We start from the raw sequence: 56,162 nt of genomic DNA, 5'->3' as shown, positions 1-56,162 counted from the left end.
CCGCCGAATCCCGCCGCAAGGCATGGGTGCCGCCCAAGCCGGCGGCAAGCCAACCGACACCGCCGAAGCACGCCGCAGGCCTCGTCTGCGACGATCCTCGCGTGGACTACCCGAACGACCAGGCCCCCGGCGCCCCCGTCCGCTCCGGCATTCCGGAGCACGGCCGGATTCCGAAGTACTACGCGGTGAAGGCGCGGATCGACCAGCTCGTGGGTGAGTTGGGGGAGGGCGGCCTCATCCCCACCGAGCGCGATCTGTCCGAGCAGTACGGGGTCGCCCGCGAGACCGTCCGGCAGGCGCTGCGCGAACTCGTGCTGGAAGGGAAGCTGCGCCGGCAAGGGCGCGGCACGGTCGTCGCCGGGCCCAAGCTCGCCCAGCCGCTCTCCCTCGCCAGTTACACGGAGGGCGTACGGCGCCAGGGGCGCACCCCCGGCCGCAGCCTCGTCACCCTCGACCGTTTCCCCTGCCCGGCCGCCCTCGCCGCCGAGACCGGCCTTGAGCGCGGCGAACCCGTCTGGCACCTGGAGCGCGTGCTGCTCGCCGACGACGAACGGGTCGGCCTGGAGAGCACCTACGTCGCCGTCGCCCGACTCCCGCACCTGGACACCGAGTTCGAGCCCGACTCCTCCTTCTACGGCTACCTCCACCAGCGCGGCATCGGCTTCGGCGACGCCGACGAACGCATCGAGACCGTGCTGGCCACCCCCCGCGAGGCCCTCCTCGTCGGCACCCCGCCGGCCCTTCCGATGCTGCTGATCCACCGGGTCTCACGGGACACCGAGGGCCGGCCGCTGGAGCGGGTGCGGTCGCTGTACCGGGGGGACCGGTTCTCCTTCACCACCCACCTCCGCGGCTGAAGCCACCCCCTCACCTCCTCTCCTTGAATATCACGAATAGATAACGGGTCTAGCCCAATCGTGATGGCTCGTTCAGGCTCTCGTTGTCAGCCGGACCCTTCCGGTTCCCCGTGCGCGAGGAGCGTGACCGACGTGAGAGTGACAGTCGTAGGAGCAGGCGTGGTGGGCACCATGCACGCCTGGCAGGCAGTGGAACGCGGCCACGAGGTCGTGCAGATCGAGCGCGAGGCCGAGGCCCGCGGCGCATCGCTGCGCAACTTCGGGCAGATCTGGGTGAGCGGGCGCGCCGGTGGGGAGGAGCTCGAAACCGCCCTGCGGGCACGGGAGTTGTGGGAGGGCATCGGCGAGCGCGTGCCCGGCCTCGGGTTCCGGGCCAACGGGTCACTGACCCCGCTGCGCGGCGCGTACGAACTCGCCGTGGCCGAGGCCGCCGTGGCCCGCGCCGACTCCGCCGCCCGCGGACACAAGCTGCTCACGCCCGGCGAGGCCCGCGCCCTCAACCCCGCCCTGCGCGGCGAGTTCGACGCGGCCCTGTACTGCGAGCGCGACGCGGCCGTCGAACCCCGTACCGCCCAACTCGCCCTGCGTGCTGAGCTGTCGAAGTCGAAGTCCCCGAACTACACCTTCCTGCCCGGCCGCGAGGTCCGCGAGGTGGTCGGCCCCGGTGCCGTCCGCGACGACCACGGCGACGTGCACACCGCCGACGCCGTGCTGCTGTGCACCGGCGCCTGGCTCGGCGGCCTGGTGCGGGAGCTCGCCGGGCCCGAACTGCCCGTGCGGCGCGTGCGGTTGCAGATGATGCAGACCGAGCCACTGGGCGAACCGCTCACCACCTCGGTCGCCGACGCCGACAGCTTCCGCTACTACCCGGCCTACGCCTCCCCGGCCCTGGACGCGCTCAACTCCCGGCAGCCGCAGGCCCCGACGGCCGCCGAGCACCGTATGCAACTGCTGATGGTCCAGCGCGCCGACGGCGGTCTCACCATCGGCGACACCCACGAGTACGAGCACCCCTTCGCCTTCGACACCCTCGAAGACCCCTACGACCACCTCACCGAGGTCGTCGAATCCCTCCTAGGCCGCCCGCTCCCCAAGGTCCGGCGCCGCTGGGCCGGGGTGTACGCGCAGTGCACCGAACCGGGCCGGGTCGTGCACCGGGAGCAGGTGCGCGACGGGGTGTGGCTGGTGACCGGGCCCGGCGGGCGCGGCATGACCTGCTCGCCCGCCATCGCCGAAACGACCGCCAACGAACTGGGCTGGTGACACCCGACATGACCGACCGCACCGATGACATCCGTACGCCCGACATCCGTCTCGTCGTCCTCGACATGGCCGGCACCACCGTCGCCGACGGCGGCCTCGTCGAGCAGGCCTTCACGGCGGCGGCCCGCCACCTCGACGCCGACCCCGACCGGATGATCGGCTACGTCCGCGCCACGATGGGCGAGTCCAAGATCTCCGTCTTCCGGCACCTGTTCGGCGAGGAGGCCAAGGCCCAGGCGGCCAACAAGGCCTTCGAGGCGGCGTACGCCGAACTCGTCGACGGCGGCCGGGTCGCGGCCCTGCCCGGCGCCCGCGAGACCATCGAGACACTCAAGTCCCGTGGACTCACGGTGGTGTTGACCACCGGCTTCGCGCGCACCACGCAGGACGCGATCCTCGCCGCGCTCGGCTGGCAGGACCTCGTGCCCCTCACCCTGTGCCCCGCCGACGCCGGGGGCCGGGGGCGGCCGTACCCGGACATGGTGCTCAGCGCGTTCCTGCGGACGGCTGCCGCGGACGACGTACGGCAGATCGCCGTCGTCGGCGACACCTCGTACGACATGCTCAGCGGGGTCCGGGCTGGGGCGGGTGTGGTCGTCGGTGTGCTGACCGGCGCGCACGACGCGGACGCGCTGCGGGCGGCCGGGGCGACCCAAGTGCTCGACGGTGTGGGGCAGTTGCCCGGAGTGCTCGCATGACCAGCGGCATCCGCTTCGACTCCGTCACGGTCGCCTACGACGGCAACGTCGTCCTCGACGCGCTCGACCTCACGGTCGGGCCGGGCGAGGTGATGGCGCTGCTCGGGCCGTCCGGCTCCGGCAAGACCACCGCGCTGCGGGCGGTCGCCGGGTTCGTACGGCCCGTCTCCGGGCGGGTGTTCCTCGGCGACCGTGACGTGACCGACCTGCCCCCGTACCGGCGGGGCATCGGGATGGTCGTCCAGCAGTACGCCCTCTTCCCGCACCTCCGAGTCGAGGACAACGTCGCCTTCGGACTCAAGGCCCGCCGGGTCGCCCGCGACGAGATCCGCACGCGGGTGGGGGAGGCGCTGGAGATGACCGGCATGGCGGCGTACGCGCGCCGGCATCCTCGGGAGTTGTCCGGCGGACAGCAGCAACGCGTCGCGATCGCACGGGCGTTGGCGATACGGCCGGAGGTGCTGCTCCTCGACGAGCCGCTGTCCGCGCTCGACGCACAGCTGCGGTCCGGGATGCTGGCCGAACTCGCCCGGCTGCACCGGGAGTTGCCGGACGTGTCGATCCTGTACGTCACGCACGACCAGGTGGAGGCGTTGACGCTGGCGGACCGGATCGCCGTTATGGACAAGGCCAGGCTCCAGGACTGCGGGACGCCCCAGGAGCTCTACCGGGTGCCGAGGACCGAGTTCACGGCCTCCTTCGTGGGCAACGCGAACCTGTTGCCGGTGACGGTGGGGGACGCGGGTGCACGGTTCGGCGAGACCGACATCAAGACCGACACGAGCGGTGTGGCACCGGGTGCGCGGGCCACGTTGTGCGTCCGGCCGCATCTCGTCGGGCTGGGGGAGGGTCCCAACCGCCTGACCGGAACCGTGAGCGAGATCCAGTGGCGCGGTCCCACCCACCGCCTGTACGTCGAGGTGGAGGGCCACCGGGTCATGGCGGACCTGCGGGAACTGAGGAACCCACCGGCCCTGGGGGACCGTGTGACCCTGCACTTCGCCCCCGAGGACGCGGTGTTGCTGACGGCCGGAGCCACCCATGCTTAGAAGGTCGTTGTGGGCCGTTCCCCCTGTCGTCCTCCTCACCCTCTTCTTCCTTTACCCCCTCGCCCTCGTCGTCCAGCAGTCCTTCCAGCCCGACTCCGGTGGGACCTCCCTCCAGCCCTACTCCGATGTCTTCGCCTCGGAAGCGTTCCGGCATGCCCTCTGGACCACCGTCTGGATCGCCGTCTCGTCCACCGTCGGGTGTCTCGTGCTCGGGTTCGCGCTCGCCCTGGTCATCGCGTTCGTGCCCTTCCCGGGGGCCAAGGGCGTGGCGCGGTTCATCGACGTGTATCTGTCCTTCCCCTCCTTCCTCATCACGCTGGCCCTGCTGTTCATCTACGGCACGACCGGCATCATCGGGTCCTTCCAGTTCCTGACCACCCCGTGGGGCGTGCTGCTCGCCGAGGTCACCTACTTCACGCCCTTCGTGATGCGCCCGCTGCTCGCCGCGTTCTCGCAGCTCGACACCGCGCAACTGGAGGCCGCGTCGAGTCTCGGTGCCCGCGCGCCCCGGATCGTCCGGCAGGTGATCCTGCCGGAGGCGCTGCCCGCGCTGGCCGCCGGCGGGAGTCTCGTACTGGTGCTGTGTCTCAACGAGTTCGGGATCGTGCTGTTCACCGGCGCCAAGGGGGTCACGACCCTGCCGATGCTCGTCTACAGCAAGGCGATCCTGGAGTCCGACTACCCGGGCGCCTGTGTGGTCGCCGTCATCAACGTCCTGATCTCCGTGGGTCTTTACGGCCTCTACCGGGTGGTGAGCCGTCGTGCTGGTGCATAGCCGCGGGGCCAAGTGGGCGGTGTGGGCGGTGTTTCTCGTGCTGTTCCTGCCCCTGTTCGCCCTTCCCCTCCTCGTCGTCCTCGGCGCCTCCTTCGCCACCCACTGGTCCGGCGTCCTGCCCTCCGACCTGACCACCGCCAACTACCGCACTGCCACCCGCGGCGAGGCCCTCCAGGCGCTCACCACCAGCCTGGTCACCGCCCTCACCGCGAGCGTGCTCGCGCTGACCGTCGGCACCTGGGCCGCGCTGGCCGGGGCGGCCCTGAAGAAGGGCCAACGGCGGTTCCTGGACGCCCTGTTCGTGCTCCCGGTCGCCGTGCCGTCCGTCGTCGTAGGGCTGTCGGTCCTCGTCGCCTTCTCCAAGCCGCCGCTCCTCCTCAACGGCACCCGGTGGATCGTGATCCTCGCCCACACGGTGCTGGTGACCGCGTTCGCCTACCAGTCGGTGTCGGCGGCGATCACCCGTCTCGACCCGGCCTACGAGCAGGCCGCCGCCTCCCTCGGCGCCCGGCCCGCCTACGTGCTGTGGCGGGTCCGCCTGCCGCTGCTGCTGCCCTCGCTGACCGCCGCCGCCGGCCTCTGCTTCGCCCTGTCCATGGGCGAGTTGAGCGCCACGATGATGCTCTATCCGCCGGACTGGACCCCGCTGCCCGTCCTCATCTACGCGGCCACCGACCGCGGCGCCCTCTTCACCGGCTCCGCCGTCGCGGTCGTCCTCATGGCGGCGACCCTGATCGCCCTGTTCGCCGTCTCCCGAGTCCGTACCAAAGCCTCGTACCGCTGATCCAACACCCCTACCGACGCAAGGAGTCAGCCTCGCCATGCCCAGAAACGCACTCAAGATCTCCGTAGCCGTCTCCCTCCTCGCCACCCCGCTGCTCTCCGCCTGCGGTGGCACCTCGGCCGCCTCCGACGAGAAGGTCGTCACCGTCTACAGCGCCGACGGCCTCAAGGGCGAGAACGGCGACGGCTGGTACGACACCGTCTTCAAGGACTTCCAGAAGCAGACCGGCATCAAGGTCGAGTACGTCGAGGGCGGCTCCGGCGAGGTGGTGCAGCGCGCCCTGCGGGAGAAGAGCAACACGCAGGCCGACGTACTGGTCACCCTCCCGCCGTTCATTCAGCAGGCCGACGGCAAGGGCCTGTTGCAGAAGTACGAGCCGAAGGGCGCCGAGTCGGTCAGCGGCGCCGACAAGTCCGCCGACGGGACGTGGACCTCCGTCGTGAACAACTACTTCGCCTTCGTCTACAACAAGAAGGAGCTGAAGCAGCCGCCGACGACCTGGGACGAACTGCTCGACGGCAAGTACAAGAACAAGCTCCAGTACTCGACCCCCGGTGTCGCCGGTGACGGAACCGCCGTACTGATCAAGGCGATGCACGACTTCGGCGGCAAGGACGCGGCCCTCGCCTATCTGAAGAAGCTCCAGTCCAACAACGTCGGTCCGTCCGCCTCCACCGGCAAGCTCGCGCCCAAGGTCGACAAGGGCGAGCTGCTGGTCGCCAACGGCGATGTGCAGATGAACTACGCCCAGTCCAAGACCATGCCGAACCTCGGCATCTGGTTCCCGGCGAAGGCGGGCGGCAAGCCCACCACGTTCGCGCTGCCCTATGCCGCCGGCCTCGTCACCAAGGCGCCGCACAGCGCGAACGGCAAGAAGCTCCTCGACTTCATGCTGAGCCGCGCGGCCCAGCAGCAGGTCAGCGAGATCGGCGGCGGCTTCAGCGCCCGCACGGACGTCAAGGCCGTCGACGCCAACGCCGTCGCGCTCACCAAGCTGATGGACGGCGTGGAGATCTTCGCGCCGGACTGGAACGACATCGACAAGAACCTCACGTCGTACGTCGACGACTGGAAGTCCGCGACCGGCAGCTGAGCGGCCGCCGGGGCAGAGTCCTGACTTGCGGCAAGGCCTAGGCTGGGGGCGTCGGCACAGCGCGGTTCCGGCGCCACCGGCTCACGCTCGTACGCAACGCCAGGAGACACGCACATGGCAGACCGCAGGCCCATCGAGTCCTGGCTCACCGACATGGACGGTGTGCTCATCCACGAGGGCGTGCCGATCCCCGGCGCCGACTCCTTCCTGAAGAGGCTGCGCGAGTCCGGCAAGCCCTTCCTGGTGCTCACCAACAACTCGATCTACACCCCGCGCGACCTGCACGCCCGGCTGCGCCGCATGGGCCTGGACGTGCCGGTCGAGTCGATCTGGACCTCGGCCCTGGCCACCGCCCAGTTCCTGGACGACCAGCGGCCGGGCGGTTCGGCGTACGTGATCGGCGAGGCGGGTCTGACCACCGCCCTGCACGACATCGGGTACATCCTCACCGACCACGAGCCGGACTACGTCGTCCTCGGCGAGACCCGTACGTACTCCTTCGAGGCCATGACCAAGGCGGTACGGCTGATCGACGCCGGCGCCCGTTTCATCTGCACCAACCCGGACGAGACCGGCCCCTCCGCCGAGGGCGCGCTGCCGGCGACCGGCGCGGTGGCCGCGCTGATCACCAAGGCGACCGGCAAGCAGCCGTACTTCGCCGGCAAGCCCAACCCGCTGATGATGCGCACCGGGCTCAACGCGATCGGCGCGCACTCCGAGACCAGCGCGATGATCGGCGACCGCATGGACACCGACGTGCTGGCCGGCATGGAGGCCGGGATGCAGACCTTCCTCGTCCTGACCGGCCTGACCCGGCCGGAGCAGATCGAGGACTTCCCCTACCGGCCGTCCAAGGTCGTCGACTCGATCGCGGACCTCGTCGACCGGATCTGAAACCCCGGCGCACCCGTACGGAGCAACAGAACCCCGCTGAGGATGCGGGGGCCGCTCCCGAGGAGGAGTCTCCAGATATCTGGAGGTTCACGATGGGTTCAGCAAAGGTCACTCTCGGTGCGGCCGCGGTACTCGTGGCCGTCCTCACCCCGACGGCGTACGCGCAGGACGGCGGCATCGCGATCCGCCCGGCCTCACCGGCTCCGGGCGCCGATGTCGCCGTACGCGTGGACGGCTGCGGTCAGAAGACGGCGACGGCGGTATCCGCGGCCTTCGTCGCGGACGCGAAGCTGACCGGCGCCGACGGCACACTCGTCGGGGAGACCCGCGTCCGTTCCGCACTGAGCGCCGGCAGCTACGACGTGAAGGTCACCTGCGGCGACACCGAGCGCAAGGGCAGGTTCACCGTCGGCGGCGGTACGGCGGAGCCCACCGCGCCCGCGTCCCCCGTCGCTCCCGTCCACGCGGGCGGTGGCGGCAGCGCGCACCTCGCCGCCGTGGACGCCGACGCCCGGGCCGCCGGGCCCGGTACGGCGCAGGCGGTGACCGGTCTGGTGCTGGCCGGGATCGCCGTCGCGGCCGTGGCGCTGCTCGGCGCCCGCCGGAGCCGCGGAACGGGCTGACCATGTCCGACCACGAGCGTTCCAGCGGCTCGGGGCGGCTGCTGATGGGCGTCGCCTGGGCGCTGCTGCTCCTCGGGCTGTGGCTGTGGGGACGGCAGGTCACCGACATACGCCAGGGGATATCCGCGCCGACCACCGGCGACATGGCCGCCGTCGGACGGCCGCCGGAGGTCGAACTACCGCCCCCGGCAAGCCCGTTGGGCGACGCCCTGCCGCAGCGCGTGGACATCCCCGACCTCGGCGTGCAGGCACCCGTGGTGGCCCGCGGTCTCGACGGGCAGGGCGCGATCGATCCGCCGCCCTTCGACCAGGCGGGCGTCGTCGGCTGGTACGCGGCCGGCGCGAAGCCGGGTGCCAAGGGGGCCGCGCTGCTGGTGGGACACGTCGACACCGAGACCCGGCCGGCCGTCTTCTACAAACTCAGCGCGCTCAAGCCCGGCGAGACGATCCGGGTGATCCGTGCCGACGGCAAGGTCGCCGAGTTCACCGTGGACGACGTGACTGTGCTGAACCGGACCGGCTTCGATGCCCAACAGGCCTACGGGCAACGGGAGTCGGGCCGCGCCGAGCTGCGGCTGATCACCTGCGGCGGCACCTTCGACCGGACCAGCCGCAGCTACACGGCGAACGTGATCGTGTCCGCGTATCTCACGGGGACCGGTCTCTGAACGGGCGGCCCTGTGCCTAGGCGGGTGACCCCTGTGCCTGAACGGGCGTTCTCAGCCCGGCAGTTGTTCGACGCCCGCCCGTAGTTCGTCACTCCAGGGGGCGAACAGGGCGTAGGGGAGGGCCTGGGTGAGCACGCCACGGAGCCAGTTGCCGCAGTCGGCGGCGAGCGCGGTGTGGCCGGTGCGGAGGGCGTCCTTGCCCAGGGCGAGCAGCAGGCCGCCCCAGTATTCGGCGTGGTCGCCGAGGGAGAGACGCAGTTCGCCGTGGACGGAGGCCACCGAGTAGCACATGTGGATCTCCCGGCCGAGCAGACGCCAGCCGTCCCCGGCCGCGCCCGGGGCGCCGTCGAGAGCGCGGGAGACGGCACCGGCGGCTTCGGGCAGGAAAGGGAGATGGCTGCCGCGCAGGGTGGGCGACCAGGGGATGTCCTTGCGGCCGCCCTTCACGGTCAGTACGTCGGCGAGACGGGTGGCCCAGGGCTCGGTCCCGGCGCCGGTGGCGCGCAGTGCCTCGGCCAGGGTGTGCGGGCCCGGTGGATCCAGGTACTCCGCCAGAGCCCAGGCGGCTTCGCGCAGGGTGTCCTGCGGGGCCAGCATGGAGACGATCCCGGGATCCAGCAGGCCGCTGCGGGGCTGCCCGGTGCGCTGCACGACCGCGGTCCGGCGGCCGAGCAACTGGGCGGCGGGGGCGGTCAGTTCGTTGCGGGCGAGGAACTCGGCGAAGAGACGTCCCGCGGCGAAGGCGGAGTCCGCCAGCGTGCGCCGGTCCTGGCGGTGGTGGAGCAGCATGGCCCGGCCCGCGCAGTCCACCAGGACGGCGAGCCCGGTGGCGGCCTCGATGCCGTGGCCCATGGCGCGGGAGTTGTCGTTGTACAGCCGGACCGCCTGGTCGTAGGCGGCGACGGCGAGTTCGGCGTCGCCGTTCTTCTCCTGGGTCCGGCCGAGGACGGCGGCGCTCCTGGCGAGGGTGTACCAGTCGCCCCGCGCGGCGTCCACCGCGTCGTTGGCCTGGTCCACGGCGCTCAGCAGGGCCCCGCTCCGCAGCGTGGCGAGCGGTTCGGTGCCGGGCTGCCCGTCGAGGGGGTCGAAGGTGGACGCGGACGATGAAGAAGAGGACGACCGCGGAGACGAGGACCCCGGTAATGACGTGTCCGGTGAACTCGGAGGCGCCGCGCCCTCCGTACGGTCGTGCCGGTCCCCGCGCCGCCAGAACGCCATGCCGTGTTCCCCCTCCGCGACCCCACGCGATGCAACAGGCTTGCGCTGAACGGATGTTCGCATGACGGCACGTGCTCGACAAGGTGGCACCTGGCCCGGTCGACGACCCGCTCCCCCCGAAAAAGCCGTCGACCGGGCCGGTCCTCGACCGCGTGCGCACGGGCTGCGGGAGTAACCCGGCGACTGACGCGGGAGGCTTGTACCGACCGGGGGCCGGGGTCGTCTGAGACGACTCTAGAACGGATGAGCGCCCGGGCCTAGAGGCGGTTCGACGCCAAGTCCTCGACCGGTGGCTCTCGGTCATCCACGCAGGTGGTACGAGCTTCTACAACTGCCCCTGCTCGGACGGACCCTGAGTCCCGCCGCGCAGCTCCGCGTCGTCCACCGCCCCGTCGACGACCGCGCCGGCCACCTGGTCCAGGGACAGCCGGCGGCGCCGCGCGTACCGGCGCAGCGCCGTGAACGCCTCCGCGGTGCCGGTGCTCCAGCGCTCGGCGAGCATGCCCTTGGCCTGCTCGATCCGGATCCGGCTGGACAGCGCCTCCTGCAACTGCGTCGACAGCGTCCGGTACCGGGTGAACCCGCGGTGGTTGACCAACCCGACGGCCGCCGCGTCGGCGAGCGCCTGCGCGACCGACACCTCCGGCTCCCAGCCACCGGTGACGTCGGTGGCGCCGTCCGCCGCGAACACGTTGAGCGCGCCGAGCGCCGTCCCGTGCCGGCGCAGCGGTACCGCGAACGTGGTCGTGATGCCGTGGTCGAGCGCGGCATCGGTGAAGGCCGGCCAGCGGGCGTCCGCGTGTGCCGCCCGCACGGAGACCGGCGTGACCGGGCGCCCCGAGCCGTGGCTCTCCAGACAGGGCCCGCCGTCGGACTGGGCCCGCAGCAGATCGAGCGCGACCTCCCGGGCCCCGCCGCCGCCCGCCAGCGCCACCGTCCGCTCCCCGTCGACGAGCATGATCCCGGCCGCCCGCGTGGCCAGCAGCTCCACGCAGCGGTCGGCCACCCGCCCCAGGTGGACCGTCGCCTCGAAGTCCTCGGTGAGCGTGTCCGCGGCCTCCACGAGCGCCGCCGCCAGCCGGAGCTCCCGGGTGGTGTCGTGCATGACCGCGCACTCCCCTTTCCCTGAACGCCCGCCCCTGCCGCACGCCTACCCCACCATGGGTGCTGTAACAGCTCCCCGACAAGGATCGGGCGATCTCGTGGCCGTGGCGTGGCGTATGTCAGGATTGACACTTGGAACGGTGCACCCAAGGGGGAGTTGGATGTACGGCAGCAGGGGGGCCGGAGTGAGGGCTTCCGCGACAGTGCTGGGGGCGGCACTGATCATCGCGGGATGTTCCTCCTCATCGGACGACGGCGAGAAGGACGGCGCCGGCGTCACCATCACTCAACAGCCCAAGGAGAGCGACCCGTTCTGGGTCAACCCCGACGGCAACGCGGCCCAGCAGGTGGCCGCGTACGCGAAGTCCGGCAAGGACGCGGACGCCGAGCAGATCCGCAAGATCGCCGAGCAGCCGACCGGTGAGTGGATCGGCCCGGAGAACCCGAAGGAGGAGGCACAGGGCTTCACGGAGGCCGCCGACAAGGCCGGCCGCACCGCGCTCCTGGTCCTCTACAACATCCCGCACCGCGACTGCGGCCAGTACTCGCAGGGCGGCGCCGCCGACGGCGACGCCTACCGGGACTGGATCGACGGGGTCGCCGCGGGCATCGGCGACCGCCCGGCCACGGTCGTCCTGGAGCCGGACGCCGTACTGCACCTGGTCGACGGCTGCACCCCGGACGAGTTCCACGAGGAGCGCTACGACCTCCTCAAGGGCGCGATCACCAAGCTCACATCCCTGAAGTCCACGAAGGTGTACCTGGACGCGGGCAACGCGGGCTGGGGCCACCCCGACGAGATCTTCGAGTCCCTCAAGCTGGCGGGCGTCGAGGAGGCCGACGGCTTCGCGGTCAACGTCTCCAACTTCTACTCCACCAAGGACTCCGTCGCCTACGGCAAGCAGCTCTCCGGCAAGGTCGGCAACAAGCCCTTCGTCATCGACACCAGCCGCAACGGCAACGGCCCCTACACGGGCGGCGACGAGGACGAACGCTGGTGCAACCCCCCGGGCCGCGCCTTGGGCGAGACCCCGACGACAAAGACGTCGGACGACCTGGTCGACGCATACCTGTGGGTCAAGCGCCCGGGAGAATCCGACGGTGAGTGCAAAGGCGGCCCGAAGGCAGGCGAGTGGTGGCCGACCTATGCCTTGAAACTGGCCAAGGCGTCAACTCCCTAGGGGCGCGGGGAACTGCGCGACCAGCCACAGCGCTCCCGCACCCGACCACCACTCGCGGGAGCGCTACGGCACCTTCACCCACTGCGCCTCACTAGGCGTCCCTTGATCGTCGTCCACGAACACCATGTACCACCCCGACTGAACAAGGTTCTTGTTCTTCGGCACGGTCACCTTGATCTTGTTCCCGGACGTCGTGAAGTCCAGCGCGATCGACCGCTGATCCACATCGGTCACATGGGTCGACGCGCTGGGCCGGATCAACCGCACCTTCTTGATCGCCGAGGCCTGCGGAGACGTGAACGTCCCCGACGCGCCGCGGGCGATCGTCTGCGGACCACCCGACAGCGAGGGCCGCGAGTCCCGGTACAGATACGGCGGCGTATAGATCTCGATCCGCTGCTCGAACTTGCCCGGCTTGGTGTCGGCCTTGTCGGCGTAGAGCGAGTCCGACCCGAAGAACATCACGCGCCCGTCGGGCAACAGCAGTGACCCGGAGTGGTAGTTGCGGCCCACCAGCGGGTCGGCCACCTGGTCGAACGTATTGGTGTTCGGGTGGTACAGCCGCGCCTGAAGGATGTTGGAGTCGCCGCGCCCGCGATAGTCCTGCGAGCCGCCCGACACCAGCACGCTGTCGTCCGGCAGGATCGACGCCTGCGGATACCGCGTGCCCTTCTCCAGCGTCGGCCCGTCGGTGAACGTCGGGTTCTTGTCCTTGAGGTCGATCAGCCGCGTCTTGTTGCTGGACTCCTTGGACTCGCCGACCCCGCCGCCGCCGATCACCATGAACTTCTCGTCCTGCGCCGGCGGCAGCAGCACCGTGCCGGACGTCTCCATCTCCTTGCTGTCGCTGAGCCCCTGGAGCTTGGTGAACTTGTTGCTGTCCACGTCCCAGATGCCCGGCTCACGGCCCACGTTGTCCGGTCCGTACCCCGCGTTGGACCCCGAGTAGAAGACCTTGCCGTTCTGCATCAGGAACAGCGCCGGGTAGGTCGGGAACTGCCGGACCGTCTTCAGATACGTCCACTTCTTGGTGGCCGGATCGAACACCTCGTTCTTGCCCGGCACCAGCTGCCCGATGTCGTCGAGCCCGGAGACGCTGAGGATCTTGCCGTCCGACAGAGTCGTCAGCGTCGGGTACCAGCGGGCCTCGTTCATCGGGTCGACCTTGATGTACTTCTCGGCCACCGGGTCGAACTCGTAGGCGTCCCTGATCCCCTGGAAGTCCTTCTTGTCCAGGGCGAGCTTCTGCGCGATGCCGTAGGTGTTGCGGGCGTCGGTGCCGGTCAGGCCCTGGATGCGGTAGTTGTCCTGGGTGCCGGTCTCGTACTTGGTGCCGCTCTGCTTGGCCTCGACGTAGATCCGGCCGAGCCCCGGGTCGTTGCGCAGGAACGCGCCGGTCTTCTTGTCGAAGACCTTCTTCGCGCGCGGCACGAGCACCGGGTCCTTCGACACGAAGGTCTTGCCGTTCTCCTTGCCGGTGAACTTGGTGCCCGCCGGCAGCGTGATCGGCGCGTCCGGGTTCTCGTTGTGCACCACCATCAGGCCGCCGGCCTTGGTGACGTCACCCTTCAGCTTCTCGTACCGCTTGGTGCCGCCGGCGATCAGCAGATTGCCGTTGGACAGCTGCGTGTGCCCGGTGCAGAACAGGTCGGCCGGGGTCGGCACCTTCTTGATGGTGCCCTTGACCGGGTCCCAGATCCGGGACTCGAACTTCTTCGCGTCGAAGTTGTCCTGGTTGTTGCCCGAGCCGGCCACCAGCAGCACCTTGCCGGTGCGCAGCAGCGCCGCGTGGATGGTGTTCTGGCGGTACTCCTCGGGGAAGTCGACGATCTGCCAGTGACCGTTGTCCGCCTTGTACTCGGGTCTGTTGATCTTGTACTGGTGGTATTTCTCGGTCCCGAAGCGGTACAGCCACGGCCCGTTCATCCCGGCCAGCGCGAGCACCACCACCGTGCCGATCGCGAGTCGACGGGCACGGCGGTGGCCTGCACGGTCGTTCATTCCTTACGTCCCCCGAGTCCACCGAGCGCGATCTGCATGGTCTGGTCGTTGCCGCCGCCGGAGGCGGCCCAGCTGGGCTTCTGCCCGCTGCCGTGCGGCGCGTGCTGCGCGGGCAACGGCTGTGGCTGGTACGGCTCGGCGGCCGTCGGCTGCTGCGCCTGCGGCGGTATCGGCGCGGGCGGCCGCTTCTTCGTCTGCCGCAGCTCGTAGCGCCACGCGATGATCGGCGAGGCGGTGATCAGCAGCGCGAAGGTGGCCCAGATGAGCATCGCCGGGTGGCCGTGCCCGAGGGTGAAGCCGGCGGCGATCGAGCCGCCGAAGACCAGGATGAAGAACAGGTGGATGCGGAAGGTCCCGAACAGCGTGTCCGGGCTGGCCGAGTCGCCCTTGGGCGTCACCACGAACTTGCTCTTGCGGCGCAGCACGGTGTCCAGCAGCGAGCGGGCGTAGATCGGCGCCGACAGCGCCGACATCACCATGCCCGCGACCCCGCCGGAGCCCTCCGGCTCGTGCGGGGAGACGTTGTGCCGCCGGTTCCAGACGTACAGGCCGATCTGCAGCGCGGACGCGTTGCCGTACAGCATCAGCCAGACCGTCGGGTCGATGTTCACGCCCGAGGCGCCCAGGCCCAGGAACAGGGCGCAACTCAGCGCCGCCAGGATCCAGTTGAGGGCCGACATCGGGTAGAAGATGATCATCATCGTGTAGTTGAAGAGCTTGCTCGGCGGCAGCGAGTACCAGCCCTTCCAGTACTGCTTGAGGATCGTCTCGTACGTGCCCCGCGACCAGCGCAGCTGCTGGGTGAAGAAGTCCGTCCAGGCGCCCGGCCCCTCGCCCACCGCGAGCACGTCCGGCGTGTAGACCGACCGCCACTTCCGGCCGGTGGCCGGGTTCTTGGCCCGGTGCATCTCGAAACCGGTCGCCATGTCCTCGGTGATCGAGTCGTACAGGCCGCCGATCTGCTTGAGCGCCCTGATGCGTACGGCGTTCGACGTGCCCACGAACATGGGCGAGCCGTACCGGTTGCCCGCCCGCTGGATGAGGGCGTGGAAGAGGAACTGCTGGGACTCGGCGGCCTTGGTGATGGGGTTGTCGTAGTTGCCGTACACCTGCGGGCCGATGACGAAGCCGACGTCCGGATCGCGGAAGAAACCGAGCATCCGCTCCAGGTAGTTGGGCAGCGGCACGTGGTCGGTGTCGACGGAGGCGAAGAAGTCGTACTCGTCGCCGTGCGCGTCCAGCCAGGCGTTGTAGTTGCCGTGCTTGGTCTTGGCGCGGTGCGCGCCCTTGGCCTGGTTCCACTGCGCGACGCCCTTGCGGGAGAAGTGGTGCACACCGAGCCGGGCGCAGACCGCCTTGACCTCGGCGTCGTCGCCCTCGTCCAGGAGCCAGACGTGCAGCAGACCCCGGTGCCGCAGCCGGACGGCCGCTTCCAGGGTCTTGGTCACCATCTCCAGGGGTTCCTTGCCGGGCACGTAGGTCGTGATGAACGCCACTCTCGTGCCGGTCTCGGGCACCACCGGGATGGGGTCGCGGGCGACCAGGGTGGCGTGCGCGTTCGACAGCACGTTCATGCAGCGGAAGAACTCGATCAGGCCGATCGAGACGAGCATCACGATGTCGAGGGCCGGCAGGAAGGCGAAGGCCGGGTAGTCGCGCTCGGTCCAGTGCTCCGGCTGCAGCAGCCAGCCGAGCAGGACCAGGGACAGCAGCGGCGCGGCGCCCAGCATGAGCGCGGCCCGCAGCCGGTGCGGCTCCTGCGACAGCAGCGAGCGGTACTGCACCTTGTACGGCTTGCTCGGGTCGGGCTGAGTGAGGGGACCGGCCAGCCGGCTGTAGTGCTCGTAGTCGTATCTCGGCAGTGTTTTCTTGATCCGGCGGAACTGGCCCGTCTGGCTGTTTCGGTGCGAAGGCACCCTGAGCTGGGTGGTTTCTGACGGGTCGAAGTTCTGCCGGGCGCCCGTCGGCGTCGACGTCATGAGTCATCCCCCCACACGCAGGCGACCGCGTGTTGTGTCGGTTCCTTCCGTCCGCGACGAGTCCCCCTCGACCCTTCGCGCACGTGTCAGTGGCGGGCCACAGTCACCACACTTTGCACACTCTTAGACATGGAACTGTGCCCTTCCGGTTGCATGATGCCCCCCTCGGCATCGCCTCGTGAACGGGGCCCCCTCTCCCCGCAGACCCGGCAACCGGTTACTTCTTCCCCCAACTGCCGCGTATCCGCAGCATCTTGAAAAACAGGGTTCTACGCCGTTCATCATGATCGCAAGATGCGAAACGCGGTGTTTACCGGTCATACGCGTTCATTGTGGCGCCTGTGGGGGTCTTGTGGATCGGTTGTGGACAGCCGGGGTTCGGTTGTGGACAACCGGGCTCGGATGTTCCCGAAGTGTTCCCTTATCGCCTCCTCCGCCCGTATCGCACCGCCCGATCGCACCGCGTCGAGGATGTCCCGGTGCTGCCGGCAGGTCACTTTCGGATCCTGCGGCGCGCCCCCGAGATCCGTGTGCACCCGGTGGAAGGCGTCCCAGAACGCCTCCAGGACCTCACCGAGCAGCACGTTGTCCAACCCCCGGTAGAGAGTGGCGTGAAATGCCCGGTCGGTCTCGGCGAGACCGTCGCCTCCGGCGGCGGCCTGCTGATCCATACGTGCCACGAGCGCGTCCAGTTCAGCCAGGTCCCGCTCGGGCAGCCGCCCCGCGAGCCGCGAGATGAGCCCCGTCTCCACCGCCTCGCGCAGTTCGAGCAGCTGCAGCAGGCTGTCCTCGCCGCGGTAGTGCCCGGCGACCGTACGGAAGGCGAGCCCCTCGATCATCGGGGCCAGGGACATCGCGCCGACGTAGGTGCCGTAGCCGTGCCGGATCTCCACGATGCCCATCGCCTGCAGCGCCTTGAGCGCCTCCCGCACCGAGTTCCGGCTCGCGCCCAGATACGTCATCAGCTCGGGCTCGGTCGGCAGCGGGGCCCCGGACGCGAGCCTGCCATCGAGGATGAGCCTCTTGATCCGCTCCTGGAGGTCGCGCGCTGCCATGGCGAGAGGGTATCCGGCCACACGAAGAAGGTCCCCCATACGTAATGGGGGACCTTCTTCTTCACGTGCGCCGCCAGGGACTCGAACCCCGGACCCGCTGATTAAGAGTCAGCTGCTCTAACCAACTGAGCTAGCGGCGCGCGCTGACGGATCAACTCTACCGGATCCGGTGGGGTGCTCCGGACCACCGGAGGGCGCCGCCGGGCCCGCCCCCGAGAGGGCCTTGTACATCATTCGGACCGTCAACATGCGCGTCGGGAAGACAGTTGGGAAACTGATCAACGTGCACACGCGCGGCCATTTCCATCTGGAGTGTGAGGGGTATCGCATGGAGACTCCGGTATTCGAGGAATTCGATCCCGCGAGCGACTGCGACTGCCCCGGATGCGCCCACTGGCGCAGGGTTCTGCCGTACGCGCGAGCGACCCGGCATCCGGCGGCGCACCGGACGGTGATCGTGGCGGCCGCCGCCTCCGCGGCGCTCGGCGCGGGCGGTGCCGTACCCGCGATCGCCGCCCCGCACGCACCCGCGCGGCCCGGTGTTCCCGCAGGTGACGAGCCCGACACCCCGCAGGGAAGCAAGGCCCCGCTGCACGGCCCGAGCGGGCACCCGGCCAAACCGTCGGGCGCGGTCAAGGCACCCCTGACCACCCGCTCGGAGATCATCAGGCGGGCCAAGACCTGGGTCGCAGCCCAGGTGCCGTACAGCATGAACGCGTATTGGTCCGACGGTTACCGCCAGGACTGTTCGGGCTTCGTCTCGATGGCCTGGACCCTGCCCGGAAACGAATGGACGGGCAGCCTGGACCAGTACGGCGACCGCATTCCCAAGGAGGATCTGCAGCCCGGCGACATTCTCCTGTTCCACAATCCGTCGAACCCCGAAAAGGGCTCGCACGTCGTCATTTTCGGCGGCTGGACGGACTACACGCACACCTACTACATCGCCTACGAACAGACGCCCCCGCGGGCCCGTCGGCAGGCCACCCCCTACGCGTACTGGAGCCACTCGGACCAGTACCTCGCCTACCGCTACAAGGGCCTCGCGCCGGACACCGCCGGTGCGGAGGCCCCGGGCACGCCGGTCACGCCCGCGGTTCCGGCCAAGTCCGCGCCGTACCCCGGAGCGGGGTCCTTCGGTCCCGGCGCGAACAACAAGTACGTCACCCAGCTCGGCACGATGCTCGTCGCGCGCGGCGCCGGGCGCTACTACACCTCCGGTCCCGGCCCGCGCTGGTCGGACGTGGACCGGCGGGCCACCCAGGCCTTCCAACTCGCCCAGGGCTGGCGGGGCGCCGACGCCGACGGCATGCCCGGACCGCTGACCTGGCAGCTGCTGGTCACCGGCAAGGGCAAGAACATCACGGCCGGGGCGGCGGGCCCACCGGCGCCCTCCTCGCACGGGGTCCCCGTCTATCCGGGCCGGGCGATGTTCCGGCCCGGCGCGAGCAGCGGCTACGTCACGCAGCTCGGGAAGCAGCTGGTGAAGAAGGGGTTCGGCAAGTACTACACGACAGGACCGGGGCCGCGCTGGGGCGAGGCGGACCGACGCAACGTCGAGGCCTTCCAGCGCGCCCAGGGCTGGCGGGGCGGCGCGGCGGACGGCTACCCGGGCCCGGAGACCTGGCGACGGCTCTTTTCCTGACCGTCGGTTGTCCTGACCACTCGCAGTCCTCACCACCCGCAGTCCTCACCACCCGTTGTCCTGACCACCCGTTGTGACGCATCTGGCGCGGAGGCTGGAGGCACCCATGAGTACGACGACCACTTCACACACGCCCGAGTCCGAGGGACCCGCGGAGGGCCAGCAGGCCCGGGCCGCGCGGCTCATCCAGAACGAGGCGACCACCGAGATCCCCGTCCACCTGCTGTTCCGTGACGAGCCCGACCCGGTGTCGGTGCCGCTGAAGCCCGCCGTCGTGGGGCGTCGGCAGGGCACCGGCGAGCAGCCGCGCTTCCGGCGCCCCGTGCCCGTCACGCCGCGTCCCGCCCCGCAGGTCGACCCCGATCTGGCGGAACGCCCGGCCCACGTACTGCCCGCGACCCTCGGCGTCCTCGCCGGGACCTGCGGGTCGGCCGGCTGCCTGGCCGCCTCGTGGTGGGCCGGCGTCCTGTCGCCGCTCGCCGTGCAGGCGCTGCGGCTGCCCGAGCACGCGGGGGCCGGGCTCGGTCCCCTCCAGTGGGCGGCGTACGCGGGCGCCGGGGCGCTCACTCTGTTCGGCTTCGGCGGACTGGCCCGCGGGCGGACCGGCCGGGCCTGGGTGCTCGGGCTGTTCGGCCGCTACCGGGGGACCGTCCGGCGCACCGGTCTGATGTGGGTCAACCCGCTGCTGCTGCGCCGCCGGGTCGACGTACGGCTGCGGCACTGGCGCAGCGAGCCGATGCAGGCGGCCGACGGCAACGGGGTCGCGCTGCGGGTCGTCGTCCTGGTGGTGTGGCGGGTGCGGGACACCGCGCGGGCCACGCTCGGGGTCGAGGACCACGAGACGTATCTGCGCGAGTGCGTGGAGGCGGCCCTGGCCCGGGTGCCGGTGGAACCGCCGGGCGGCGCGCGGGGAGCGGGCGACGCGGCGGCGGAGGCGCTGACCCGGCTGGTGTCGGGCGACGCGGCGCCGGTCGGCCTGGAGGTGTTCTCGGTCCGTCCGGTGCGCACCGAGTACGCCCCCGAGGTGGCCGCCGCGATGCACCGCCGCCGGCTCACCGCGCTGGACGCCCAGCACCGGGCGTCCATGCTGACCTCGGTCGTCGACTCGGTGGAGGACACGGTGACCCGGCTGACCATGCGGGGCCTGGTCGAGCTGGACGACTACGAACGCAAGGCGCTGGTCAAGGACTTGACGGTGGCGTTCTGCGCGGGACGGGGCGAGACGGGGCAGTGAACGGCCTGGAACGGCCTTCGGAATTGACCTCTGTGATTGGTATGGACATGTTCAACTAACGGCAATAACCTGATACTTGGTCTAGACCTGCACGCCTCACGGAACTTCCCCCACGTTCTCCAGGGAGCGGCAGCATGCGCAAAAAGACCAAGGTGTCCGCAGTCGCGGTGGGTCTCGCCACCACCGGAGCCCTCGTGCTCTCCTCCGGCGGTGCGAGCGGCCACGGCTACACCGACCTCCCCATCAGCAGGCAGAAGCTCTGCCAGAACGGCACCGTGACCAACTGCGGCGACATCCAGTGGGAGCCGCAGAGCGTCGAGGGCCCCAAGGGCTTCCCGGCCGGCGGACCGGCCGACGGCCAGATCTGCAACGGCGGTGTCAGCAGGTTCTCCCAGCTCAGCTCGTCCAGGACACCCTCGGGCGGCGCCTGGCCCACCACCAGGGTGACCGGCGGTCAGAGCTACACGTTCCGCTGGCAGTTCACCGCCATGCACGCCACGACCGACTTCAAGTACTACGTCACCAAGTCGGGCTGGAACCAGAACCACAACCTGGCCCGCTCCGACCTCAACACCACACCGTTCCTGACGGTGCCCTACAACAACCAGCGGCCGCCGTCCACGCTCTCCCACAGCGGCACGCTGCCGAGCGGGCTGAGCGGCCATCACGTGATCGTCGCCGTATGGACGATCGCGGACACGAGCAACGCGTTCTACGCCTGCTCCGACGTCACCTTCTGAACCTTCTGACAGGAGTCGTCCGACGGGTTGCACGGAGTCACGGCCGGGTCTCCGGCCGTGACGACCGCGGCGATTGCACGAACGGGCAGTCATCGGCGGTGGCGGTGGTTCGGGGAGTCGGCGGTGGCACACAATCTGGCCATCGGCGCACCTGCTCGAAAGGAACCACCGTCATGGCGCATCACGTCTCCGGCCTGGGCATCAGTCCCACGAGCATGGACCCCCGAAGCCACATCACCGACGTCTACGTGTTCCAGAATCCGACGGACGCGGACAAGACGATCCTGGTGATGAACATCAACCCGCACTCGCCGGTGACCGAGGACGCCGTCGACTCCGAATCGGTCTACGAGTTCGGCATCGACAACGACGGCGACGCGGTGAACGACCTCGCCTTCCGGGTGCGCTTCTCGCCGGTCGAGGGCACCACGCAGAGCGCCAGTGTGCAGCAGGCGACCGGCCGGGACGCCGCCGCCGACGTCGAGGCCGGCGAGACGATCGTCTCGGACGCCCCCGTCACCTTCGGCGCGGAGCCGCAGGTCGTCACGGCCGGCGACTTCAGGTTCTTCGCCGGGCTGCGCAGCGACCCGTTCTTCGCCGACCCGATCGGCGCCGGGAACAACTTCCAGTGGACCGGCAAGGACTTCTTCGACGACAAGAACGTCTTCGGCATCGTGCTGGAGGTCCCCAACAGCGTGCTCGGCCCCAACCCGCAGGTCGGCGTCTGGGCCCGGGTCCTGGTGCCGCACGACGGACAGCTGGTCCAGGGCGACCGGGCGGGCCGGCCCGGCATCGACAACAACTTCAACCACAGCGACGACGACAAGCGGGTCTGGAACCAGCAGGAGCCGTCCAAGGACCGGGACCTCTTCCTCGACAAGTTCGCCCACATCTTCGAGCACAGCGGCTACGCCAAGGAAGAGGCGATCACTCTCGCCGAGGGCCTGCTCCCCGACCTTGTGACGTACGACTGCACGAGCGCCGCGGGCTTCCCGAACGGCCGCAACCTCACCGACGACGTCATCAACCTCGGGATCGCCCAGCTGACCCAGGGCACGGTGCCGGCCGACGGCCTGTCCCCGCACGACGACCTCCGCTCCGACTTCCCCTTCCTGGGCGACCCGCACTGAGCGGTGTCGGCGGACACGTCCGAAGTGATGTCCGGAGTCACGTCCGAAGACATGTCCGATCCCTGAGCATTTCTTGAGCGAACACCGCCCGACCTGGGGGTACGTTCCCTGCACACCGGCCACATCGGCTGTGCAGGGAGTTCGGGGGACCCCATGGAAGCGTTCTTCTACATCGCGCCGTCGTTCATCCTCGCCGTGGTCCTCCTCGGCGCCACGGCGGTGATCGTCCGCGTCCGGCAGGTCGACCGCACCTGGGCCGGCGGCCTCACGGCCGAGGCCCGCTGTCTGCGGACGTACATGACGACCAGCGGCGGCGGCAGCAGCATGGTGCACACGACCCTCCACCACGTCTACGAGTTCATGACCCGCGAGGGCCGCGTCGTCCGCTTCGAGGAGGGCGGCGGGCCGGGGACGATCCTGGAGGGCGACATCGTCACCGTGCGCTACCTGGCCGACCGCCCCGACCGCGCCACGGCGAAGCCCCCGGCCCGCGGCAGACTCGCGGCGGGCACGGGCTGCCTGCTGGCGTTCCTCGGCGTGACGGCCGCCTTCTGCATCGCCTTCATGATCGGCGTCCACGAGGTCTTCGCCCTGATGGACGACAACCTCCAGCCGTAGTCTCCACATCTGACGGTACGTCAACTACCGTGCGCCCTCATGGAGTCGACAAGGCCGACCGGTCGTACCGTCGCCGAACTCGTACAGGCCCGCTGGGGCGACCACCGCCCGGGCCTGTGGTGCGAGGACGTGGTCCTCACCCACCACGAGATGGCAGCCGGCGCGGCGGCGAGAGCGTCCCTACTGGCGGACCTCCTGCCACCCGACACCGAGCCCCACGTGGGCGTGCTCCTCGACAACACCCCTGAATACCCACTCTGGTTGAGCGCCGCCGCCCTCGCCGGAGCGGCCCTGGCCGGCATCAACCCCACCCGCCGCGGCCCCGAACTCGCCCGCGACATCCTGCACACCGAGTGCCGCGTCCTGCTCACCGAGCGAGCCCACCTCCCGCTCCTCTCCGGCCTCCAACTCCCGGACGTACGTGTCCTGGTGACCGACACGGAGGAGTACGCCGACCTGCTCGCGCCGTATACGGAATCCGAACCGGACGCCTCCCGCGCCGCCCCCTCGGACCGCCTCCTCCTCTACTTCACCTCCGGTTCCACAGGCGCCCCGAAGGCGGCGATCTGCTCGCAGGGCCGGCTGGCCGCGGCCGGGCGTTCCCTGGTCGACCAGTTCGGGGTGGGTCCGGAGGACGTGCACTACATCTGCATGCCGATGTTCCACGGCAACGCGGTGATCGCCGACTGGGCACCCGCGTTGGCGGCCGGCGCGGGCGTGGCGCTCAGGCGACGCTTCTCGGCCTCCGGTTTCCTGACGGACGTACGGCGTTACCGGGCGACGTACTTCACCTACGTGGGCCGGGCCGTGCAGTACGTCCTGGCCACGGAGGAACGGCCCGACGACCGCGACAACCCGCTGCGGCTGGGCTTCGGCACGGAGGCGGGCGCGGTGGACGCGGCGGCCTTCCAACGGCGGTTCGGCGTACGGCTGGTGGAGGGATACGGGTCCTCGGAGGGCGGCGCGGCGGTGCAGTGGTCGCCGGGAACGCCGGCCGGGGCGGTGGGCCGGGCCCGCGCCGGACTGGTCGTACTCGATCCGCAGACACGTGAGGAGTGCCCGCCCGCAGTCTTCGACTCGTCCGGCCGGTTGCTCAACGGCGAAGCGGCCATAGGGGAGTTGGTGAACCGCGCCCCCAACCCCTTCGAGGGCTACTGGCGCAATCCGGACGCGGACGCGGAGCGGCGCCGGGAGGGCTGGTACTGGACCGGCGACCTCTTCTACCGCGACCGCGACGGCTACCTCTACTTCGCAGGCCGCGCCGACGACCGCCTCCGCGTCGACAGCGAGAACCTCGCCGCCGCGATGATCGAGAACATCCTCGCCCGCTACGAGGGTGCCGACGCCGTCGCCGTGTACGCGGTCCCGGACCCGGTCACCGGCGACCAGGTCATGGCGGCCGTCGCCGGCACGTTCGACCCCCTCGACTTCGCCGACTTCCTGCTGGCCCAGCCCGACCTGGGCACGAAGATGGCACCCAGGTTCGTGCGGGTGGTGGAGCGGATGCCGGTCACGGCCACGAACAAGATCCACCGGGCACGGCTGCGGCGGGAGGGCGTCCACTGCGCGGATCCGGTGTGGTGGCGCCCACCGGGCGAGACCGCCTACCGCCGCCTGTCAGTGGAGGACGCCGAAGGGCCCCTCGTTTCCACGAGAGGCCCCTCACCTGTGCGCCGCCAGGGACTCGAACCCCGGACCCGCTGATTAAGAGTCAGCTGCTCTAACCAACTGAGCTAGCGGCGCATGACTCACGCCGACCGCTGGATCTGTGTCTCGCGGTCGGCGACAGGAAAATACTACCTGGTCCGGAGGGGTGCTACGGACCACGTGAGGTGCCTCAGATCGTCAGCGACAACAGGAGCGGGGTCGCGCTGCGGTTGAGGGTGTCCGCGGCTTGGCGCAGGCGGTGCGCGTGCTCCACGGGGAGGGAGAGGGCGAGGCAGCCCACCGCGGAGCCGGCCGTGATCGGGACGGCCGCGCAGACCGTGCCCACCGCGTACTCCTGGAGGTCGAGGTGGGGGACCGTGGGCGGCTGGGTCTCCAGACGGGAGAGCAGGAGCTTGTCGCTGGTGATCGTGCGCGAGGTCAGGCGGGCCATCTTGTGCCGGGAGAGGTGCTCGCGGCGGCTGTTGTGGTCGAGCTGGCCCAGCAGGCTCTTGCCGATCGCGGTCGCGTGCGCCGAGGAGCGGAAGTCGACCCACTCGTGCACGACGGGGGTCGTGGGCCCGTCGGCGTACTGGGAGATGCGGACCTCCCCGTCGACGTACCGGCTCAGGTACACCGCCGCGCCCACCGAGTCGCGCAGTCGGTCCAGGGTGCGCTGGAGCCGCTCGCGCAGCGCCTGTTCGCGGCCCTCGGTGGAGCCGAGCTTGGTGAGGGCGTCGCCGGTGACGTACGCGCCGTCGGCGGTCTGCTCGACGTACCCCTCGCGGCGCAGCATCCGCAGCAGGGCGGTCAGTCGGTCCGGTTCGAGGCCGGTGCGGCGGGAGAGCTCGGTGTCGGTGACTCCGGAGGTGTGCCGCGCCACCGTCTCCAGGACGCGCAGGGCGTCCTGAGCCGAGTGGTACGGCGCGGTCGGCTCGTGCTTCAGCGCCACGGTGTTCCCCCTGCGCTCATGTGTTCGCACTGCTACTGGGCCGTAACCGGACAGCGGATCCTCTCCACGATAACCGCCAAGAGGCCTGTTGTGAGCGGGTGTTGACGAGATTCCGACCCCGCCCGCACCCCTCTCAACAGGGACGAAGGCACTCTGGCATATGCCCTTGTCCTGATCCACCGCCTGGACCTCGCAGATTGAACGTCATTCAATATCCGAGGTCACAGCACCGCGCTCAGAAATTCCCGGGTGCGGTCCTGTTCGGGCTCGCTGAAGATCCGTTCCGGCGGTCCCGCCTCGATGATCCGGCCCGAGTCGAACATCAGGACCTGGTCCGAGATGTCCCGCGCGAAGTTCATCTCGTGGGTCACACAGAGCATCGTGATGTCCGTGGTGCGGGCGATGTCCCGGAGCAGATCCAGGACGCCGGCCACCAGCTCCGGGTCGAGCGCGGACGTCACCTCGTCCAGGAGCAGCACCTGCGGGCGCATGGCCAACGCCCGGGCGATCGCGACGCGTTGCTGCTGGCCGCCGGAGAGCTGGCTGGGGCGGGCGTCCGCCTTGTCGGCGAGGCCCACCAGGTCCAGCAGCTCGCGGGCCCGCTGCTCCGCCTCCTCCTTGGACAGGCCGAGGACCGTCACGGGCGCCTCGGTGATGTTGCGCAGCGCGCTCATGTTCGGGAACAGGTTGAACTGCTGGAACACCATCCCGATCTTCTTGCGCAACTCGCGGAGCTGCTTCTCCGGCGCGGGGAACAGTTGTTCCCCGGCGACGGTGATCGTGCCCTCGTCGGGCTTGGTCAGCGTCATCAGCATGCGCAGGATGGTCGTCTTGCCGGAGCCGGACGGGCCGATCAGCGTGACGTGCTTGCCGGACTCGACGGAGAAGTCGAGCTGGTCCAGGACCGTGTTGGAGCCGAACCGCTTGGTGACCGAGTCGAACCTGATCAGCTCGCTGCCGTCCACCGGCGGGTTGGCGTGGGAGTCGGGATCTTTCATGAGGGGGGCGTCAGTGGACAAGACGTCGCTCCAGAGCTCGCAGAAGAAGGGAGGCCAGATAGGAGATGACGATGAAGGCGACGCCGATCACCGTCAGGGGCTCGGTGAACTGGAAGTGCTCCTGGGAGTACAGCCGCGCCTGGCCGAGCATCTCCAGCACGGTGATCGCCATCAGCATCGGCGTGTCCTTGAGCATCGCGATCACGTAGTTGCCGAGCGCGGGCACCACCCGCCGGATCGCCTGCGGCAGGATCACCACCTGCCAGGTCCGCATCCGCGGCAGGTTCAGCGCCGTCGCCGCCTCCCACTGGCCGGCCGGCACCGCCTCGATACCGGCCCGGTAGACCTGCATCGTGTACGTCGAGTAGTGCAGCCCGATCGCGAAGACGCCGGTGGTCAGCGCCGAGAAGGTCAGGCCCCACTCGGGCAGCACGTAGAAGAGGAAGAACAGCTGCACCAGCAGCGGGGTGTTGCGCACGAACTCCGTGACCACCCCGACCGGCCAGCGCACCCAGCGCGTCGGCGTCCGCATCAGCAGCGCCCAGACCAGACCCAGCGCGAACGAGATCAGCGAACCGAGCGCGAGCGCCTGAAGGGTGACGACCAGACCGTCCCAGAAGTGCGGCATGAAGTCGCTCACCGCGTTCCAGTCCCACTTCACGCGACACCACCTCCGACACCGCTCGTCTCGGCCCGCTTGAGCTCACCCGCGGCCGGCCCGCGCTGCGGCGCCTTGCCGACACCGGCCTTGAGCTTCTTCTCAAGACCGCGCATCACCCGCGTCAGCAGGAAGGCGATCGCGAAGTAGATGAGCAGCAGATACGTGTAGATCTCGGCGCTCTCCTGCAGCGCGAGCCGCACCAGGTTGCCGCTGAAGGCGAGATCGCCCATGCCCATGACGGACACCAGCGCGGTGCCCTTGAGCAGCTCGATCAGCAGGTTGGAGAACGGCGGGATCATCTCCGGCACCGCCTGCGGCAGCAGGATCAGCCGCATCCGCTGCCAGGGCGTGAAGCTCAGCGCGATCCCGCCCTCCTGCTGCGCCGGGTCGACCGCCTTCAGCGCGCCGCGCACGATCTCGGAGCCGTAGGCCCCGTAGGTCAGCCCGAGCGCGAGCGTGCCCGCCCACATCGGCACCAGCTGCCAGCCGAAGGCCGGGGGCAGCACGAAGAACACCCAGAAGATCATGACCAGCGCCGAGGTCCCGCGGAACACCTCGGTGTAGACGCCCGCCAGGAAGCGGACGATCCACCGGCGGTGGGTGCGCGCGACACCGACCACGAAGCTGACGGCGGCCGCCAACAGGGCGCTGAACACCAGGAGTTGGATCGTGGTCCAGACGCCTTTGAGTACGAGGTCCCAGAGTCCCGAGGTCATCCGCTCGCCCCTTCCCCGCACAGCTCCTTCGCGGTCAGGTCGGTCATCTCGGCCTTGGTGAACCCGAAGGGCCTGAGGATGCGCAGCAGTTCGCCGCTCTTCTTCAGCGCGCGCAGCTCCACGTTGAACGCGTCGCGCAGCTTGGTCTCGGTCGGCCGGAACGCGAACGCGCCCCCGTCGACATGCGGTTTGCCGTCGACGAGCGGCGCGAAGGCGTCCGTCGCCTCGGCCTTGCTCGACTTCTTCACCACCTCGCGGGTGGTCAGCGCCGTACCCGCGAAGGCGTCGACGCGTCCGGCCTCGACCGCGTTCAACCCCGCGACCTGGTCCGGCACGATCAGGATGTCGCTCTCCTTGTACCCCGCCTCGACGGCGTACTCGATCTCCGCATAACCGGTGCCGGTCGCGAACTTGGCCTTCTTCGCGACGATGTCCTTGTAGTTGTGCAGGCCTTTGGGATTTCCCTTGCGCACGATGAAGGAATCGAGCATCTGATAGTCGGGATCCGCGAAGATCACCTGCTCGCAGCGTTCGGGGTTGACGTACATCCCGGCGGCCACGACGTCGAACTGCTGGGAATTCAGACCGGGGATGAGGGAGCCGAACTCGGTCGGTACGGGCTGCACCTTGTCCACCCCGAGCCGTTTGAATATGACCCGGGCGAGCTCCGGTGCCTCGCCGGTCAGTTCGCCGTTCTTGTCGATGTAGCCGAACGGGATCTCACCGGCGATTCCCAGCCGGACGACCCCCGCCGCCTTGAGCCGGTCGAGCAGGTCGCCGCCGTCCGTGGTCGACGCCGTGGCCACGCGCGTGCAGCCCGCGGCCCCCAGCGCACCGAGCGCCGCCACCCCCGCGAGCAGCGATCGGCGGCTGGTCCCGGCGGTGGCGCCGGCTGTCTCTGGCTTGTTTGTGCCTCTGTCGTTCCGAAGTGGTGGAGCCATGGCGGCGCGGCTACCCGAAGCGATGCGATGTATGCACCATGGATGACATGACCGAGCGCTACATAGAAGTCTCCCTGGTCAAACGCGGAATCACCGGCAGGGCGAAACTGCTGGACGACCGCGCCCCTCTCACCTGCGCGGCGGTGTGGGACGCCCTGCCACTCGGCAGTGACGTCTATCACGCCAAATACGCGCGCAACGAGATCTACGCCCTGTTCCCGCCCTTCGCGGAATCGGAGCCGCCGCTGGAAAATCCGACAGTTACCCCGATTCCCGGAGATCTCTGTTATTTCTCCTTCGCCGGATCGGAACTCGGCACCAAGGCCTACGGCTATGACCGCGAGGTCCGCGCCGGTAAGACGGTGGTCGACCTGGCCCTGTTCTACGAGCGCAACAACCTGCTCCTGAACGGCGATGTGGGCTGGGTGCCCGGCATCGTCTGGGGTCAGGTCGTCGAGGGGCTCGAAGAGCTGGCCGAGGGCTGCAACGACCTGTGGCGGACCGGGGCGGCGGGGGAGACGCTCAGCTTCCGGCGGTTGTGAGACCGGCCGGGACGGGCGTGGCGATCCCCGCCTCGTAGAGCGCGTGCGCCGCGCGCAGCACCAGATCGTCCCGGTGCCGCGCGGCCACGATCTGCAGCCCGACCGGCAGCCCGGCGCCGTCCGTGCCCACCGGCACGGTCGCCGCCGGCTGCTGGGTCAGGTTGAAGGGGTACGTGAACGGCGTCCACCCCGTCCAGCGGCGCAGCCCGGAGCCCTTCGGCACCTCGACGCCCGCCTCGAACGCCGTGATCGGCAGCGTCGGCGTGACGAGGACGTCGTAGGACTCGTGGAAGCGGCCCATCCGGCGGCCGAGTTCCATCCGGACGTCCACCGCGGCGAGATAGTCGAGCGCGGAGAGGCGGGCGCCGGTCCGGCAGATGTCCCGGAGCCCGGGGTCCAGCAACTCCCGCTGTCTGGGCCCCAGTTGCTGGGTCACCCGGGCGGCCCCCGCGAACCACAGGGCGTGGAAGGCGTCCACCGGATCGGTGAAGTCGGGGTCGGCCTCCTCGACGTACGCCCCGAGCCCGGCCAGCCCCTGCACCGCCTGCCGTACCGCGGCGGCGACCGCGGGCCGCACCGCCACCTGCCCGCCCAGCGTCGGCGAGTACGCGACCCTGAGCCCGCGCACCCCCTCGCCGAGCCCCGCCGAGAACGACCCCGGCGGCGGCCCGAGCGCCGACCAGTCGCGGGCGTCCGGCACCCCGATGACGTCGAGCATCAGCGCCGCGTCCGCCGCGTCCCGGGTCATCGGCCCCACGTGCGACAGCGTGCCGAACGCGCTCGCCGGGTACAGCGGCACCCGCCCGTACGTCGGCTTCAGCGCGAAGATCCCGCAGAAGGCCGCCGGGATACGGACACTGCCGCCGCCGTCGGTGCCGAGCGCGAGGGGGCCCGCGCCGAGGGCCACGGCCGCCGCCGCGCCGCCGCTGGAGCCGCCCGCGGTGCGCGTGCGGTCGTAGGGATTGCGGGTCACCCCCGACTGCGGGGAGTCCGTGACGCCCTTCCAGCCGAACTCCGGGGTCGTGGTCTTGCCGAGGAAGACGGCGCCGTGCTCGCGCAGCCGGGCCACGGAGGGCGCGTCCTCGTCCCAACTCCCGTTCTCCGAGATCGTTTTGGAGCCCCGCAGGGTGGGCGAACCGCGCAGCAGCAGGATGTCCTTCACCGTGACCGGCACACCGTCCAGCAGGCCCGAGGGCTCGCCGCGCCGCCACCGCCCGGTCGACTCCCGGGCCCGGGCGAGCGCCTCGTCGGCCAACAGGCGGACGAACGCGTTCACTTCGGGCTGGATCCGCTCGGCCCTCTCCAGGGTCGCGCGGGTGGCTTCCTCGGGGCTGAACTCGCCCTTGCGGTAGCCGTCGAGGAGTTGTGCGGCGGTCAGCTCGGCGAGGTCCGTCATCTGCCCTCCAGCGTCCGGGTGTTCGGCGTCCGGGTGGTCAACAGCCTGCGTGCTCAGCGTCCTGGTACGTACCCGCGTTTCTTGTCGACCACGTTCAGCAGCGGCCGCCCGGCTTCCCAGCGGTCGTACAACTCCACGAACTGCCTGCCCAGTTCGTCCCGCCAGCCGATCGTGTCGCCGCTCATGTGCGGGGACACGATCAGGCCGGGGACCTGCCACAACGGGCTGTCGGGGGTGAGGGGTTCGTGCTCGAAGACGTCCAGCGCGGCCCCGGCGATCCACCGTTTCGCGAGCGCCTGGGCGAGTGCCTCCTCGACGACCAGCGGTCCGCGCCCGACGTTGATGAACCGCGCGGACGGCTGCATCACCCCGAAGCGGCGCTCGTCGAACATGCCCCGCGTCTGCTCGGTGAGCGGTGCGGCGGCGATCACCCAGTCGGCGCGGGCGATCAGCCGGTCCAGGTCGTCGGGGCCGTGGATGCCGGTGTGCGGGGTGCGGCCGACCAGCGCGGTGGTGATGTCGAGCGCCTTGAGCGTGCGGGCGATGGTCCGCCCGATCGGCCCGGACCCCACCACGCACGCGCGCGTGCCCGCCACCCGCTGCGTCTCCCGGTGTCGCCAGGTCCGCTCCCGCTGGAACTCCAGGGTCCGCGGCAGGTCCTTGGCCATGCCGAGGACGAGCGCGGCGACGTACTCGGCGATCGGCTGGTCGAAGACGCCCCGTGCGTTGGTCACCACCGTGTCGGACGCGGCGAGTTCGGGACACATCAGATGGTCCACACCGGCGCTCGCCGTGTGCACCCAGCGCGGGCGCGGCCCCTCGCCCGGCCACGCGGACCGCACCGCGCGCGAGGCGAAGTCCCACACCAACAGGACGTCGGCGTACGGCAGTCGCTCGGCGAGCGTCGACTCGTCGGCGTGCTCGACGCGGGCGCGTCCGGTGAGACTGCCGAGCCGGGGAAGCGGTTCGGCGTCGAGGACCAGGAGGGTGGGGGTGGAGGCCGGGACGGGGACGGGGACGGGGGCGCTGGGGTCGCTCAGGTCACGCATACGGAAATTTTTCTCCGGTGACGATCGGCCGACGGGGTGTCGCACCGGCCCCGACGTGGCTTGACGCGGCAGGTGACATGGGCGGAACGCGGGAGTAACACAGGCGTCGACGGCGGCGGATTGACCACGCTCGCACTCGAACCTACCTTCGTCAACACGGACGTTGTGCACGGTCCGTTGCTGACCCCTTTCTCCTCGTGAGGGCGGTGCCCGCCATGGACCTGTCGTTTCTCGGTGGCCCCGCTCCGCAGCGCGGTGTCGGTGTCGTGGCCCCCTTCGACTTCGCACTCGACCGCGAACTGTGGCGCTGGGTGCCCGACGACGTCTCCCTGCATCTGACCCGGACACCGTTCGTGCCGGTCGAGGTCAGTCTCGACCTGGCCCGGCTGGTCAGCGAGCACGAGACGCTGGAGGACGCGGTCCGCACCCTGACCGCCGTCTCGCCCGAGGTCGTCGGCTACGCCTGCACCTCCGGCAGCTTCGTCGGCGGGATCGCCGGCGAGCGCGCGATGTGCGAGGCGATGACCCGGGCCGGCGCGGTCCCCTCGATCACCACTTCGGGCGCGCTCCTCGAAGCGCTGACCGAGCTCGGTGCCCGCCGGGTGGCCCTGGTGACCCCGTACACGGTGTCGGTGACACGGGCCCTTGAGGAGTACGTCGCCGAGGCGGGCGTCACCGTCGCCGGCTGCTCCTTCATGGGCCTGACCCGGCACATCTGGAAGGTCCCGTACCGCGAGGTGGCCGACATGGCCCGCACGGCCGTCCGCGGCGACGCCGACGCCCTGTTCATCAGCTGCACCAACCTCCCGACCTACGACGTCATCCCCCAGCTGGAGGCGGAACTGCGCATACCGGTGATCTCGGCCAACCAGGTGACGATGTGGGCCGCGCTGCGCCGACTGGGTACCCGGGCGGTGGGGCCGTACCAAGCGCTGATCGATCCGTCGGCGCGCACGGGCCCCGTACTGCCGGCCGAAGAACAGCAGCAGGAAGGCTCACCATGACGTCACTCGGATTCCTCTACCCCGGCCACTCCGCCGAGGACGACTATCCGCGCATCGAGCAGTTGCTCGGCAGCGACATCCGCCTGGACGTCGTCCACACCGACATCGGCGAGGACGCGCACCGGGTGGACGCGCTGCTGGAGATGGGCTCGGCCGACCGGCTCGCGGCGGGCGTCGGCGAGCTGCGGATGGCGGGCGCGGACTCGGTGGTCTGGGCCTGCACCAGCGGCAGTTTCGTGTACGGCTGGGAGGGCGCCCACGAGCAGGTCCGCGCCCTGGCCCGCACGGCGGGTCTGCCGGCCTCCTCGACGTCCTTCGCCTTCGTGCACGCGGTCCAGGAGCTGGGCCTGCGCCGGGTCGCCGTCGGCGCGACCTACCCGGACGACGTGGCCGAACTCTTCGCGGAGTTCCTGCGGGCCGGCGGCGCGGAGGTGACCGGCGTCCGCGGCGCCGGCATCATCACGGCGGCCGAGGTCGGCACCTGGGACGAGAAGGAGGTGCACGCCCTGGCCCGCGAGGCGGACACCCCCGACGCGGACGCGATCCTCCTCCCGGACACGGCCCTGCACACCGCGGCCCACATCGAGACCCTGGAACGAGAACTCGGCAAGCCGATCCTCACGGCCAACCAGGTCACGGTCTGGGAGGGCCTACGCCTGGCGGACCGCAGGGTGAACGCACCGAGGCTCGGGGCGCTCTTCACGCGAGAGCCGCTGGTGCAGGCGTGACCTTGACGCGGGAATAAAGCGGAGAGTGCCTCCTGTTACGCCGAGAACTACAGGCACGCCGAAAACCAGGAGGCACTCACCGTGACGGCAGACGAGATCCGGGGCACCGCACAGGGCACCGCCCCCGTACCCCTCTCCGTACTGGACCTGGTCACCGTCGGCGCGGGCCGCACCGCGACGGACGCCCTGAAGACCAGCGTCGAGATCTCCCGCCTCGCGGAGTCACGCGGGTTCCACCGCTACTGGGTCGCCGAGCACCACTCCATGCCCGGCGTCGCCTCCTCGTCGCCCGCCGTGATCCTCGCCCACCTCGCCGCCCACACCGACCGCATCCGGCTCGGCTCGGGCGGCGTCATGCTGCCCAACCACGCCCCGCTGGTCATCGCGGAGCAGTTCGGCACGCTGGAGGCGCTGGCCCCCGGCCGCGTCGACCTGGGCCTGGGCCGCGCCCCCGGCACCGACGGCGCCACCGCGGCCGCCCTGCGCCGCACGGAACGCCTCAACGAAGGCGCCGACGACTTCCCTGAGCAGCTCGCGGAACTGACCCGCTTCCTGGACGACGACTTCCCCGACGGCCACCCCTACCGCCGTATCCACGCGGTCCCCGGCCCGATCCAGTCGACCTCGCCCGGCGGCGTACAGTCCCCGCACCGCCCGCCGATCTGGCTGCTCGGCTCCTCCGGCTTCAGCGCCCGCCTTGCCGGCGTGCTGGGCCTGCCCTTCGCCTTCGCGCACCACTTCTCCGCGCAGAACACCATCCCGGCCCTCGACCTCTACCGCGAGTCCTTCCGCCCGAGCGCGGTCCTGGACGCCCCGTACGCCCTCATCGGCGTCTCCGCCATCGCCACGGACGACGAGAAGGAGGCCCGCCGCCAGGTGATGGCCGCCGCCCTCAACATGGTCCGGCTGCGCACCGGCCGCCCGGGACTCGTGCCCACCCCGGAGGAGGCCGAGGCGTACGAATTCAGCCCCATGGAGCTGGAGTTCATCAACTCCTGGAACGGCAACGTCATCCACGGCACCGTCGACGAGGTCCGCGCAGGACTCGACGACCTCCAGAAGCGCACGGGCGCAGACGAGTTGATGCTCACGTCCCACGCCCACAACGGCGACCTGCGCCTGCGCAGTTACGAACTGATCGCGGACGCCTACGGGTTGCCGACCACCTGATCCCCGGAGCGGGTCCGGGGGCCGATCAGCTCGGAGATACGATCCGGCGACACCGGCCGTGAGTACAGCCACCCCTGGCCGGTGTCGCAGCCGATCCGGCGCAGCCGCGAGGCCTGCGCCGAGGTCTCCACGCACTCCGCGGTGACGGTCAGCCCGAGCCGGTGGGCGAGCTGGATCATCGCCTCCACGATCACCTCGTCGGCGGGGTTCGGCGGCGCCCCGGTGTTGCTGTCGCTCTCGTACTGGAAGCCCCGTACGAACGAGCCGTCCAGCTTGAGCACCGACACCGGCAGCCGGCTGAGGTAGGCGAGGTTCGAGTAGCCGGTGCCGAAGTCGTCGATCGCGATCCCGACGCCCATGTCGCTGAGGGCCTGCAGCACCTGGAGGGGCCGGCCTGCCGAGCCCATCACGGCCGACTCGGTCAGCTCCAGCTGGAGCAGATGCGGTGCGAGGCCGGTGTCCGCGAGGGTCTTGGCCACGTCCGCGACCAGGTCGGAGTCCCAGACCTGACGGACCGCCACGTTGACGCTGACGAACAGCGGCGGCTCGTCCGGGTGCTCCAACTGCCAGCGCCTGGCCTGCCGGCAGGCGGTGACCAGCACCCAGCGGCCGAGCTGCACGATCGAGCCGTCCTCCTCGGCCAGTGTGATGAACCGATTCGGCGTCAGCATGCCGAACTGCGGGTGGTTCCAGCGGACCAGCGCCTCCACCCCGCGCAGCCGCCCGTCCTCCATCCCCACCAGCGGCTGGTACTCCAGCGCGAACTCGCCCCGCTCGACGGCCGGGCGCAGCGAGGAGGACAGCGCCTGACGGGTCATCCGGTGGGCGTTGCGCTCCGGGTCGAAGAGCGTCCAGCGGGCCTTCCCGTCGGCCTTCGCCCAGTACAGCGTGGTGTCGGCGGCCTGCATCAGGGCGGTCGCGGTGGTGCCCGTCGCGAGCCGCTCGACGACACCGATGGACGCCGACACCGACACCCGCTGACCGCCGAGGTCGAAGGGGGCCTGGACCGCCTCAAGGACGGACTCGGCGAGGTCGGCCAACTGCTCGGTGCCGGTCGAGTCCTCCACGAGCAGCGCGAACTCGTCGCCACCGAGCCGGGCCACCAGCGTGGCGCCCGCCCGGCCCTGGCCGACCTCGTCGGCGCAGCGCGTGAGCCGTTCGGCCACCGCGGACAGCAGCCGGTCGCCGACGCGGTGGCCGAGTGTGTCGTTGACCGCCTTGAAGCCGTCCAGGTCCAGGTAGCACAGCCCGATCCGGCCGGTGCCGCCGTCGGCGTAGGACTCCGCGTCCAGCGCGGCCGTCAGGCGTTCGAAGAACAGGGTGCGGTTGGGCAGCCGGGTCACCGGGTCGTGCATCTGCAAGTGGCGCAGCCGGTCCTGGAGTTCGTGCTGGGCGCTGATGTCGGCGACCGACAGCAGGATGCCCTTGCCGGGCGCGGCCAGCGGCGCGACCGCGATCTGCGCCCACACGGACTCGCCGTTCGGCCGCTTCAGCCGGCGGGTGCAGCGCAGTCTGGCCTCCCGGCCGCGCAGCACCTCCCGGTAGGCGTGCCAGGTACGCGCGTCGGACGCCAGGTCGACGAGGTCGGCGGCGACCCGGCCGGTCAACGCGTCGGGCGCGCTGCCGAACAGGGCGCCGAAACCGTCGTTGGCGCTGACGACGAGACCCTCGCGGTCGACGACGGCCATCGCGAGGGAAGCGGTCCTGAAGACGGACCGATAGATGGTGTCACTCTCTGTGACGGCGGACCGATCGAGGTCTGCCGCGGGCGCCGGCCCTTCGGACGTTCCGCTCACCGCTCGCTCCCGCAGTGCATTCGATCTCTGTCCGTGCAGGAAAGTGTGCCGATCATAGAGGCAGACCCAAGGGCCTTCCAGCCACTGTCCAGTGTCCAGGATCGGGCGACCGTTCTGACAGATCGTTTCTGCCCGCACCTGGACGTGTTCATCTGGCCTCCGACCAGTTGTGACGTTCCGTGAGCGGTTCGGGGTGTCGTCTCTGACGGTCTTTCGGCTGACTCACTCTTCTGGTGCAGACAAACAGGGCGTAGTACGACAATCTCCAAGAGGCTGGGTGCGGTGTCCCGTGATCCGCTCCCGGAGGTTCAGTTGCCGCGTCCGTTCCCCCGGCCCCGACTGCGCAGCACCGCCGCGGTGTTCACCACCCTCTCGGCACTCGCGGCGACCTCGCTCTTCACCGGGCCCTCGGTCGCCGAACCGTTCTCGGCGGCCCCGTGCGCACTCCAGCGCACCGACGCCCACCACTCGGAGGGCGTCGACACCTGGAACGCCGCGTATCCGCGCCCGGCCCGCCGGCTGGACGCCGTGATGGTCTTCCTGTCCTTCCCGGACGCGGCCCCGCGCACCACACCGGCCCAGCTCACCCGCGACCACTTCCCGGCCACCAGCCGCTTCTTCGAGCGCGCCTCATACGGCCGGTTCTCGCTCGACCCGCACCCGCTGCACCACTGGATCCGGATGCCGCGCCCGTCCACCGCGTACGCCATACAGCGCGACTGGCACGCCGCGGACCGCGCCGCCTACCTGCGCGACGCGCTCGCGGCCGCCGACCCCGAGGTCGATTTCTCCCGGTATGACGTGGTGTACATCGTCGCCGACCCGGACGCGCCCGGCGTGGACTCGGACGCCACGAAGGTCGTCAACATGGACACCCCGCTGCGGGCCGACGGCACGGACGTCCGGCGGGTCGTCACGGTCTTCGAGAAGCATCCGCCGGACCGGCTGGTGCTGGCCCACGAGACCGGGCACGTCTTCGATCTGCCGGACCTCTACCACCGGCCGGTCGACGGCAAGGGCGACTGGGACACGTACGTGGGGGACTGGGACCTGATGGGCAGCCAGTTCGGCATGGCCCCCGACCTCTTCGGCTGGCACAAGTGGAAACTGGGCTGGCTGGAGCCGCGCCAGGTGGTCTGCGCGCGGGGACAGGGCACCACCCGCCTCACGTTGGAACCGCTCGGCGCCGGACCGGGACTGCCGGTGACGGGCGCGGCCGGATCGCCGGCCTTCGGCCTCGGACGCGGCACCAAGCTCGCAGTGGTGCGCACCGGCCCCGACAGCGCGCTCGCCTTCGAGGCGCGCGGCCCGGTCGGCAACGACACCGCCGTGTGCCGGTCCGGCATCCTCGTCTACCGCATCAGCAGCGGCGCCCAGTCCGGCGACGGCCCGATCCAGGTCATCGACGCCCACCCCCGCACCGAGGCCTGCTGGGAGAACTCGGTCTACCCCCCACTCGCCGACGCCCCGGTCGCCCTCGGCGAGAACTTCACGGTCCCGGGCGTGACGGCACGGGGCGGAAAGGTACGAGTGGCGGCGGAGGGCCGGACGGCGTCGGGGGCTTGGACGGTGAGGATCTCGGTCGGGTAGCGCCGAGCATGCGAAAAGCCCCTCGCGTTCGCGAGGGGCTTTCACTGTCTGTGCGCCGCCAGGGACTCGAACCCCGGACCCGCTGATTAAGAGTCAGCTGCTCTAACCAACTGAGCTAGCGGCGCTTGCTGACGTCGTAGACCTTAGCATCCTGATCGGCGGGAGGAAAAATCGATATCCGCACGGCTGAGCGGGCCGCGCGCACCGCCGCCCAGAGCACGATTTCCGGGCCCGGCAGCCATGGGTGACGGGTGTCGGGGGCGACCAGCCAGCGGGAGGTCAGGGCGCCGGCCAGTGGCGCCGGCACGGTCACCGCGTCGCCGTTGCCGTGGCACAGCAGGGACGGGATCGCGCCCGTGCGGCCGAACTCCTCCCAGCGCAGCAGCGACGGCAACCGCTGGGCCGTACCCGGCGCGGCGAACAGCAGCGTCCGGCCGCGGAACACCGCCACCGGCCCCGACCCGGGCCCCTCTTCCCACAGCCGGTCGAGCATGCGGCGCCCGAAGACCGCGGGCACGCTGACGACGTCGAAGACGGCACCGCACGGTAAGACGACGGGAGCGTCGGGCCGCTCCTCCCAGAGGGCGAGCGTGCTGCGCGGATACGTTCCTGCCGAGGCGAGCCAGGCCGCGCCGTCCCGGGTGACTCCGTGGACGTCACAACGGTCGGAGAAGGGCTGGTCGCGTTCGCTGCTCATGACATCTACATCTACCGGCCGTGAGCGTTCCGTTTCTTAGGGTTGCCGGAAACCGGGACAGGACGGGGTGGGACGGAGTATCTTGCCCGCCTGGCATATGCCGAAATGGGTGGATGAGGAGAGGGCGGGGCCCCTCGCCTCAGACCGGGTCCGGCCCGCCACCACCCTCCGCGCCGCGCATCAGGCGCTGCCCGTACTCGACCATCTTCTTGGCATAGTCCTCGGTCCACTCGGCCCGCTCCGCGATGTCCGCGGGCGTCAGCCGGTCGAACCGCCGCGGGTCGGCGAGCTGCGCCGCCGCCATCGCCTGGTACTCCACCGCCCGGTCCGCCGCCGCGCGGAACGCCTGCGCCAGCTCCGTCGAGCGGGCCAGCAGCGCGTGCGGGTCGTCGATCGACTCCAGGTCGAAGAAGTGCTCCGGATCGGCGGCCGCTTCCGCGGGCTCGAAGAGCAGGGGCGCGGGGCGTAGCCGCGGTTCGTTCCGACGCGGCGTGGGCTCCGCCATGTCTTCTCCTCCTCGTACGTACGTCGCGGGCGCCCTGTCATGTGACCGGGCCACCGTCCATTGTCTCGTGCCCGCGCAAGAGCACCACGACGGTTCCCCTCAGCCGGCCAGAAGCCCCGATTCAGGGCCGCCAGCTCACCCGGTGCTCCGCCAGCCGCGCCAGCACCGCATGGTTCGCCTCCCACCCGTCGGGGCTGTATTCATGGGCCGCCTCCGGCGGCGTGCCGGACTCCGTCCGGCGAGGGGCGGCGTGCGGAGGAGCTCCCGCTGATCACAGCCGCCAGCTCACCCGGTGTTCCGCCAGCCGTGCCAGTACCGCGTGATTCGCCTCCCACCCGTCGGGAAACTTCACCAGCGTTCCCAGCTGGACCGGTTCCGTGGACGGGTAGTCGTCCAGGAGGTCGGTCACGCCGGCGCGGCAGACCACGATGCAGGCGTGCCGGTGGCGGGAGGCCAGGACGCAGAGGCGGCCCGTCTCCAGGTGGAAGGCGGTGGCGTCGGGGCGGCCGGAGAGCGGGTGCAGGACGACCGTGACGTCGTACTCGCGGCCCTGGAGGCGGTTGGCGGTGTCGACGGTGACGTCCGTGACGCCGAGTTCGGTGAGCGCCGCTCGGACCGCCGCCGCCTGGTCGCGGTGGGCCGTGCCGACGGCGATGCGGTCCGCGGTGAGCGGGGTCGGGGCCGGGGCCGGTGAGCGCTCCGACGTGGCCGCGCCGCCCCGGTCCAGGAGACGTCGTACGACCGTCGCCACCGCCCGTACCGCCTCCGGATCCGTCCGCGGGGTGTGCCGCGCGGGCAGCTCCAGCAGGCCCCAGCCGGACTCCGCGGCCTCGTCGATCACCCGGTCGGGACCGGAGCCGTCCGCCGGGACGCCGAAGGACAGGCGACGGTCGCCGTGGTCCGTGCCGCTGCGGAACGGCGTGTACGGGTAGAAGGCGTCGGAGACCAGCGGGGCCGCCGACGCCGGCAGGCGCCAGGACACCGGGAGGCGGTGCTGGGGCAGCTCGGGGTTGTGCGCGAGCAGCGTGGTCACGGCGGAGGCCGAGGGGTCGTACGACAGGCCCGCCCACTGCTCGCTGCCGACGATGGAGAACGGGTCCAGCTGGCCCGGGTCGCCCACGAACAGCGCCCGCTCGAACAGCCCGGCCACGGCGAGCAGCGAGTCCGAGCGCATCTGGTACGCCTCGTCCACGATCGCGTGCCGCCACGGCTCGTCGACCTTCACGTGCCCCCATTTGGCGGCGGTGGAGATGACGACCGACAGCCCGGCCAGGTCCGCCGCCTTCGCCGACTTGCGTACGTTCGGCAGGTCGTCGAGCGCCTTGTCGTACGGGTCGGCGTCGCTGCTGTGCAGTCGCCCGACGGGGAGTTCGGGGTTCTTCTCCGCGAGGCGCAGGACGAGGTCGTCGACCTGGGCGTTCGTCTGCGCGACCACCATCAATGGGCGCCCCGCGTCGGCCAGTTCGAGCGCGGCGCGGACGACGAGCGTGGATTTGCCGGCGCCGGGCGGGGAGTCGACGACCACGCCCCGGTGGGTGCCGTGCAGGGTGTCGTGGAGGATCGCGTCGGTCGCCCTGGTCGCCTCGGCACCGGGGTCGAAGGCGGCGGTCACAGGACGTCCTCCGAGGTCAGGGGATCGGCGGCCTCCGCGACGGCCTCACCGGGCGGGCCGCCGTGCGTCCACGGGGTCGCCTCCGGGTCGGGCAGCTTCGGGCCGCCCCGCTGCTCGTGCTCGAACAGCGTGAAGCAGAGCCGGTCGCCCTTCTCGGGCACGGAACCGGCCTCGGGCTCCTTGCCGCGCCCCATCTTGTCGAGGACGCGCAGCACGATCAGGGCGTCGCCGTCCGGGGCGTCCTCGTGGCCGACGTACTCCGCGGCCTGCGGTTTGCCGCCCAGCGACCGGAACACCTTGGCGCGCTCGCCCAGGTGCGGCCGGTCGTCCGTGCGGACGGTGACCAGCGGGCGCGGGCTGGGGCGCTTGCCCTCGCTGTACGCCATGACCACGTCGGTCACCTCACCGGCGAACGCCTCCCCGGACAGCCGCCGTCCCGCCATCACCAGCGGGTCGTCCAGTGCCTCCTGCGCCTCCAGGCGGGCCTGTTCGCGCTCGCGCGCGGCGAGCTTGTTGGCCGCGGTGACCGCGTCGTCGCGGCGCGGCTGCGGGGGCTCGCCCGCGACGATCCGGTCGCGGTGCGCGGTGAACGACCAGCGGTCCCGGATCCACCGCTCCTCCACCCGCCCGCCCTCGGGCAGCGCCCGCACCAGATCCAGCCCGCGCCACACCGCGTCCCAGGCGGGCCGGGTCCGGCTCTCGACCAGATCGCGGATCTCCCGCTCTGCGGTGGTGAGTTCACCGAGCCGGTCGTCCGCCTCCAGACCGTCCTCGGCGGCGGCGAGCGCGGTACGCGCGCGGTAATGCCGATCCAGGGCGGGGGCGAGCAGCTTGTTGTCGAACGCCGGGTCGGTGGCCGGACCGGCCGGCGGGCACAGCAACTGCCCCTTCGCGTCCCGCGCGAGCTCGGCCCGCAGCGCGGCCTCCGCGCCGGTCGCACCCTCCGGCGGGTCGATCCAGGCGAGCAGCGCGCCCAGGTGCTGGTCCTCCAGGGTGGACTGCCCGGTCGCCCAGTGCCGGGCCAGCACGTCCGTCATAGCCAGCAGCAGCGAGGAACCAGGCACCCGGGACCGCTCCCCGTAGTGGGTCAGCCACCGGCCGAGCAGCGGCACACGCGGGGGCGCGGGATACGGCGTCTCCGGGTCCTGCTCGGCCGTACGGCGAAAGCGCATGGAGCGCCCGAGCAACCGGACGAAGTCGAGACCCGCGCGGCTGGGCACGATCAGCTGCGGGGCGTCCGCGCACAGCTCGACCTCGACCTTGACACGCTTGCCGGTCTCCGGATCGGTCTCGTTCCGCTCGGCGACCTCCACGTCGTCCGCGTACGCGTCGATGTACGGCAGCACGATGTCCGCCAGCTCGGCCAGGAACGCGAACCGCAGGTCGCGGTCCCGGGGCTGCGGTACGACGAGCAGACGCGGCGCGTCCCGGTCCGTGCCGACGAGCGCGCCGAGCGGCGCCCCGGCCTCGCCGGCGGTGGTGAGCGGCACGAACACCAGGGTCTGCTCGGACAGATGCCGATGCCGGACGGTCGCGGCGGGCTGGGCGCGGCCGGTGCTGACGGCTTCGAGCCGGGCGAGGGTGGAGATCAGCGACACTGGGCGCCCTCCGAGGTGGGGAGGAACGACTGGGGCGGTACGGCTGCCAGGCGCGTGCCCGCCAGGGCCTCCGCCCGCAGCGCCGCCGCTCTGCGCAGAGCCGCCACCGCCGGGTCGTCCGGGTCTCCGGTTTCGCCTCGGGACGCGGCCAGGACGTCCTCGACCGTCGTCAGGTCGCCCAGTTCGGCGCGGATCGGGCGGCCGAGGGTGGTGATCGCGCCGGCCGCGCGGGAGTGGTTGCGGCAGTGGAAGGCCAGCTCGCAGGCGGACAGGCACTCGGGTGCGTAGGCCGCGGGCACCGACTCGACGGCGGCCGTCAGCTCGGCGGCGGGCAGGTCGGGGGAGAAGCAGGTGTCCTCGGGGAGGGCGTCGGCGATGTCCTGGATGCGGGTGAGGCGGGCCAGCTGGCGGGCGGTGACCGCGCGCTGCTTGCGGACGTCCACGGCGGAGGCTGTGGGGCGGTTGGAGAAGTCCTTCGGGCATACAAGGAGCACCCGGTGGCGTACCGAAGGGGCCGGGTCGAGGCGGGCGGCGACCTGCTCCAGGGCCAGTACGTACACCGCGGCCTGGCGGGCGGCGGCGCCGACCTTCGCCGGGTCCGCGGAGCCGTCCAGCATCGGGAAGGACTTGATCTCCACGACCGTCCAGCTGCCGTCCGGGTGCACCACCACCGCGTCCGGCTCCAGGAAGGCGGGGGAGCCCGCCACGTCCAGCGCCAGCATCGGGTGGTCGAGCAGCGTCCAGACGCCGGGTGCCTCACCGGCCTCGCGCAGCGCCAGTGCCGTACGGGCCGCGCGGCCCTCGGGGCCGATCGCGGCGAGGTCGGGCACGCGCGCGTCGGTCGGCGGCTCGGCCGAGGCGTCCAGCCGCTCGTGCACCAGCCGCAGCAGCTCCGCGCCGCCGTCCGCCTTGACCTTCGCCTCGAACGCGTTGCCCCGAGTGATCGCGAACTGGGACTGGCCGAAGGCGGAAGGGGAGCCCAGCGCCCCGGCTACCGCCGTCTTGTCCACCCCGGCACCGTCGAGGATCGCGCGCCGTCTGCACCCGGGGTTGGCCGCCAGCGCCGCGAGGGCGCGGGCGTCGAGGGCCTTGGCCGGTACGCCAGGTCCGCGCAGCTCAGCGAGCCGCTGCCGCAGCGCCTTCTCCCGCGTCGGTGGAGGAGGCGTCCGGCTCGGCTCCGGATCCGATCCGGGACTCGCGCTGCCGTGGAAATCGCTCACCTGCGGAAGTCTGGCATCCGGCACTGACAATCGGGGAACCTGCGCCGGGAGAGGGCGCTGTGGCGAAGGGCAGCCGCTTGCGGATCCGGTTCGCCACCCGCATCACGTACGGCGTCAGGAGGAACCCGGCGCCCATCACGGCCGCGCCCGCCACCGCGTCGAGGAAGTAGTGGTTCGCGGTGCCCATCACCACGATCGTGGTCAGCAGCGGGTAGGCGACCGCGGCGATCTTCGTCAGCCGCGTCCCGCCGAACCGCCACAGCACGACCCCGCACCACAGCGCCCAGCCCACGTGCAGGCTCGGCATCGCCGCGTACTGGTTGGTCATGCCGCCCAGCCCCCGCGGGGCACTGGCGTCGCCGCCCCACCAGCCGTACGAGCTGTACTGGGCCATCGTGTCGACGAACCCGTGGCCCGCGGACAGCAGCCGGGGCGGGCAGGTCGGCAGCAGGGTGAAGCCGATCAGGCCCATGAAGGTCGACGTCATCAGCCAGGTGCGGGCCGCGCGATAGTGCACCGCGCGCGACCTGAACAGCCAGATCAGGATCACCGGCGTGACCATGTAGTGCAGCGACGCGTACCAGAAGTCGGCCGGCACACCGAGCCACGCCTCGCGCGTGAAGAGCCGGTTCAGCGGGTGCTCGGCGTTGAGGTGCAGGGTTTTCTCGATGCGCAGGATCGAGAGGCCGTGGTCGACGGCGCCGGTCTCGTTGCCGCGGGCGAGCAGCCGGCCGGCCGAGTAGCACGCGTACACCAGCAGGATCAGCGGCAGCTCGGTCCACCAGCGCAGGCGGGCGCCCGGGGCTGTCTCGGTGCCTGGTGTCTCGGTCATCGGCTTCCGATCCCCTCCCCCTTCGTCTCGCGCGGCGCCCGTTGGTCCGGCCGTGCCACTTTACGGCGTATGCGCACGCCCTCGTGGCGCGGCCCCCGGCCCTCAAAGACGCTGAGATCGCCCGTCGGGTTGCCCTCCTCCAGGGTGCGCGATGATGGATCCGGTCCGCCTCTGGTTATCCCGGAAAGGTTTCCTCACCCATGGCTGCGCGCATCCTGCTGGCCCGCCACGGACAGACCGAGTGGTCGCTGTCCGGCAAGCACACGGGCAGGACCGATGTGCCGCTCCTGGAGGAGGGCCGCCGGGGCGCCAAGCTGCTCGGCGAGCGCCTGCACCGGGCGCCGCTGGACGGGCTGCCCGGCGTCGAGGTGCGCACCAGCCCGCTGGCACGCGCGCGTGAGACGTGCGACCTCGCCGGGTTCGGCGAGCGCGCCCAGCCCTGGGACGCGCTCATGGAGTGGGACTACGGCGCCTACGAGGGCATGACCCCGGACGACATCCAGGCCGTCCGCCCCGGCTGGTTCATCTGGCGCGACGGCGTCCCCGAGGGCGAGTCCCTCGCCGATGTCACCGCCCGCGCCGACGAGGTGGTCGCCTGGGCCCGCGCCGAGGACCGTGACGTCCTGGTCTTCGCGCACGGCCACATCCTGCGTTCCATCGGCGCCCGCTGGCTCGGTCTCCCCCTCGACTTCGCCGCCCGAATACGCCTCAACCCGACGTCCCTGTCGGTCCTCGGCTGGGCCTACGGCGAACCGGCGATCGAGAGCTGGAACGACTTGGGGCACTTGACGAACTGACGGCGCGCGAGGCTCCGCCCGTACGCCCTGCTCCCGCGCCCCTTTCACGCCGCCCGAGGCTGCTCCCGCGCCCCCTTCACGCCGCCCGGGGCTCCCCTCACGCCGTCCGAGGCCGTGAAGCGTGCCTCTCCAGGAACGTCGACACACCCGAGGCGCGTCGGTGCGGCAGCAGCACGCGCGCGGTGGTCGCGAGCATGGTCTGGACGCGGGAGGACTGGACCTGGTCCAGGAGGTCCATGACGCGCAGACCCGCCGTCGCCGCCTCGTCGGGGTGGCCGCCGCGGGCCAGGTCGTCGGCGAGTTCCGCGGTGTAGAGGGCGATGTTGCGGGTGAAGTGCGGGTCCTGGAGATGGGCCGCGCGGCGCGCGTGGCGGGCGGCGCGGGACCAGTCGCCCAGCGTCGACCAGCACTGCGCCTCCAGGCCCTCCAGTTCGGCCTCCCCGTAGAAGCTCATCCACTCGGGGTCGGTGTCCGAGGGGCCGCGCTCGTAGAGGGCCTGCGCGCGGGCGAGCGCCTGTTCGCAGGCGATGCGGTCGGCGAGCCCGGCCCAGCCGCCGGCCTCGCGCAGCGCGAGCAGCGACATCAGGCGGGACGAGCCCAGGGACCGCCCGACGCGTTGCGCGGCCTGCGCGGCCCGCACCGCCTCGCGCGGCCGGCCGGCGTCGCGCGCGAGGAACGCCGTGTTGCAGAAGGCGTGCGCCTCCAGGGCGTCGTCGCCGGTCATCCGGGCGGTCGCGAGCGCCTCCGCGTAGTGCGAGCGCGCGTCGTCCCAGCGCCCGGAGTCGTGCGCCAACCAGCCCACCGAGATGGCGAGTTCACCCGCGCCCGAGTGCAGCCGGTCAGCGGTGGTCTGCCGGGTCGCGCCGGCGTCGAGCAGCGCGTAGGCGGCGCGCAGCGGAGCCGCCGCGCGCCGGTAGAGGCCGTCCGCACCGTGCCGGTCGTCGAGCAGCCGGATCCTGCGGACGGCTTCCTCCAGGGCGCCCGCGTCGCTCGCCCCGGCCCGGCGCACGGGACGTTCCGCGGCGGCCGCGTCGTAGGCGAGCCCGAAGGGGCCCAGCGAGGCGGCGGCCACGGTGGCGCCCCCGCCGGTCATGAATGCGCGACGTAGCACGTCGCTCTCCTCGTTGTTCTCGTCGTTCTCGTGAAGCCCGTCGTTCTCGTGGAGCTCACGGTTCTCGTGATGGTCGGGCGGGTCGTACGCGTGCGTGCGGTACGGGTCCCCCTCATGCGGGTGTGTATCGCGCGCGCCCTGCGGGTTCTTCGTGTCATACGGATCGCGCGCCCCCTGCGTCTCATCCATGGCACGCGCCCCACGTCCGCGTACGGACGAGCGGGGCGCGAAGCCCAGGTCGGCGAGCGTGCGGCCGGGGAACATGTGCAGGAACACCCGCTCGTACGCGTAGTTGGGGCAGCGGATCTCGCCCGCCTCGACCCGGCCGACATAGCGCGCGTCACAGCTCACCCGCTCCCCGATCTCACGGGCCGAGCGCCGTACGGCCGCCGCGAACTCGGCCGGTGAGCGCCGGCCGCGCAGCTGTCGGAAGGCCAGATTCGGCCGTGGTGGATGGGTGGGCTGGGACGTGGTCACCTTTGACGACGTCATGGCCGGGTCCTCTCGTGCGAACCGTCGAACCAAGCCGGATTCCGGGCGACTTGAGCTGGTTGTCAACGGGATCGCCCTTGATTTCCGGCGGGCATGAACGTACCCGCTGTCACCGACCCGGCACGCAGGGTTTGGCTACAAACCGGATATCTCATCCGGGATCTGCCATGAACTGCCATCCTTTGCGGCGGATTTCCGCCGTAGCCGTTGACGCGGCGGCGCGTTGAACCCGGCAGGACCGGGAGCCGCCCGACTCCCGAGCCGCTTCGTTCAAGGAGGGGTTCCGTGGTGGAGTCCAGGATGCGAACCAGGCAGAGCAGCGATTCTCGTACGCCGGTGACGCCAGTGAGGTTCACACCGGTGCCGGACGCCGGTGCACCGCCCGCCTGCGACCTGGTGACCGTACCGACGCGACAGGGCCTGGAAGCGGTCGACATCCTGCGCCGAGGCGCCTGCGACGCGATGGGCCCCGTACTCCACGACGACGGCTGCGGCACCCTCGGCTTCGTCGTCCCCTCCGGCACCGCCGCCGCCTGGGACGTCCCCGGCAGCACCTGTACGGAGACCGACGGCCGAGGCCTGCGCCTGCCCGCCGAGCCCCCCGTCGAGGGCTCCGACTGGCTCCTCCCGCCCGGCGACACCGACCTCGCCACCGACCCGGCGGTCCTCCGCCAGGCCCTGGGCGAGGCGGCCCGCCTGATCGAGGCGGCGGACAACTGCCGCTGACCTCGTCCACGGCGAGCACGCGCGCAGGCGGCACCCCCCGCCCCCACCGATAATGGCCGCATGGGAAAGTCCAGGAACGCCCGGCGTGGGTCGGCCGGTGCCGAGGCCGTCGTCGAGGCCGTCGACGGTGGGCTCGCCGAGCTCATACCCGATCGGGACCGGGCGCGGGGCTGGACGCTGTTGATCGACGGGGCGCCGCAGTCGCACGTGGATCTGGACGATCCCGCGTATCTGTCCTTCGAGTACCAGCGTCGGCTCGGGCATGTCGTCGATCTGGTCGTGCCCGGCGGGAAGCCCGTGCACGTCGTGCACCTCGGGGGCGGTGCGCTGACCCTCGCCCGCTATGTCGCCGCCACCCGGCCCCGGTCCACCCAGCAGGTCGTCGAGTGGGACGCCGCGCTCGTCCAACTGGTGCGCAAGCAGCTGCCGTTGGACACTGCCGCCCGGATCAGGGTGCGGTCCGTCGACGCGCGCGAAGGGCTCGCCAAGGTGCTCGACGGGTGGGCCGACCTCGTCGTCGCGGACGTCTTCAGCGGGGCCCGCACCCCCGCCCACCTCACCTCGACGGAGTTCCTGGACGAGGTCCGCCGCGTGCTGCGCCCGAGCGGCTGCTACGCCGCCAACCTCGCCGACGGCCCGCCGCTGACCCATCTGCGCGGCCAGATCGCCACCGCAGCCGCCCGCTTCCCCGAACTCGCCCTGATCGCCGACCCGACCGTGCTGCGCGGCAAACGGTTCGGCAACGCCGTCCTGGTCGCCTCCGACACCCCGCTGCCCCTCGCCGAACTCACCCGCCGCGCCGCCTCCGACCCGCACCCCGGCCGCGTCGAACACGGCCGCGCCCTGCTGGACTTCACCGGCGGCGCGGCCCCCGTCACGGACGCGGCGGCAGTGGCCTCGCCGGCCCCGCCGCCCTCGGTGTTCCGCTGACGGACGCCAACTGCCGTCGTACGGCTAGTAGTTCTCGACGTCCACGCGTGGCGGCCCGTCGTGCCACGTGCAGAACACCGACACCCGGTCCGCGCCCGAGGAGAACTCCAGCCGGATCCACGTCTCCGTCTTCCACACCTGCATCGACCAGCCAGGACCCGGAGTCGCCGACACGAGCGTCGCGTACGTGTCGGCGAGGTCGAAGACCACCCGGCCGCCGTCGGTGTCGTAGCTCTTGACCTGCCCGGCGGCCGAAGTGCTGGGCGACGGGCTGGTGGTGGGGGTCTTGGAAGGGGTCGGCTTCGGCGCGGCGGACGTCCTCGACGGCGTTGGCTTCGGCGTGGGTGTCGGCGTGCTCGGCGAGGAGGACGCCAGCGGCTTCGACTCCTGCGTGGTCGCCCGGCCCGCCGTGATGGGCAGGGCGCGCGGCGGATCGTAGGCCGTCCCCGCCATCACCGTGTGGACACCCCACCACGACAGCGTGACCGCCGCGCCCGTGGCGAGCGACCAAGCCAGTACGTGTACGAGTCCTCTGAGCATCGCGGCCATACTGCCTCACGCGCCCCACGGGTGTCGCCCGTCCGAAGTTATCCACAGGCCCGGATCCGGCTCGCCCGGATGGCGTACGGTGCGGCGCATGGCAAGTGTGCTCGTGGTCGAGGACGACCAGTTCGTCCGCTCGGCGCTGATCCGGCACCTGACCGACGCCGCCCACACGGTGCGCAGTGTCGGGACGGCGCTGGAGGCGCTGCGCGAGGTCGCCCATTTCCGTTTCGACGTGGTCATCCTCGACCTCGGACTGCCCGATCTGGACGGGTCCGAGGCGCTGAAGATGCTGCGCGGGATCACGGACGTACCCGTGATCATCGCCACCGCGCGCGACGACGAGACGGAGATCGTCCGGCTGCTGAACGCGGGCGCGGACGACTACCTGACCAAGCCGTTCTCGGTCGAGCACCTGTCCGCGCGCATGGCGGCGGTCCTACGACGCTCCCGCGCCGGCACCGGAGAGGCCCCGCCCTCCAGCGTCCTGCGCGTCGGCGGTCTGACCGTCGATCCGCTGCGCCGCCAGGCCGAGTTGGACGGCGTACGGCTCGACCTCACCCGCCGCGAGTTCGACCTGCTGGCCTTCCTGGCCGGCCGGCCCGGCGTCGTCGTGCCCCGCAAGGAGCTGCTCGCCGAGGTGTGGCAGCAGTCGTACGGCGACGACCAGACCATCGACGTCCATCTGTCCTGGCTGCGCCGCAAGCTGGGCGAGACCGCCGCCCGCCCGCGCTATCTGCACACCCTGCGCGGCGTCGGCGTGAAGCTGGAACCACCCGGGGGAGCGGAGCCGCCGCGATGAGATGGGCACTGGTCAAGGTCTGCCTGGCGGTCACCGCCATGGTCGTGGTCGCCTTCGCGGTCCCGCTCGGTCTGGTCATCAAGGAGATGGCCCGGGACCGCGCGTTCTCCAACGCCGAGCGGGAGGCCGCCGCGGTCGCCCCGGCGCTGTCCATCACCACCGACCGCGACCAGTTGGAGAAGGTCGTCGCCTCCGCGGGCTCCGACTCCGGGATGGCCGTGCACATACCCGCGGTCGACGGCGGCAAGGCGGTCGACATCGGGCGCAGGCGCGCGGCCGACGACGCCATCGCGACCGTACGGAAGCTGGGCCGCGCCTCCACCAGCGAGGTCGAGGGCGGCTCCACGCTGCTCCAGCCGGTCGCGCTGAGCTCCGGCGCGATCGCGGTCGTCGAGGTGTTCGTGCCCGACGCCGAGGTCAGGCACGGCGTGGGCACGGCCTGGGCGGTGCTCGCCGCGGTCGGCGTCGCGCTGATCGTCGGCTCCGTCGCGGTCGCCGACCGGCTGGGCGTGCGGATGGTGAAGCCCGCCCGGCGCCTGGTCGAGGGCGCGCACGAGCTGGGGGAGGGCAAGCTGGGGGCGCGGGTGCCCGAGGAGGGACCCAACGAACTGCGCCTGGCCGCCGTCGCGTTCAACTCGATGGCCGACCAGGTCGTCCAACTGCTGGCCAACGAACGGGAGTTGGCGGCCGACCTGTCCCACCGGCTGCGCACCCCGCTGACCGTGCTGCGGCTCAACGCGGCCTCGCTGGGCGACGGTCCGGCCGCCGAGCAGACCCGGGAGGCGGTCGCCCAGCTGGAGCGCGAGGTCGACACGATCATCCGGACCGCGCGGGACGCCAAGCCGCAGACCGCGGCGGCCCTGCCCGGCGCCGGGTGCGACGCGGCCGAGGTGGTCCGGGAGCGGATGGTGTTCTGGTCGGCGCTCGCGGAGGACGAGGGCCGCAAGTGGCGGGTGGCCGGCGCCGACCGGCCGGTGCGCATACCCGTGGCCCGCGCCGACCTGGCCGCCGCGCTCGACGCCCTGCTCGGCAATGTCTTCCGGCACACCGTCGAGGGCACGGCCTTCGCGGTCGACCTGCACAACGGCGAGGACGCGGTGATCGTCCTGGTCTCCGACGCGGGCCCCGGCATCATCGACCCCGTGGCCGCGATGGCCCGCGGCCGTGGCTCGGGCACCGCCGGTTCCACGGGCCTCGGCCTGGACATCGTGCGCAGGCTCGCGGAGTCGACCGGCGGGGACGTACGGATCGGGTCGTCCGTGCTGGGCGGGACCGAGGTGCGGATCTGGATCCAGGTGGACGGCCGGGAGCCGGAACGCCGAGGTCACCGGGGGTCCGTACGACGCCGGCGGCGCGGCAGATTGGTCTCTACCTTTAACCGCCCCCGATCCCTTCCTTAAGCGCACCCTAAGATCCGCAACCCCCGCCCGGATCAGGCACTTTGCCCGATTCCAGGTCGCTAGCGTGCTGCCGCACCCCACCCCCGGAACGAAGGCAGGCACGCGATGACCACGCACCGGCGCAAGCTGAGCGGCAGAAACAAGGTGATCGGCGGAGTGGTCGCCGCGGCCGTGGTCGGCGGTGGCGCGGTCCTGCTCACCGGCACCGCCCAGGCGGCCGGCATCGGCGCCGCGTACACCAAGACCAGTGACTGGTCGACGGGTTACACCGCGCAGTACGTCGTCACCAACAACAGCGGCGGCACCGAGAAGACCTGGAAGCTGCAGTTCGACCTGCCCTCGGGCACGAAGCTCAGCTCGCTGTGGAACGCCGAGTCGAGCGTCAGCGGACAGCACGTCACCGTGACCCCGCCCAAGTGGGACACCGACGGGCTGACCGCCGGCGAGTCCGTCACCGTCGGCTTCGTGGTCAACGGCACCGCGGACCCGACCGCCTGTCTCATCGACGGCGCCAAGTGTTCGGCGGACGGCACCGCCACGCCCGAACCGACCGGCCGCCCCAAGGAGACCACGACCCCGAAGCCCACCCCGACGCCGACCTCCACCCCCACGGCCACGCCCACCAAGACGGCCACCCCCACGCCGACGCCGACCCCCACGTCGACCTCCGGCACCGGCACCACGGCGAGCGCCGGCTTCGCGCCCTACGTCGACACCTCGCTCTACCCGGCCTTCGACCTCCTCGCGAGCGCGACGGCGACCGGCGTCAAGAACTACAACCTCGCCTTCATCACCGACGGCGGCGGCTGCACCCCCAAGTGGGGCGGCGTCAGCGACCTCGGCACCGATGCCGTGGCCGCGCAGATCGGCGCCCTGCGCGCCAAGGGCGGGGACGTCCGCGTCTCCTTCGGCGGCGCCTCCGGCTCCGAACTGGCCACCACCTGCTCCTCGGCGGACGCGCTGGCGACGGCGTACGGCAAGGTCGTGGACGCGTACAAGCTCACCAAGGTCGACTTCGACGTCGAGGGCGGCGCGCTGCCCAACACCGCGGCGAACACCAACCGCGCCAAGGCGATAGCCAAGCTCCAGGCCGCGCACCCGGACCTGGACGTCTCGTACACCCTCCCGGTCATGCCCGAAGGCCTCACCCAGGACGGCGTGAACCTGCTGTCCAACGCCAAGTCCAACGGCGTGAAGATCAACACCGTCAACATCATGGCCATGGACTACGGCCCCGCCTACAGCGGCGACATGGGCACCTACGCCGAACAGGCCGCGACCGCCACCCAGGCCCAGGTCAAGAGCGTGCTCGGCCTCTCGGACGCCGCCGCCTGGAAGACCGTCGCCGTCACGCCGATGCTCGGCGTGAACGACGTGGCCGCCGAGATCTTCAAGGTCGACGACGCCACCCAACTGGTGAACTTCGCCAAGTCCAAGGGCCTCGGCTGGCTCTCCATGTGGTCGGCCGGCCGCGACCAGCAGTGCGCGGGCGGCACCAAGCCCACGGCCGACGCCACATGCAGCTCGATCCTCCAGGACAAGTTCGCGTTCTCGAAGGCGTTCGCCGCCTTCAACTGAGCTGAGGGAAAGGGCCCTTGACGGGGAGGCGGCTCAGACCTCGGTCACACCGGGCAACGCGCCCGACCGAGCCGCCTCCCCGTACCACCGCGCACTCGACTTCGGCGTCCGGGCCAGCGTCGCGTAGTCCACGTACACCGCCCCGAACCGCTTCTCGTAGCCGTACGCCCACTCGAAGTTGTCCAGCAGCGACCACAGGTAGTAGCCCCGGACGTCCGCGCCGTCCGCGATGGCGCGGCGCACCGCCGAGAGATGGCCGTGCAGGTACGCGATCCGCTCCGGGTCGTGCACGCGGCCGTCCGGGTCGGGCTTGTCGTCGTAGGCCGCGCCGTTCTCGGTGATGTAGAGCGGCAGGCCCGGGGCCTCGCGGGTGTAGCGCATGATCAGCTCGTGCAGGCCGGTCGGGTCGATCGTCCAGCCCATCTCCGTGCGCTCGCCCGGGGTCTGGAGGAAGGCGACGTCGTCCGCGCCGGGCCACGGCGAGTGCGCGCTCGCACCGTGGCCGTCGGCGCGCGGACCGGTCCTGGGCGACTCCGCCGCCGAAACCAGCGTAGGCGTGTAGTAGTTGAGGCCCAGCGCGTCCAACGGCTGGTGGATCGCCCGCAGATCACCGTCGAGGACGTACGACCAGTCGGTCACCGACGAGGTCGCCGCGAGCAGCGTCTGCGGGTACGCGCCGTGCAGGACCGGGCCGTGGAAGACGCCGTTGGCCAGGTCGTCGATCTTCCGGGCCGCCGCCAGATCCGCCGGGTCCTGCGAAGCCGGCCTGACCACCGAGGAGTTGAGGCTCAGCGCCACCGAGTTGCGGGACGGCATCGACGAGCGCAGGGCCGTGGTGCCGAGGCCGTGCGCCAGGTTGAGGTGGTGCGCGGCGCGCAGCGAGGCCTCCGGGTCCGTGCGGCCCGGCGCGTGCACGCCGGAGGCGTAGCCCAGAAAGGCGCTGCACCAGGGCTCGTTGAGCGTGATCCACTGCTCCACCCGGTCGCCCAGCGCCTCGCCCACGATCTGCGCGTACTCCGCGAACCGGAACGCCGTGTCGCGCGCCGGCCAGCCGCCCGCGTCCTCCAACTCCTGCGGCAGATCCCAGTGGTAGAGGGTGACGGCGGGCTTGATGTCGTGCGCCAGCAGCTCGTCCACCAGCCGCCGGTAGAAGTCCAGGCCCACCTGGACCGCCGGACCCCGGCCGGTCGGCTGCACCCGCGACCAGGAGATCGAGAAGCGGTACGCCGACAGGCCGAGGTCGGCCATCAGCGCCACGTCCTCGCGGTAGCGGTGGTAGTGGTCGACAGCGATGTCACCGTGCTCGCCGCCGGCCGTCCGGCCCGGCGTATGGCTGAAGGTGTCCCAGATCGAGGGCGTACGGCCGTCCTCCCGCACCGCCCCCTCGATCTGGTACGCGGAGGTCGCCGCGCCCCAGAGGAAGGCGGGAGGAAAGGTCACCGGGGTCGCCGGCGTTGCGGGCTCAGACATGGAAGCGCTCCCATAGGAGGTCGTGGAGACCGACGTATAAGAAGAAGAAGGAGAGGAAGAGGGGTGTACGGGGAGGAAGGGGGCCGAGGCGGCGGTGACCCGGCCCCCTGGACGAGCGGGGGTCAGCCCTTGACCGCGCCCTGCATGATGCCGCCCACGATCTGCTTGCCGAAGATCGCGAAGACGACCAGCAGCGGCAGCGTGCCCAGCAGCGCGCCGGCCATGATCAGCGACTGGTCCGGGGTGTAGCCGCGGCCCAGGCCCGCGACCGCCACCTGCACGGTCGGGTTGCCGTTCTGGCTGAGCACCAGGAAGGGCCACAGGAAGTCGTTCCACGTCTGCACGAACATCAGCATGCCCAGCACGGCCATCGCCGGGCGCGCCGCCGGGAACACGATGTGCCAGATGACCCGCCAACTGCTCGCGCCGTCCACCCGGGCCGCCTCGATCAACTCGTCCGGCAGCGCCTGGATCAGGTACTGCCGCATGAAGAACACACCGAACGCGCTGACCAGACCCGGCAGGATCACCGCCTGCAGCTGATCGGACCAGTCGAGCTTCGCGACCAGCATGTACAGCGGGATGATGCTGAGTTGGGGCGGCACCACCATCGTGCCGATCACGATCAGCATCATCGCCTGCCGCCCTCTGAACCGCAGCTTGGCGAAGGCGAACCCGGCGATCGTCGACAGGACCACGATGGTCACGGCACACGTGCCCGCCACGATCGTGGTGTTGACGAACGCCTTGCCCAGGTTGGCGTCGTTCCAGGCGATGTCGAGGTTGTGCATGAGGTTCGAGCCGAACCAGAACGGCGGCGGGGTCTGCGCCAGCCGGTTGTTGTCACGGGATGCCGCGATCGCCGTCCACACCAGTGGGAACAGCGAGCCGAGCGTGAACAGGATCAGCACGGCGTACGCGATCGGGCCGGCGTGCAGCGTGCCGCCCGCCCGCGCGGCCTTGGGTCGGCGGATGCGCCGGGGTCCGTCGGGAGCGGCGTCCGCGGGTTTCGTCAGGGTCGTCGTCACGGCCGGGTCTCCTTAGGAACTGGAACTGGCGCGCAGCCGGCGCGAGATGACGTAGTTGACGATCCCGACCACGATGAGGATCAGGAACATCGTCCAGGCGATCGCCGAGGCCCGGCCCAGGTGTTGGTTCACCCAGCCCTGCTCGTACAGATACAGACCCAGCGTCTGGAACTGGTGCTCCGCACCGCCGGACGCGCCCTTGTTCGCGTCGAACAGCAGCGGCTCACCGAAGACTTGGCTGGCCCCGATGGTCGAGACGACGACGGTGAACAGGATCGTCGGCCGCAGCGAGGGCAGCGTGACGTGGAAGAACTGCTGCCACCGGTTGGCCCCGTCCAGCGCCGCAGACTCGTACAGATCCTGCGGGATCGCCTGCATCGCGGCCAGATAGATCAGCGCGTTGTAGCCGGTCCAGCGCCAGATGATGATCGACGAAACGGCTATCTGCGAGGGCCACTTGCTCCCCTGCCAGTCGATCGCGCCGATGCCGACCTGGTGCAGCACCCAGTTGATCATGCCGTAGTCGCGGCCGAAGAGCAGCGCGAACACCAGCGAGGCCGCGGCGATCGAGGTCGCGTACGGCGCCAGCATCACGACCCGGTAGAAGGTCGAGGCCCGCAGCTTGTAGTTGAGGATGTGAGCGAGCCCCATCGCCATCAACAGCTGCGGAACGGTCGAGATGATCCCGATCGTCAGCGTGTTCTTCGCCGCGTTCCAGAAGAAGTCGTCGTCGAAGATGCGCGTGTAGTTGCGCAGCCCCGCCCAGTGCATGTCGGTCGGCGCGGTGAGCTCCACCGTGTGCAGCGAGGCCCACGCGGTGTAGATCAACGGGAACAGACCGAACGCCAGGAACAGCAGGAAGAACGGCGAGACGAACGCGTACGGACTCCAGCGCACGTCCCGCTGCCAGCGACGCGACAGCCGGGCGCGGCGCCGCGCGTCCGCCTCGACCACGGAGCCCTCGGGCGGGCGGCCCGGGGCCGCGCCCCCCTCCTTGGCGGGGGGCGCGGCGGTGTCGTGCCGGG

Annotated in this window: 52 protein-coding genes and 3 tRNA genes; 28 read left to right on the top strand and 27 right to left on the bottom strand. The window is 71.0% G+C overall.

Translation table 11 applies throughout. From position 1 onward, the window contains the following. Positions 1-101 precede the first annotated feature (101 nt). The 10 genes from ACWDR3_RS07190 to ACWDR3_RS07145 all read left to right on the top strand — a co-directional run bounded on the left by ACWDR3_RS07190 (position 102) and on the right by ACWDR3_RS07145 (position 8,704). Positions 102-857 (top strand): GntR family transcriptional regulator, encoded by a 756-nt coding sequence (locus ACWDR3_RS07190; protein ID WP_450351461.1) that lies wholly within the window; start codon positions 102-104, stop codon positions 855-857. A gap of 171 nt (positions 858-1,028) precedes the next feature. Further along, positions 1,029-2,120, top strand: coding sequence for a TIGR03364 family FAD-dependent oxidoreductase (locus tag ACWDR3_RS07185; protein WP_450351527.1), 1,092 nt, complete (start codon positions 1,029-1,031; stop codon positions 2,118-2,120). Positions 2,121-2,128: 8 nt separating this feature from the next. Further along, positions 2,129-2,818, top strand: coding sequence for a phosphonatase-like hydrolase (locus tag ACWDR3_RS07180; RefSeq protein WP_450351460.1), 690 nt, complete (start codon positions 2,129-2,131; stop codon positions 2,816-2,818). Then, positions 2,815-3,867 (top strand): ABC transporter ATP-binding protein, encoded by a 1,053-nt coding sequence (locus ACWDR3_RS07175; RefSeq protein ID WP_450351459.1) that lies wholly within the window; start codon positions 2,815-2,817, stop codon positions 3,865-3,867. Before ACWDR3_RS07180 ends, ACWDR3_RS07175 begins: the two co-directional genes overlap by 4 nt. Beyond that, the gene (locus tag ACWDR3_RS07170; protein WP_450351458.1) at positions 3,860-4,642 is read left to right on the top strand and encodes a 2-aminoethylphosphonate ABC transporter permease subunit; all 783 of its coding nucleotides are present in this window, start codon (positions 3,860-3,862) and stop codon (positions 4,640-4,642) included. The genes ACWDR3_RS07175 and ACWDR3_RS07170 overlap by 8 nt, the downstream gene beginning before the upstream one ends. After that, positions 4,629-5,426 (top strand): ABC transporter permease, encoded by a 798-nt coding sequence (locus ACWDR3_RS07165; RefSeq protein ID WP_450351457.1) that lies wholly within the window; start codon positions 4,629-4,631, stop codon positions 5,424-5,426. Before ACWDR3_RS07170 ends, ACWDR3_RS07165 begins: the two co-directional genes overlap by 14 nt. A gap of 37 nt (positions 5,427-5,463) precedes the next feature. After that, positions 5,464-6,519 (top strand): 2-aminoethylphosphonate ABC transporter substrate-binding protein, encoded by a 1,056-nt coding sequence (locus ACWDR3_RS07160; RefSeq protein WP_450351456.1) that lies wholly within the window; start codon positions 5,464-5,466, stop codon positions 6,517-6,519. A 114-nt stretch (positions 6,520-6,633) separates the two neighbouring features. Next, positions 6,634-7,413 carry an HAD-IIA family hydrolase gene (locus ACWDR3_RS07155; RefSeq protein WP_401726928.1) on the top strand — a complete coding sequence of 260 codons (780 nt, stop codon included), beginning with the start codon at positions 6,634-6,636 and terminating at the stop codon, positions 7,411-7,413. 92 nt (positions 7,414-7,505) lie between these two features. After that, positions 7,506-8,036 carry a hypothetical protein gene (locus ACWDR3_RS07150; protein WP_450351455.1) on the top strand — a complete coding sequence of 177 codons (531 nt, stop codon included), beginning with the start codon at positions 7,506-7,508 and terminating at the stop codon, positions 8,034-8,036. Between the two features lie 2 nt (positions 8,037-8,038). Beyond that, on the top strand, positions 8,039-8,704 hold the full coding sequence (locus ACWDR3_RS07145) for a class F sortase (protein ID WP_401726925.1): 666 nt from the start codon (positions 8,039-8,041) through the stop codon (positions 8,702-8,704). Positions 8,705-8,755: 51 nt separating this feature from the next. Here the strand turns inward: ACWDR3_RS07145 and ACWDR3_RS07140 are convergent, their stop codons facing one another. Continuing rightward, positions 8,756-9,721, bottom strand: a complete 966-nt coding sequence (locus ACWDR3_RS07140; RefSeq protein WP_450351454.1) for a hypothetical protein — start codon at positions 9,719-9,721, stop codon at positions 8,756-8,758. Between the two features lie 526 nt (positions 9,722-10,247). Then, entirely contained in the window at positions 10,248-11,027 is a 780-nt protein-coding gene (locus ACWDR3_RS07135) for a GAF and ANTAR domain-containing protein (RefSeq protein WP_450351453.1), read from the bottom strand. Between the two features lie 160 nt (positions 11,028-11,187). On the opposite strand from ACWDR3_RS07135, the gene ACWDR3_RS07130 reads away from it, so the two are divergent. After that, positions 11,188-12,207 (top strand): glycoside hydrolase family 6 protein, encoded by a 1,020-nt coding sequence (locus ACWDR3_RS07130; RefSeq protein ID WP_450351452.1) that lies wholly within the window; start codon positions 11,188-11,190, stop codon positions 12,205-12,207. Between the two features lie 63 nt (positions 12,208-12,270). Here the strand turns inward: ACWDR3_RS07130 and ACWDR3_RS07125 are convergent, their stop codons facing one another. The 4 genes from ACWDR3_RS07125 to ACWDR3_RS07110 all read right to left on the bottom strand — a co-directional run bounded on the left by ACWDR3_RS07125 (position 12,271) and on the right by ACWDR3_RS07110 (position 17,382). Then, positions 12,271-14,208: a galactose oxidase-like domain-containing protein gene (locus ACWDR3_RS07125; protein WP_450351451.1), complete on the bottom strand. Its 1,938-nt coding sequence runs from the start codon at positions 14,206-14,208 to the stop codon at positions 12,271-12,273. Then, on the bottom strand, positions 14,205-16,187 hold the full coding sequence (locus ACWDR3_RS07120) for a glycosyltransferase family 2 protein (RefSeq protein WP_450351450.1): 1,983 nt from the start codon (positions 16,185-16,187) through the stop codon (positions 14,205-14,207). The genes ACWDR3_RS07125 and ACWDR3_RS07120 overlap by 4 nt, the downstream gene beginning before the upstream one ends. 317 nt (positions 16,188-16,504) lie before the next feature. Next, complete coding sequence (locus tag ACWDR3_RS07115) at positions 16,505-17,242, bottom strand: FadR/GntR family transcriptional regulator (RefSeq protein WP_450351449.1); 738 nt, start codon at positions 17,240-17,242, stop codon at positions 16,505-16,507. A 66-nt stretch (positions 17,243-17,308) separates the two neighbouring features. Further along, positions 17,309-17,382: transfer RNA gene (locus ACWDR3_RS07110), tRNA-Lys, on the bottom strand. 188 nt (positions 17,383-17,570) lie between these two features. Between ACWDR3_RS07110 and ACWDR3_RS07105 the strand changes: the two genes are divergently transcribed. The 6 genes from ACWDR3_RS07105 (at position 17,571) to ACWDR3_RS07080 (ending at position 24,313) form a co-directional block, all read left to right on the top strand. Beyond that, entirely contained in the window at positions 17,571-18,887 is a 1,317-nt protein-coding gene (locus ACWDR3_RS07105; protein WP_450351448.1) for a peptidoglycan-binding protein, read from the top strand. 106 nt (positions 18,888-18,993) lie between these two features. Continuing rightward, entirely contained in the window at positions 18,994-20,121 is a 1,128-nt protein-coding gene (locus ACWDR3_RS07100) for an SPFH domain-containing protein (protein WP_450351447.1), read from the top strand. Between the two features lie 134 nt (positions 20,122-20,255). Further along, positions 20,256-20,861, top strand: a complete 606-nt coding sequence (locus ACWDR3_RS07095) for a lytic polysaccharide monooxygenase auxiliary activity family 9 protein (RefSeq protein WP_450351446.1) — start codon at positions 20,256-20,258, stop codon at positions 20,859-20,861. 173 nt (positions 20,862-21,034) lie between these two features. Beyond that, positions 21,035-21,991 (top strand): DUF4331 family protein, encoded by a 957-nt coding sequence (locus ACWDR3_RS07090; protein WP_450351445.1) that lies wholly within the window; start codon positions 21,035-21,037, stop codon positions 21,989-21,991. 153 nt (positions 21,992-22,144) lie between these two features. Continuing rightward, positions 22,145-22,609, top strand: coding sequence for a DUF3592 domain-containing protein (locus ACWDR3_RS07085; RefSeq protein ID WP_450351444.1), 465 nt, complete (start codon positions 22,145-22,147; stop codon positions 22,607-22,609). A 39-nt stretch (positions 22,610-22,648) separates the two neighbouring features. Then, entirely contained in the window at positions 22,649-24,313 is a 1,665-nt protein-coding gene (locus ACWDR3_RS07080; RefSeq protein ID WP_450351443.1) for a long-chain-fatty-acid--CoA ligase, read from the top strand. On the opposite strand, the gene ACWDR3_RS07075 is transcribed toward ACWDR3_RS07080, so the two are convergent. The 6 genes from ACWDR3_RS07075 to ehuB form a co-directional block, all read right to left on the bottom strand. After that, positions 24,279-24,352, bottom strand: a tRNA-Lys gene (locus tag ACWDR3_RS07075). The two genes, ACWDR3_RS07080 and ACWDR3_RS07075, sit on opposite strands and share 35 nt — an antisense overlap. A 94-nt stretch (positions 24,353-24,446) precedes the next feature. Next, positions 24,447-25,205, bottom strand: a complete 759-nt coding sequence (locus ACWDR3_RS07070) for an IclR family transcriptional regulator (protein ID WP_450351442.1) — start codon at positions 25,203-25,205, stop codon at positions 24,447-24,449. 221 nt (positions 25,206-25,426) lie between these two features. Then, complete coding sequence (gene ehuA / locus ACWDR3_RS07065; RefSeq protein WP_450351441.1) at positions 25,427-26,203, bottom strand: ectoine/hydroxyectoine ABC transporter ATP-binding protein EhuA; 777 nt, start codon at positions 26,201-26,203, stop codon at positions 25,427-25,429. A 10-nt stretch (positions 26,204-26,213) separates the two neighbouring features. Then, positions 26,214-26,864, bottom strand: coding sequence for an ectoine/hydroxyectoine ABC transporter permease subunit EhuD (ehuD, locus tag ACWDR3_RS07060; protein ID WP_402349870.1), 651 nt, complete (start codon positions 26,862-26,864; stop codon positions 26,214-26,216). Beyond that, positions 26,861-27,580 carry an ectoine/hydroxyectoine ABC transporter permease subunit EhuC gene (gene ehuC / locus ACWDR3_RS07055; protein ID WP_450351440.1) on the bottom strand — a complete coding sequence of 240 codons (720 nt, stop codon included), beginning with the start codon at positions 27,578-27,580 and terminating at the stop codon, positions 26,861-26,863. The genes ehuD and ehuC overlap by 4 nt, the downstream gene beginning before the upstream one ends. After that, positions 27,577-28,521, bottom strand: a complete 945-nt coding sequence (gene ehuB, locus ACWDR3_RS07050; RefSeq protein WP_450351439.1) for an ectoine/hydroxyectoine ABC transporter substrate-binding protein EhuB — start codon at positions 28,519-28,521, stop codon at positions 27,577-27,579. Before ehuB ends, ehuC begins: the two co-directional genes overlap by 4 nt. Before the next feature lie 47 nt (positions 28,522-28,568). On the opposite strand from ehuB, the gene ACWDR3_RS07045 reads away from it, so the two are divergent. Further along, positions 28,569-29,063, top strand: a complete 495-nt coding sequence (locus ACWDR3_RS07045; protein WP_450351438.1) for a DUF3830 family protein — start codon at positions 28,569-28,571, stop codon at positions 29,061-29,063. On the opposite strand, the gene ACWDR3_RS07040 is transcribed toward ACWDR3_RS07045, so the two are convergent. Continuing rightward, positions 29,044-30,459, bottom strand: a complete 1,416-nt coding sequence (locus ACWDR3_RS07040) for an amidase (protein WP_450351437.1) — start codon at positions 30,457-30,459, stop codon at positions 29,044-29,046. The two genes, ACWDR3_RS07045 and ACWDR3_RS07040, sit on opposite strands and share 20 nt — an antisense overlap. A gap of 53 nt (positions 30,460-30,512) precedes the next feature. Then, positions 30,513-31,508: a D-2-hydroxyacid dehydrogenase gene (locus ACWDR3_RS07035; RefSeq protein WP_450351436.1), complete on the bottom strand. Its 996-nt coding sequence runs from the start codon at positions 31,506-31,508 to the stop codon at positions 30,513-30,515. 215 nt (positions 31,509-31,723) lie between these two features. Here ACWDR3_RS07035 and ACWDR3_RS07030 point away from each other — a divergent pair, with 215 nt between their 5' ends. The 3 genes from ACWDR3_RS07030 (at position 31,724) to ACWDR3_RS07020 (ending at position 34,410) form a co-directional block, all read left to right on the top strand. After that, a complete protein-coding gene (locus tag ACWDR3_RS07030; protein WP_450351435.1) occupies positions 31,724-32,512 on the top strand; it encodes a maleate cis-trans isomerase family protein in 789 nt (262 codons plus the stop codon). Beyond that, a complete protein-coding gene (locus tag ACWDR3_RS07025) occupies positions 32,509-33,240 on the top strand; it encodes a maleate cis-trans isomerase family protein (RefSeq protein WP_450351434.1) in 732 nt (243 codons plus the stop codon). Before ACWDR3_RS07030 ends, ACWDR3_RS07025 begins: the two co-directional genes overlap by 4 nt. An 81-nt stretch (positions 33,241-33,321) precedes the next feature. After that, entirely contained in the window at positions 33,322-34,410 is a 1,089-nt protein-coding gene (locus ACWDR3_RS07020) for an LLM class flavin-dependent oxidoreductase (protein WP_450351433.1), read from the top strand. Here ACWDR3_RS07020 and ACWDR3_RS07015 read toward each other — a convergent pair. Next, positions 34,389-36,206: a putative bifunctional diguanylate cyclase/phosphodiesterase gene (locus ACWDR3_RS07015; protein WP_450351432.1), complete on the bottom strand. Its 1,818-nt coding sequence runs from the start codon at positions 36,204-36,206 to the stop codon at positions 34,389-34,391. The two genes, ACWDR3_RS07020 and ACWDR3_RS07015, sit on opposite strands and share 22 nt — an antisense overlap. 282 nt (positions 36,207-36,488) lie before the next feature. On the opposite strand from ACWDR3_RS07015, the gene ACWDR3_RS07010 reads away from it, so the two are divergent. Next, entirely contained in the window at positions 36,489-37,796 is a 1,308-nt protein-coding gene (locus ACWDR3_RS07010; protein ID WP_450351431.1) for a M6 family metalloprotease domain-containing protein, read from the top strand. Positions 37,797-37,847: 51 nt separating this feature from the next. On the opposite strand, the gene ACWDR3_RS07005 is transcribed toward ACWDR3_RS07010, so the two are convergent. The 7 genes from ACWDR3_RS07005 to ACWDR3_RS06975 all read right to left on the bottom strand — a co-directional run bounded on the left by ACWDR3_RS07005 (position 37,848) and on the right by ACWDR3_RS06975 (position 44,260). Then, a tRNA-Lys gene (locus ACWDR3_RS07005) sits at positions 37,848-37,921 on the bottom strand. Next, positions 37,912-38,493: a bifunctional DNA primase/polymerase gene (locus ACWDR3_RS07000; RefSeq protein ID WP_450351430.1), complete on the bottom strand. Its 582-nt coding sequence runs from the start codon at positions 38,491-38,493 to the stop codon at positions 37,912-37,914. Before ACWDR3_RS07000 ends, ACWDR3_RS07005 begins: the two co-directional genes overlap by 10 nt. 139 nt (positions 38,494-38,632) lie before the next feature. After that, the gene (locus tag ACWDR3_RS06995) at positions 38,633-38,998 is read right to left on the bottom strand and encodes a hypothetical protein (RefSeq protein ID WP_402349836.1); all 366 of its coding nucleotides are present in this window, start codon (positions 38,996-38,998) and stop codon (positions 38,633-38,635) included. 271 nt (positions 38,999-39,269) lie between these two features. Next, on the bottom strand, positions 39,270-40,610 hold the full coding sequence (locus tag ACWDR3_RS06990) for an AAA domain-containing protein (RefSeq protein ID WP_450351429.1): 1,341 nt from the start codon (positions 40,608-40,610) through the stop codon (positions 39,270-39,272). Next, positions 40,607-42,208 carry a hypothetical protein gene (locus ACWDR3_RS06985; protein ID WP_450351428.1) on the bottom strand — a complete coding sequence of 534 codons (1,602 nt, stop codon included), beginning with the start codon at positions 42,206-42,208 and terminating at the stop codon, positions 40,607-40,609. Before ACWDR3_RS06985 ends, ACWDR3_RS06990 begins: the two co-directional genes overlap by 4 nt. Next, positions 42,199-43,428 (bottom strand): hypothetical protein, encoded by a 1,230-nt coding sequence (locus tag ACWDR3_RS06980; RefSeq protein ID WP_450351427.1) that lies wholly within the window; start codon positions 43,426-43,428, stop codon positions 42,199-42,201. Before ACWDR3_RS06980 ends, ACWDR3_RS06985 begins: the two co-directional genes overlap by 10 nt. Beyond that, on the bottom strand, positions 43,325-44,260 hold the full coding sequence (locus ACWDR3_RS06975) for a phosphatase PAP2 family protein (protein WP_450351426.1): 936 nt from the start codon (positions 44,258-44,260) through the stop codon (positions 43,325-43,327). The genes ACWDR3_RS06980 and ACWDR3_RS06975 overlap by 104 nt, the downstream gene beginning before the upstream one ends. Positions 44,261-44,460: 200 nt before the next feature. Here ACWDR3_RS06975 and ACWDR3_RS06970 point away from each other — a divergent pair, with 200 nt between their 5' ends. Further along, complete coding sequence (locus ACWDR3_RS06970; RefSeq protein WP_450351425.1) at positions 44,461-45,057, top strand: histidine phosphatase family protein; 597 nt, start codon at positions 44,461-44,463, stop codon at positions 45,055-45,057. 97 nt (positions 45,058-45,154) lie between these two features. Here the strand turns inward: ACWDR3_RS06970 and ACWDR3_RS06965 are convergent, their stop codons facing one another. Beyond that, complete coding sequence (locus ACWDR3_RS06965; RefSeq protein WP_450351424.1) at positions 45,155-46,660, bottom strand: tetratricopeptide repeat protein; 1,506 nt, start codon at positions 46,658-46,660, stop codon at positions 45,155-45,157. Positions 46,661-46,960: 300 nt separating this feature from the next. Here ACWDR3_RS06965 and ACWDR3_RS06960 point away from each other — a divergent pair, with 300 nt between their 5' ends. After that, positions 46,961-47,386, top strand: a complete 426-nt coding sequence (locus ACWDR3_RS06960) for a hypothetical protein (protein WP_450351423.1) — start codon at positions 46,961-46,963, stop codon at positions 47,384-47,386. Positions 47,387-47,446: 60 nt separating this feature from the next. Next, positions 47,447-48,316, top strand: coding sequence for a spermidine synthase (locus tag ACWDR3_RS06955; RefSeq protein WP_450351422.1), 870 nt, complete (start codon positions 47,447-47,449; stop codon positions 48,314-48,316). A gap of 24 nt (positions 48,317-48,340) precedes the next feature. On the opposite strand, the gene ACWDR3_RS06950 is transcribed toward ACWDR3_RS06955, so the two are convergent. After that, the gene (locus ACWDR3_RS06950; protein WP_450351421.1) at positions 48,341-48,856 is read right to left on the bottom strand and encodes a hypothetical protein; all 516 of its coding nucleotides are present in this window, start codon (positions 48,854-48,856) and stop codon (positions 48,341-48,343) included. 97 nt (positions 48,857-48,953) lie between these two features. Between ACWDR3_RS06950 and ACWDR3_RS06945 the strand changes: the two genes are divergently transcribed. From ACWDR3_RS06945 to ACWDR3_RS06935, 3 genes are all read left to right on the top strand, one after another. Further along, positions 48,954-49,661, top strand: coding sequence for a response regulator transcription factor (locus ACWDR3_RS06945; protein ID WP_401726859.1), 708 nt, complete (start codon positions 48,954-48,956; stop codon positions 49,659-49,661). After that, a complete protein-coding gene (locus ACWDR3_RS06940; protein ID WP_450351420.1) occupies positions 49,658-51,061 on the top strand; it encodes a sensor histidine kinase in 1,404 nt (467 codons plus the stop codon). The genes ACWDR3_RS06945 and ACWDR3_RS06940 overlap by 4 nt, the downstream gene beginning before the upstream one ends. A 105-nt stretch (positions 51,062-51,166) precedes the next feature. Beyond that, positions 51,167-52,639, top strand: a complete 1,473-nt coding sequence (locus ACWDR3_RS06935) for a glycoside hydrolase family 18 protein (RefSeq protein WP_450351419.1) — start codon at positions 51,167-51,169, stop codon at positions 52,637-52,639. 33 nt (positions 52,640-52,672) lie between these two features. Here ACWDR3_RS06935 and ACWDR3_RS06930 read toward each other — a convergent pair whose 3' ends face one another. The 3 genes from ACWDR3_RS06930 to ACWDR3_RS06920 form a co-directional block, all read right to left on the bottom strand. Next, positions 52,673-54,109: a GH1 family beta-glucosidase gene (locus ACWDR3_RS06930; RefSeq protein WP_450351418.1), complete on the bottom strand. Its 1,437-nt coding sequence runs from the start codon at positions 54,107-54,109 to the stop codon at positions 52,673-52,675. Between the two features lie 122 nt (positions 54,110-54,231). Further along, positions 54,232-55,137 (bottom strand): carbohydrate ABC transporter permease, encoded by a 906-nt coding sequence (locus ACWDR3_RS06925; protein WP_450351417.1) that lies wholly within the window; start codon positions 55,135-55,137, stop codon positions 54,232-54,234. A gap of 12 nt (positions 55,138-55,149) precedes the next feature. Continuing rightward, the coding region (locus ACWDR3_RS06920) for a carbohydrate ABC transporter permease (protein ID WP_450351416.1) at positions 55,150-56,162 on the bottom strand (1,013 nt) is incomplete at its 5' end.

It is taken from the genome of Streptomyces sp. NPDC001002 (assembly GCF_053599215.1).
The sequence above is the reverse complement of the archived record's forward strand: the minus strand, read 5'-3'. Positions and strand labels throughout refer to the sequence as shown.

Coding starts and splice junctions, on each gene's coding strand:
- ACWDR3_RS07155 (WP_401726928.1), top strand. CDS start 6,634: ATGGCAGACCGCAGGCCCATCGAGTCCTGGCTCACCGACATGGACGGT.
- ACWDR3_RS07105 (WP_450351448.1), top strand. CDS start 17,571: ATGGAGACTCCGGTATTCGAGGAATTCGATCCCGCGAGCGACTGCGAC.
- ACWDR3_RS06975 (WP_450351426.1), bottom strand. CDS start 44,260: ATGACCGAGACACCAGGCACCGAGACAGCCCCGGGCGCCCGCCTGCGC.
- ACWDR3_RS07090 (WP_450351445.1), top strand. CDS start 21,035: ATGGCGCATCACGTCTCCGGCCTGGGCATCAGTCCCACGAGCATGGAC.
- ACWDR3_RS07080 (WP_450351443.1), top strand. CDS start 22,649: ATGGAGTCGACAAGGCCGACCGGTCGTACCGTCGCCGAACTCGTACAG.
- ACWDR3_RS07135 (WP_450351453.1), bottom strand. CDS start 11,027: ATGCACGACACCACCCGGGAGCTCCGGCTGGCGGCGGCGCTCGTGGAG.
- ACWDR3_RS07025 (WP_450351434.1), top strand. CDS start 32,509: ATGACGTCACTCGGATTCCTCTACCCCGGCCACTCCGCCGAGGACGAC.
- ACWDR3_RS07000 (WP_450351430.1), bottom strand. CDS start 38,493: ATGAGCAGCGAACGCGACCAGCCCTTCTCCGACCGTTGTGACGTCCAC.
- ACWDR3_RS07150 (WP_450351455.1), top strand. CDS start 7,506: ATGGGTTCAGCAAAGGTCACTCTCGGTGCGGCCGCGGTACTCGTGGCC.
- ACWDR3_RS07145 (WP_401726925.1), top strand. CDS start 8,039: ATGTCCGACCACGAGCGTTCCAGCGGCTCGGGGCGGCTGCTGATGGGC.
- ACWDR3_RS06930 (WP_450351418.1), bottom strand. CDS start 54,109: ATGTCTGAGCCCGCAACGCCGGCGACCCCGGTGACCTTTCCTCCCGCC.
- ehuA (WP_450351441.1), bottom strand. CDS start 26,203: ATGAAAGATCCCGACTCCCACGCCAACCCGCCGGTGGACGGCAGCGAG.
- ACWDR3_RS06950 (WP_450351421.1), bottom strand. CDS start 48,856: ATGCTCAGAGGACTCGTACACGTACTGGCTTGGTCGCTCGCCACGGGC.
- ACWDR3_RS07045 (WP_450351438.1), top strand. CDS start 28,569: ATGACCGAGCGCTACATAGAAGTCTCCCTGGTCAAACGCGGAATCACC.
- ACWDR3_RS06935 (WP_450351419.1), top strand. CDS start 51,167: ATGACCACGCACCGGCGCAAGCTGAGCGGCAGAAACAAGGTGATCGGC.
- ehuB (WP_450351439.1), bottom strand. CDS start 28,521: ATGGCTCCACCACTTCGGAACGACAGAGGCACAAACAAGCCAGAGACA.
- ACWDR3_RS07095 (WP_450351446.1), top strand. CDS start 20,256: ATGCGCAAAAAGACCAAGGTGTCCGCAGTCGCGGTGGGTCTCGCCACC.
- ACWDR3_RS07130 (WP_450351452.1), top strand. CDS start 11,188: ATGTACGGCAGCAGGGGGGCCGGAGTGAGGGCTTCCGCGACAGTGCTG.
- ACWDR3_RS07040 (WP_450351437.1), bottom strand. CDS start 30,459: ATGACGGACCTCGCCGAGCTGACCGCCGCACAACTCCTCGACGGCTAC.
- ACWDR3_RS07030 (WP_450351435.1), top strand. CDS start 31,724: ATGGACCTGTCGTTTCTCGGTGGCCCCGCTCCGCAGCGCGGTGTCGGT.
- ACWDR3_RS07175 (WP_450351459.1), top strand. CDS start 2,815: ATGACCAGCGGCATCCGCTTCGACTCCGTCACGGTCGCCTACGACGGC.
- ACWDR3_RS06940 (WP_450351420.1), top strand. CDS start 49,658: ATGAGATGGGCACTGGTCAAGGTCTGCCTGGCGGTCACCGCCATGGTC.
- ACWDR3_RS07160 (WP_450351456.1), top strand. CDS start 5,464: ATGCCCAGAAACGCACTCAAGATCTCCGTAGCCGTCTCCCTCCTCGCC.
- ACWDR3_RS06970 (WP_450351425.1), top strand. CDS start 44,461: ATGGCTGCGCGCATCCTGCTGGCCCGCCACGGACAGACCGAGTGGTCG.
- ACWDR3_RS07170 (WP_450351458.1), top strand. CDS start 3,860: ATGCTTAGAAGGTCGTTGTGGGCCGTTCCCCCTGTCGTCCTCCTCACC.
- ACWDR3_RS07085 (WP_450351444.1), top strand. CDS start 22,145: ATGGAAGCGTTCTTCTACATCGCGCCGTCGTTCATCCTCGCCGTGGTC.
- ACWDR3_RS06960 (WP_450351423.1), top strand. CDS start 46,961: ATGCGAACCAGGCAGAGCAGCGATTCTCGTACGCCGGTGACGCCAGTG.
- ACWDR3_RS06955 (WP_450351422.1), top strand. CDS start 47,447: ATGGGAAAGTCCAGGAACGCCCGGCGTGGGTCGGCCGGTGCCGAGGCC.
- ACWDR3_RS07185 (WP_450351527.1), top strand. CDS start 1,029: ATGCACGCCTGGCAGGCAGTGGAACGCGGCCACGAGGTCGTGCAGATC.
- ACWDR3_RS07120 (WP_450351450.1), bottom strand. CDS start 16,187: ATGACGTCGACGCCGACGGGCGCCCGGCAGAACTTCGACCCGTCAGAA.
- ACWDR3_RS07035 (WP_450351436.1), bottom strand. CDS start 31,508: ATGCGTGACCTGAGCGACCCCAGCGCCCCCGTCCCCGTCCCCGTCCCG.
- ACWDR3_RS06995 (WP_402349836.1), bottom strand. CDS start 38,998: ATGGCGGAGCCCACGCCGCGTCGGAACGAACCGCGGCTACGCCCCGCG.
- ACWDR3_RS06945 (WP_401726859.1), top strand. CDS start 48,954: ATGGCAAGTGTGCTCGTGGTCGAGGACGACCAGTTCGTCCGCTCGGCG.
- ACWDR3_RS07180 (WP_450351460.1), top strand. CDS start 2,129: ATGACCGACCGCACCGATGACATCCGTACGCCCGACATCCGTCTCGTC.
- ACWDR3_RS07125 (WP_450351451.1), bottom strand. CDS start 14,208: ATGAACGACCGTGCAGGCCACCGCCGTGCCCGTCGACTCGCGATCGGC.
- ACWDR3_RS06965 (WP_450351424.1), bottom strand. CDS start 46,660: ATGACGTCGTCAAAGGTGACCACGTCCCAGCCCACCCATCCACCACGG.
- ACWDR3_RS07100 (WP_450351447.1), top strand. CDS start 18,994: ATGAGTACGACGACCACTTCACACACGCCCGAGTCCGAGGGACCCGCG.
- ehuC (WP_450351440.1), bottom strand. CDS start 27,580: ATGACCTCGGGACTCTGGGACCTCGTACTCAAAGGCGTCTGGACCACG.
- ACWDR3_RS07115 (WP_450351449.1), bottom strand. CDS start 17,242: ATGGCAGCGCGCGACCTCCAGGAGCGGATCAAGAGGCTCATCCTCGAT.